This is a genomic window from Methylobacterium sp. WL19, assembly GCF_008040005.1.
Classification (GTDB): domain Bacteria; phylum Pseudomonadota; class Alphaproteobacteria; order Rhizobiales; family Beijerinckiaceae; genus Methylobacterium; species Methylobacterium bullatum.
On the sequence record NZ_VRVC01000017.1, the window covers coordinates 1 to 49,527 of the forward strand.

Below are 49,527 nucleotides of genomic sequence, written 5' to 3' on the forward strand. Positions count from 1 at the left end.
GGCCGGGCGCGGCAAGTCGCCCGCCCCGGCGGTCGCCACCGCCACGGCAAAGCCGGCCCAGGCACGCCGCTCGCGCATCGCCGAGGTGAACTGACCGGAAAACGGTCGGGATTGGCGCAGGCGGCGGCATCGTCTGGTCCACCGTGTCGCGACCTTATCGGCAAAGTTGCGTTCGATTTCGCGGGCGATCCGCTATACCATCTCGCAAGGGCGAGAACGGACCGGGCTTATCAGCCAAGCCTCGGAGCCGACGGGCATGAGGCGAACGATGCGTGCGACGACGAACCGGACGAATCTGGCCGCCGGCTTCCGGGCCGGGCTGGCCGGCTTGAGCCTGTCGGCGATCGGCTGGTTCGCCGCCCTTCCCGCCCTGGCCCAGAGCTTCCAGACATCCGCCCCCCACGCCATCCTGATCGACGCGGATTCGGGCTCCGTGCTGTTCGAAAAGGCGGCGGACGAGCCGTTCTCGCCGGCCAGCATGGCCAAGCTGATGACCACGGAGATCGTGTTCAACGAGATCCGGCAGGGCCGGCTCAGCATGGACAGCGAATTCCAGATCACCGAGGACGCCTGGCGCCGGGGCGGTGCCGGAGGAGGCGGCTCCTCGATGTTCGCCCAGCTCAACAGCCGCATCAAGCTGTCCGACCTGCTGCGCGGCCTGATCGTGCAATCGGGCAACGACGCGGCCATCGCCATCGGCGAGGGCATCGCCGGCTCGGAGGAGAATTTCGGTCGGATGATGACCGCGCGGGCTAAGGAAATCGGCCTGACGCGCTCCACCTTCCGCAACGCCACCGGCTATTCCGCGCCGGACCAGAAAGTCACCGCACGCGACCTCGCCAAGCTGGCGATCCACCTGATCGACACCTACCCCGATCTCTACAAGATCTTCGCCGAGCGCGAGTTCACCTGGAACAAGATCAAGCAGCAGAACCGCAACCCGCTCCTGACCCTCGATATCGGCGCCGACGGGCTCAAGACCGGATTTCTCGAGGAATCGGGCTACGGCCTCACCGGCTCCGCAGTGCAGAACGGCCAGCGCCTGATCATGGTGGTGAGCGGCCTCAAGACGGCGCGCGACCGCGCCGGCGAATCGCGCAAGCTGGTGGAATGGGGTTTTCGCGCCTTCGAGCCGAGGCAGATCTTCGCCAGCGGCGAGACCGTGGCCGACGCCTCCGTCTTCGGCGGGGCGCAGGGCAGCGTCCCGCTGGTGGCCAAGAAGCCGGTGCGGGTGCTCCTGCCCCGGGGCAATGGCGACCGCATCAGCGCCCGCGTCGTCTATCAGGGTCCGCTGATCGCGCCGGTGGAGCAAGGCAGGGAGGTGGGCCGCCTGCGCATCACCCGTGGCGACACCCAGGCCCTCGACCTACCGGTCTATGCCGGGGAGGACGTGCCGGCCGGCACGATTCCGCAGCGCGCCCTCGACGGGGCCTGGGAGGTCGGGACCGGGCTGTTCCGGCGCGCCTTCGACAAGGTCGGCGCGGGTGACAAGGCCGGCGCGACCGATAAGGCCGGCGCCAAGTCGTGATCGACCGAAGCCGCAAGCGGCTCGGGCAGGGCGGGGCGTTCATCACCTTCGAAGGCGGGGAGGGGGCCGGGAAATCGACCCAGATCGCCCGTCTCGCGGCGCGCCTGCGTGGTGCGTCTTCCGCCCCGGTGGTGACGACACGCGAGCCCGGCGGCTCGGTTAAGGCCGAGGCGATCCGTGAGGCACTGCTGGCCGGAACGGTGAAGCGGCACGGACCCTTCGCCGAGGCGCTGCTGTTCTCCGCCGCCCGCATCGACCATCTCGACACGCTGATCCGCCCGGCCCTCGCCCGCGGCGAGACCGTGCTGTGCGACCGCTTCTCGGATTCGACCCGTGCCTATCAGGGAGCGGCGGGCGGCCTCGACCCCGCCCTGCTCTCGGCCCTGGAGCGGGTCGTCGTCGGAGATATGACGCCCGACCTCACCCTGATCCTCGACCTCGACCCCGCCATCGGTCTCGCCAGGGCGAAGGCCCGTGCCGGGGCAGGGGAGGCGGCCGACCGGTTCGAGGCGGAGGCGCTGGGCTTCCACACCCGCCTGCGGCAGGCGTTCCTCGCCATCGCGGCAATGGAGCCGGAGCGCTGCGTCGTCATCGATGCCGGCCTCCCCCCCGATGCGGTGGAAGAGGCGATCGCGGCCGCCCTCGCCGCCCGCCTGCCCAGCCTTCTCTCCCGCCCGGAGGCTGCCGACGATGCGGCCTGAACGCGCGCCCGAGGACGTCGAGCCCGGCGATCTCGCCGACATCCCCCGCCCGCGCGAGCAGGCCGGTCTCGTCGGCCATGCGGAGGCGGAGGGCGCCTTCATCGAGGGGATCGGTTCCGGCCGCCTGCACCATGCCTGGCTCATCGGCGGCCCGCGCGGCATCGGCAAGGCGACCCTGGCCTATCGCGTGGCGCGCTGGCTCATCGCCAACCCGCGCCCCGGCCACGTGCCGGACACCCTCGCGGTCGATCCCTCGCATCCGGCGGCGCGGCAGGTGGCGGCGCTGTCGCACCCCAACCTCGTGGCCCTGCGCCGGACCCGGCCGCACAATGCCAAGACGCTCGCGACCAAGATCTCGGTCGATGCCGCGCGCCATGCCCTCGACCTGTTCGGCTCGACGGCAGGCAATGACGGCTATCGCATCTGCATCGTCGACAGCGCCGAGGATCTCAACGCCAACAGTGCCAATGCCCTGCTCAAGATGGTGGAGGAGCCGCCGCCCCGCTGCCTGTTCCTGATCGTCAGCCACGCGCCGGGCCGGCTGCTGCCGACGATCCGCTCGCGCTGCCGGGCGCTCAACCTGCGCCCCCTGGGGGAGGGTGAGGTGGCTCGGGTGCTGGAGAGCTTCCCTCCCCCCTTCGTGCGGCCGGACCCGGAAGCCCTGGCCCGCGCTGCTGCCCTGTCCGAGGGCTCGGTGGCGCAGGGCTTCGCCATGCTCGATCCGGCGACATCCAACCTCGTCGGCGAAATGGAGACCCTGCTGTCGCGCCTCGACCATCCCGATTGGCGCCGCATCCTGGCACTGGCCGAGAAGCTCTCCGGCCGGGACGCGGACGAGCATTTCGCAGCGAGCCTCGACACGGTGTTCCGCTTCGTCTCGTCGGAACTCGACCGCCGCCGCCACGAGCCCCCCGCTCGCCTTGCGGCCCTGGTGGAGGTGTGTGACAAGATCGCCCGCGCCGCCCGGGAGGCCGCGACCTACAATCTCGACCGCCGGCCGCTGATCCTCTCGCTGTTCGGCGACCTCGCGGGGGCCGTGCGCGCCGGGACATGAGCAGGCTCGTCCTGTGATCCGATGAACCGCGTATCCGAGGGTATTTCGACGCGATGGCCAACGAGTCAGGGCCCAGCCCATCCATTGCCGAGACGTCCGGTTTCGACGCTAAGACCTTCGGCATCAGCACGGCGATCTCCTATCCCAACGGCGCGCCGCATATCGGCCACGCCTACGAGGTGATCGCCACCGACGCGATCGCGCGGTTCAAGCGCCTCGACGGCTACGACGTGCTGTTCGCCACCGGCACCGACGAGCACGGGCTCAAGATCCAGCAGACCGCCTCCAAGGCCGGGATCAGCCCGAAGGCCCTGGTCGACGACATGGCCGCGCGCTTCAAGGCCATGGCCGAGGCGCTGAACTGCAGCCACGACCGCTTCATCCGCACCACGGAGCCGGACCATTATGCCGCCGCCCAGGAACTCTGGCGGCGCATGGAGGCCAAGGGCGACATCTACCTGTCGAAATACGCCGGCTGGTACTCGGTGCGCGACGAGGCCTATTACAACGAGGACGAGACCGAGACCGCCCCCGACGGGACGCGCCGCGCGCGGGAGACCGGCACGGCCGTGACCTGGATGGAGGAGGAGAATTTCCTGTTCCGCCTCTCCGCCTACCAGGATCGCCTGCTCGCCCTCTACGAGGCCCAGCCCGATTTCATCGGCCCCGAGACACGGCGCAACGAGGTGGCGAGCTTCGTCCGTTCCGGCCTCAAGGACCTCTCCGTCAGCCGCACGAATTTCGACTGGGGCGTGCCGGTGCCGGGGCACCCGGATCACGTGATGTACGTCTGGGTCGATGCACTCACCAACTATCTCACGGTGACGGGCTTCCCCGACGAGGCCGACTCCCGCAAAAAATTCTGGCCGATGGACCTGCACGTCATCGGCAAGGACATCGTGCGCTTCCACGCGGTCTACTGGCCGGCCTTCCTGATGTCGGCGGGCCTGCCGCTGCCGAAGCGCGTCTTCGGCCACGGCTTCCTGCTCTCCAAGGGCGAGAAGATGTCGAAGTCCCTCGGCAACGTGGTGGATCCGATGGACCTCATCGCGACCTACGGGGTCGATGCGCTGCGCCAGTTCGTGCTGCGCGAGGTGCCGTTCGGCGGCGACGGCAATTACAGCCACGAGGCCATCATCACCCGCTACACGGCGGACCTGTCGAACGGGCTCGGCAACCTCGCCCAGCGCTCTCTCTCCATGATCGCCAAGAATTGCGGTGGCCAGATCCCCGAGCATGGCGCGTTCACGGAGGACGACCGGGCGCTCCTGGCGCTGGCGGACGCCCTGCCGGGCTCCGTGCGCGTGGCGATGGACAAGCTCGCCCTACACACTGCGCTCGCCGACATCTGGGCCGTGGTGACGGCGTCCGACCGCTATTTCGACGCGCAGAAGCCCTGGGTCCTGCGCAAGACCGACCCGGCCCGCATGGCCGCCTCCCTCTACGTGGTGGCCGAGACCCTGCGCGCCATCGGCATCCTGGTGCAGCCCTTCATGCCGGATTCGGGCGCCAAGCTCCTCGACCTCCTGGCCGTGCCCGCGGGCAGGCGGCAGCTCGCCGATATCGGGGAGGGGGGTCGGCTGGCGCCGGGCACGGCGCTCCCCGCGCCGAGCGGGCTGTTCCCGCGCTTCGTCGAGCCGGAGGCTCCCGCCGTCTGAGGCGGGATCCGCAGCGTCACCGAGAATCCCGAGTTTTGTCCATGCTGGTCGACAGCCACTGCCATCTCGACTTCCCGAACTTCGCCGAGGATCTTCCCGGCGTGATCGCCCGCGCCGAGGCGGCGGGCGTGACGGGGATGCTCACGATCTCGACGCGAGTCGCCAAGGCGCGGGTCTACGAGGCCCTGTCCGAGGCTCATCCGCAGATCTGGCACACCGTAGGCACCCATCCCAACGGGGCAGGGGACGAGCCTGACGTGCCGACGGAAGAGATCGTCGCCCTCACCCACCATCCGCGCTGTGTCGGCATCGGCGAGGCGGGGCTCGACTACCATTACGAGGACGCCGCGCCGGAGGCGGTGCAGGAGCGGGTGTTCCGCCGGCATATCGCGGCCTCCCGCGAGACCGGCCTCCCCCTCGTCATCCATGCCCGCGATGCCGACGAGCACATGGAATCGGTGCTCGTCGACGAGATGAAGCGCGGGGCCTTCAAGGCGGTGCTGCACTGCTTCTCCTCGGGCCGACGCCTGGCGGAAGTCGGGGTCGAACTCGGCCTGTTCGTCTCCTTCTCGGGAATCGTCACCTTCCGGCGCTCGCACGAGCTGCGCGACATCGCCCTCGCGGTGCCCCGCGACCGCATCCTGGTGGAGACCGACGCGCCGTTCCTGGCGCCCGAGCCGCATCGCGGGCGCAGCAACGAGCCGGCCTATACCGCCGACACTGCCCGATCCCTGGCCAAGACCCTGGACATGGAGTTCGAGGCCTTCGCGAGCCTGACGACGGCCAATTTCCACCGTCTGTTCGACAAGGCGACCCCATCCGGCGGCCGGGCGGCATGACAGCGGCCCGCGCGCTCCGATACCAACGGACCGGGAGGTGCGGATGGGTTCTCTGACGCTGACGATCCTCGGCTGCGGCTCGTCCGGCGGCGTTCCCCGCGTGGGCTACGGCTGGGGCGCCTGCGACCCGGCCGATGCCAGGAACCGGCGGCGGCGCTGCTCCATCCTCGTGGAGCGGCGAGGGGAGGCAGGCGCCACCAGCCTCCTCGTGGACACCTCACCCGATCTGCGCGAGCAATTGCTGTCGGCGGGGGTCAGCCGCCTCGACGCGGTGCTGTACACACATGCCCATGCCGACCACACCCACGGCATCGACGACGTGCGACCGCTGGTGATCCACATGCACCGGCGCATCCCGGTCTATGCCGATGCCGAGACGCGCGCCCTGCTGACGATGCGCTTCGGCTATTGCTTCGAGACGCCGCCCGGCAGCGCCTATCCGCCGATCCTCGACATGAACGATCTCGTGGCGGGCGAGCCGGTCTCGATCGGAGGTGAGGGCGGTACGATCGAGGCGGTGGCCTTCGGCATGGAGCACGGCGCCGAATCCGCCCACGGTTTCCGCTTCGGGCCGGCGGCCTATGCGCCCGACGTGAGCCTGATGCCGGAGGCGGCCAAGGCGCGGCTCCACGGCCTCGATCTCCTCATCATCGATGCCCTGCGCGACACCCCTCACCCGACCCATTACTCGGTCTCGGACGCGCTCGCGCTCATCGAAGAGGTGCGCCCGCGCCGCGCGATCCTCACCAACCTCCACACCGATCTCGACTACGCCACCCTCGCGGCCAAGCTGCCGCCGGACGTGGTGCCGGCCTATGACGGGTTGTCGGTGAGCGTGGACCTCTAGGCTCGCCAGAGCGGAGCGCCGGGGAGGGCGCGCGTCAGTTGCGCAGGGGGTCGGCCGGGATCAGGCCGGCATTGACCAGGATCTGCGCCGTGGCGGCCTTGGCGAGGCGGTCGTAGCCCGCATCGGTCATATGCAGCCCGTCGGGGCCGATCATTTGCGCCGGGCTGAGGAGGCCGCTGGCGGCCCAGGTCCGCATCAGGGCGTGACGGCGGATCACCGGCACGTCGAGCTCGGCCGCGAGGCTGTGCAACGCCTCGCCGTAGCGCTCGGCACCGTTGGTCGTCGTCAGGCGGCGGCACCATTGCTGGTCCATGAGGATGACGTCGGAGCCGGCCGCGCGCATCGCCGTGATGCCCTGACGGGTCAATTCGGTGAAACGCTCCACCGTGACGCCGGTCATCGGGTCGTTGCTGCCGGTCTGCCAGATCACGAGGTCGGGCCGCTCGGCCAGCACGTCCCGGTCGAGGCGGCGGGCCATGGCCTCGGCATCGTCGCCGCCCTTGCCGCGGTTGAGGACCGTGACGATGGGGTGCTTGGCGCCGGCGATATCGAGGCGGCCCTGCAGGTCTTCCTGCAATTGCGCGGGGTAGGCGGCGGCCGGGGAGGAAGCGCCCGACCCTTCCGTGGACGAGGAGCCGAAGGCGACGATGCGGATGTCGGATCCCGCCTTCACCAGGGCGGCCACGTGGGAGAGCTTGGCCAGCGCCCTGGCGGGGATCGCCGGCTTGGCCGCGACCGGCTCCGCCCATGCCGGAGCACCGAGGCCCAGAGCCGCGAGGGCCAGGCCGAGGAACGGGGCGGCGCAGGGTTTGAGCAGGGTCAGCATCGGATCCGCTTCGAGAACGATCGGGGCGGGCGGTCGCGAAGACCGGTCCCACTCCGCCACGGGTTAGACACGCGGTTTGAGATAGGATTGTGACGATTGCCCCTGAAACTGGCGGATCGCTTAAGGAAGCTGGTGAGCAAGGGGTAAAGCCGCCATCTCTCGGCAACAGTTCATGGAATGGTGAATCCCAGCTTCGTGTCAAGCTGACCTGCAAGCCCCCCCTCACCCCGTCCTCCGGAGCTGCAGGTTCCATAATATATCTTATGCGAATGGCAGATACGGCTAGGGATGGGCCTGGATCTGTCGTTGCCAGGGTACTTTGGCACGACGCCGCGGGTATCCTGACACCGGTCGGGGCCCGTCGCAGGGGCCGACCGCTCGGGTGGTGGCGAGGCCCCCCTGCCCTCACATTCTCCGTCAAGCATTCCTCGGAATCCGAGTGGGTCCGCCGACCAAGCGGATTGACCGGTACGGCGACGAATCATGGATCAGTGCTCAGCGGAACTCACGTGGATCAGGGTCGAAGACCTATCCCGGTGGTGCCCCGAGTTCCATCTGGCCCTACGCCTGGCGATGCCGACGAACTGAACGCCGCCTATCCTAATGCGATCCTTATAAGATCGTCCTCGCATCCGTCTCGAACCCTAATGCGGTTCGCGTCCACATTGGAGCGGGGCGAGACCGGTCATGCGTCGGCCCCCGAACCGAAACGGACCGACCATGCTCGACATCGTCTTCATCGCAACCGGGCTCGCCTTCTTTGGCCTGGCCGCCGGCTACGCCGTCCTCTGCGAACGCCTCTGAGGCCCGCCATGACCCTCGACCTGACGCTTGGCGCCCTCGTGACCCTGGGGCTGCTCGGATACCTCACCTACGCCCTCGTCCGCCCCGAGCGGTTCTGAAGGAAGATCTCCGATGACCATCAACGGCTGGATCCAGATCGCGCTGTTCTGCGCGGTCATCATCGCGCTCGCCCGCCCTCTCGGCGGGTACATGACCCGCGTCTTCACGGGTGAGCGAACCGTCCTCTCGCCCGTCCTCGCTCCCGTCGAGCGCGGGCTCTACCGCGTCGCCGGCATCGATGCCGCCCAGGAGCAGCACTGGCTGGCCTACGCCCTCTCCATGCTCGCCTTCCACGTGCTCGGCTTCCTCACCCTGTACGCGCTGCTGCGCTTCCAGGCGGTGCTGCCGCTCAATCCGGACGGGCAGGCGGCAGTCGCGCCGGACCTCGCGTTCAACACGTCGACGAGCTTCGTCACCAACACTAACTGGCAGTCCTACGGCGGCGAGACGACGATGTCGTATCTCACGCAGATGTTGGGGCTGACCCATCAGAACTTCCTGTCGGCGGCCACCGGCATCGCGCTGGCCGTCGCCCTGGTGCGGGGCTTCTCGCGGGCCTCGGCCGGCACGGTGGGCTCGTTCTGGGTCGATCTGACCCGCAGCACCCTCTACGTGCTGCTACCGCTCTGCATGGCGCTGACGCTCTTCTACGTCTGGCAGGGCATTCCGCAGACGCTCGGCGGTGCCGTCGAGGCGACGACCCTGGAAGGCGCCAAGCAGACCATCGCGGTCGGCCCGGTGGCGAGCCAGGTCGCGATCAAGATGCTCGGCACCAATGGCGGCGGCTTCTTCAACGTCAATGCCGCGCATCCGTTCGAGAACCCGACCGCCCTCTCGAACTTCGTCCAGATCCTCTCGATCTTCGCCATCGGCGCGGCGATGACCAACGTCTTCGGCCGCATGGTCGGCGACGAGCGCCAGGGCTGGGCGATCCTGTCCGCCATGGGCGTGCTGTTCCTCGCGGGTGTCAGTGTCGTCTACTGGGCCGAGAGCGCGGGCAGCCCCGTCCTGAACGGGCTCGGCCTCACCGGCGGCAACATGGAGGGCAAGGAGGTCCGGTTCGGCATCGTCGCGTCCGCCCTGTTCGCGGCGGTGACAACGGCGGCGTCCTGCGGCGCCGTCAACGCCATGCACGACAGCTTCACGGCGCTCGGCGGCATGATCCCGATGATCAACATGCAGCTCGGCGAGATCATCGTCGGCGGCGTCGGCGCCGGGCTCTACGGCATCCTGGTCTTCGTCATCGTGACGATTTTCGTCGCCGGCCTCATGGTCGGGCGCACCCCGGAATACCTCGGCAAGAAGATCGAGGGGCGAGAGGTCAAGATGGCGGTGCTCGCCATCCTGTGCCTGCCCCTGATGATGCTCGGATTCACGGCGCTGGCCACCGTGATCGCCGCCGGCCTCGCGGGTCCGGCCAATGCCGGGCCACACGGCTTCTCGGAGATCCTCTACGCCTTCACCTCGGCGGCGGCCAACAACGGCTCGGCCTTCGGCGGCCTGACGGCCAACACCGCCTTCTACAATACCACGCTCGGCCTCGGCATGCTGTTCGGGCGGTTCTTCGTCATCGTCCCGGCGCTCGCCATCGCAGGCTCGCTAGCCGCCAAGAAGACCGTACCGACCTCGGCCGGGACCTTCCCGACCCATGGCGGCCTGTTCGTCGGGCTGCTGGTCGGCGTGATCCTGATCGTCGGCGGCCTGACCTTCTTCCCGGCCCTGGCGCTGGGGCCCATCGTCGAGCACCTCGCCGGCGGCCTCGGTCAGACCTTCGCGGTGGGGGGCTGAGATGCAGCAGGCGCTGGTGCCCTCCCGAAACCGCGCCGCCATGCGGCGCGCCCTGCCCCGCCATCGACCGCGATCCCAACCCTGGAGCCAAGTCGAGCGCGACCGAAAGGACGTCCGGCTCTCGGACGTCATCCTCGCCATGCTCGGTCTGACCCTGCTCGGTGCCCTCGGCTTGTTGGCCGGGGCCGCCCTCCTCGGCGATGCGCTCGCGCCCTGAACCCCACTCGACGGCGCAGGATCGCGCCGCCTCCCGAGATGTCTTCCATCGGACAACCGCAATGGCCCGCCCAAACTCCACCAGCCTGTTCAGTGCCGCCCTCGTCGGGCCGGCGCTCATCGGCGCCCTGACCAAGCTCGACCCACGCAAGATGATCAAGAACCCGGTCATGTTCGTGGTCGAGGTCGTGGCCGCCCTCACCACCGTCCTGTTCATCCGCGACGTCCTGACGGGCGGCGCCAACCTCGCCTTCTCCGGCCAGATCATCCTCTGGCTGTGGTTCACCGTGCTGTTCGCCAACTTCGCCGAGGCCATCGCGGAAGGGCGCGGCAAGGCCCAGGCCGACAGCCTGCGGCGCACCCGCACCGAGACCATGGCCAAGCGCCTGAAGGGTACGGGCCGGAACTACGACACCGTGCCCGGCAACGACCTCAAGGTCGGCGACGTGGTCCTCGTGGAGGCCGGCGACATCATCCCGTCCGACGGAGAGGTGATCCTCGGCGTCGCTTCGGTCAACGAGGCGGCCATCACGGGTGAGTCCGCCCCCGTGATCCGTGAATCCGGCGGCGACCGGTCGGCGGTCACCGGCGGCACCCAGGTGCTGTCCGACGAGATCCGGGTGCGGATCACAGCGGCGGCCGGATCGACCTTCGTCGACCGGATGATCGCCCTGGTCGAGGGCGCCTCGCGGCAGAAGACCCCGAACGAGATCGCTCTCAACATCCTGCTCGCGGGTCTCACCATCATCTTCGTCTTCGCGGTCGCCTCGATCCCGAGCTTCGCCTCCTATGCCGGAGGTGCCATTCCGTTGATCGTGCTGGTCGCCCTGTTCGTCACCTTGATCCCGACGACCATCGGCGCGCTCCTGTCGGCCATCGGCATCGCCGGCATGGACCGGCTGGTGCGCTTCAACGTGCTCGCCATGTCGGGACGCGCGGTGGAGGCGGCCGGCGACGTCGATACGCTGCTGCTGGACAAGACCGGTACCATCACGCTGGGCAACCGACAGGCCACCGAGTTCCGCCCGGTTCGTGGCGTCTCCGAGCAGGAGCTCGCCGACGCCGCCCAGTTGGCGTCGCTCGCCGACGAGACCCCGGAGGGTCGCTCCATCGTGGTGCTGGCCAAGGACAAGTACGGCATCCGCGCCCGCGACATGGGAAGCCTCAACGCCACCTTCGTGCCGTTCACCGCCCAGACCCGGATGAGCGGCGTCGACCTCGACGGATCCTCCATCCGCAAGGGCGCCGTCGATTCCATCATCGCCTCGGTGAGCTCACAGCCGATGGCGACCCGTGGCTCCGGCGCGGCGCTGGCCTACAGCCCGGGCCTCGCCGACGAGACGGTGCGCGAGATCCAGTCCATCGCCGAGGACGTCGCCAAGGCGGGCGGAACCCCGCTCGCCGTGACGCGGGACGGCCGGCTTCTCGGCGTCGTCTACCTCAAGGACATCGTGAAGGGCGGCATTCGCGAGCGCTTCGCGGAACTGCGCCAGATGGGCATCCGCACGGTGATGATCACCGGCGACAACCCGATGACCGCGGCCGCCATCGCCGCCGAGGCCGGCGTCGACGACTTCCTCGCCCAGGCGACCCCTGAGGACAAGCTGGCGCTGATCCGCAAGGAGCAGGCGCAGGGCAAGCTCGTCGCCATGTGCGGCGACGGCACCAACGACGCCCCGGCGCTCGCCCAGGCCGATGTCGGTGTCGCCATGAACACCGGCACGGTGGCGGCCCGCGAGGCCGGCAACATGGTCGACCTCGACAGCGACCCGACCAAGCTCATCGAGATCGTCGGCATCGGCAAGCAGTTGCTGATGACCCGTGGGGCACTGACCACCTTCTCCATCGCCAACGACGTGGCCAAGTATTTCGCCATCATCCCGGCCATGTTCCTGGTGCTCTACCCGCAACTCCAGGCGCTGAACGTCATGGGCCTCGCATCACCGGAGAGTGCGATCCTCTCGGCCATCATCTTCAACGCGCTCATCATCGTCGTCCTGATCCCGCTGGCGCTTCGGGGCGTGTCCTACCGGGCGGTCGGGGCCGGCGCTCTCCTGCGCCGGAACCTCCTGATCTACGGGCTCGGCGGCATCCTGGTGCCCTTCGTCGGCATCAAGGCCATCGACCTGGCCATCACCGCCCTGCACCTCGTCTGAGCCGCCTCGAACCGCCACATAGGAGCACGCCATGTTGAACCACCTTCGCCCTGCCCTCGTCCTGCTGATCGCCCTGACGGCGATCACCGGGCTCGCCTATCCCCTCGCCATGACCGGCATCGCGGGGGTCGTCTTCCCGGCCAAGGCCGCCGGCAGCCTGATCGAGCGCGACGGCAAGGTCGTCGGTTCCAGCCTCATCGGGCAGTCCTTCACCAGCGACCGCTACTTCCAGGGCCGCCCCTCCGCCACGAGCGCCGCCGACCCGGCCGATGCCACGAAGACCGTCCCGTCGCCCTACAATGCGGCGAACTCCTCGGGCTCGAACCTCGGCCCGACCAGCGCCGCCCTTGCCGAGCGGGTGAAGGCGGATGTCGCGACGCGCCAGACCGAGAACCCCGGCCAGCCTGTCCCGGTCGACCTCGTCACCGCCAGCGGCTCGGGCCTCGACCCGGACGTCTCTCCCGATGCCGCTTTGTTCCAGGTGCCCCGCGTGGCCAAGGCGCGTAACCTCTCCGTGGATCAGGTTCGTTCCCTCGTGGACTCCCAGGTCCAGGGTCGCCTGCTGGGCATCCTCGGCGAACCTCGGGTGAACGTGCTCGCCCTCAACCTCGCCCTGGACGGCCTGGGTTCGAAGTAACCTCGCCGGATGACAGGCCACCCGATGTCGACGCCCCACCGCGACCCGGACCGTCCCTCGCCCGACGCGCTGCTGGAGGCCGCCCGTAGGGAAGAGCGCCATCGCGGCCGCCTCAAGATCTTCCTCGGTGCGGCCCCGGGGGTCGGCAAGACCTACGAGATGCTCACCGTCGGCCGCGCCCGACTCAAGGCCGGCACGGACGTCATCGTCGGCGTGGTCGAGACCCATGGGCGAGCCGAGACCGAGGCCCTGGTGGAGGGCTTCGAAGTCGTGGCCCGCCGTCCGGTTGCGTATCACGGCGCGGCGCTCGACGAGATGGACCTCGATGCGATCCTGGCGCGCCAGCCGGCGCTCGCCCTCGTGGACGAACTCGCCCACACCAACGCGCCGGGCTCGCGCCATCCGAAGCGCTACCAGGACGTGGAGGAACTGCTCGACGCCGGCATCGACGTCTACACCACCCTCAACATTCAGCACGTCGAGAGCCTCAACGACGTCGTCGCGCAGATCACCCGCATCCGGGTGCGCGAGACCGTGCCCGACGGTATCCTCGACCGGGCCGACGACATCGAGGTGGTCGACCTCAACCCCGACGACCTGATCCAGCGCCTCCGGGACGGCAAGGTCTACGTGAAGGGCAACGCCGAGCGCGCACTCAAGCACTACTTTTCGCGCGGCAACCTCACGGCGCTCCGGGAACTCGCCTTGCGAAGGACCGCCGACCGGGTCGACGACGAACTCCTCAACCACATGCGGGCCAACGCCATCGCGGGCCCATGGAGTGCGGGCGAGCGGGTCCTCGTCTGCATCAGCGAGGATCCGCGCTCCGCCGGCCTCGTGCGCCATGCCAAGCGCCTCGCCGACCGGCTGCACGCGCCCTGGACCGCCATCACGGTCGAAGGGCCCCGCAGCCTTTCCCTCGACGAAGCCGCGCGCGACCGCATCGCCGACACCCTGCGCCTCGCCGACCGCCTCGGCGGCGATGCCGTGACCCTGCCGGGCGGCCGACGCGTGGCCGACGACATCCTCGCCTATGCCCGCTCCACCAACGTCAACCACATCATCCTCGGCAAGGCCGACCGGTCCCCGGTGTTCGAGCTCCTCAACGGCTCTGTGGTGCACGACATCGTCCGCCGCTCGGGCAACATCAGCATCCACGTCATCACCGGCGAGGCCACGAAGGCTGAACCCGTCCCGCCGAAGACGGTCGCCACGGCACCGGCCAAGCCGCCGTTCGAGATCCTGGCTTACATCGTCGGCGTCCTAGCCACGGGAACGGCTCTCGGGCTCGCCCTCCTCGTCGAGCCTTACCTCGGCGTGGAGAACGCCGACCTCATCCTCCTGACCGCCATCGTGGCCGTCGCGGTGCGATCCGGCCTCGGGCCGTCCCTCGTCGCAGTCCTGGCGGCGTCGCTCTCCTACAATTTCTTCTTCCTGCCCCCGGTCTACACCCTCACCATCGCGGATCCGACCAACATCGCGGCCTTCCTCCTGTTCACGGTGGTGGCGGTGGTGGTCTCCAACCTCGCTTCGCGCTCGCGCCGGGAGGCCATGGTCTCGCATGGCCGCGCCAGGGCCACGGAGCGGCTCTACGGCTTCAGTCGCAAGCTCGCCGGTTGCGGCACCCTCGACGACGTCCTCTGGGCGACCTCGGCCCAGGTCGCCGCTATGCTGAAGGTCCGGGTGGTCGTCCTGCTGCCGGAGCAGGGGACGGTCTCGGTCCGCGCCGGCTTCCCCCCGGAGGACACGCTCGACGCGGCCGATCTCGGGGCCGCGACTTGGGCCTTCGACAACGAGCGCCCGGCCGGGCGGGGGGCCGACACCCTGCCGGGGGCCAAGCGCCTGTTCCTGCCGATGCGCACGGGCCGTGGCATCGTCGGGGTGATCGGCCTCGACACCGACGGTAGCGGGCCGATCCTCTCGCCCGAAAGCCGGCGCCTGTTCGACGCCCTGGCCGACATGGCGGCACTCGCCATCGAGCGCGTGCGTCTGGTGGAGGATCTCGACCGGGCCGAGCGCGCCGCCGAGACCGACCGCTTGCGCCAGGCCCTGCTCACGTCGATCTCGCACGACCTTCGCACGCCGCTGTCCTCGGTTCTCGGGGCGGCCACGACGCTGCGCGACCTCGACGAGGCGCTGCCGCACGACGCAAAGGTCGACCTCCTTGCCACCATCATCGAGGAGTCCGAGAGGCTGAACCGCTTCATCGTCAACCTTCTCGACATGACCCGCCTGGAGGCCGGGGCGGTGGCTGCGAGCCTCACCCCGCAGGACGTCGGCGAGAGCGTCGATACCGCCCTTCGCCGCTTGGGCTCCATCCTCGCCGGCCACCAGGTACGCCTCGACCTACCGACCACGCTGCCGGCCCTGCGCCTCGACCCGGTCCTGTTCGAGCAGGTGCTGGTCAACCTCCTCGACAACGCCGCCAAATACGCCCCCGAAGGCTCCATCGTCACCGTCAGGGGCATCTCGGACCGTGATCAGGTCCGTCTGCAGATTCTCGACGAGGGCGATGGGCTGCCCGAGGCCGATGTGGAGCGGGTGTTCGACAAGTTCTACCGGGTCCGCAAGTCCGACAGCGTCCGGGCCGGGACGGGGCTCGGCCTCGCCATCGCCCGCGGGTTCGTCGAGGCCATGGGTGGTACGCTGACGGCGGCCAACCGCCGCGATCGCCTGGGCGCGGTCTTCACCATCCTCCTGCCCGTCCCCCCGGCGGGACACGTTCACTCGGATCTGGCGGCATGAGCATGAACATCCTCGTCATCGACGACGAGCCGCCGATCCGCAAGCTCCTGCGCATGGGCTTGGCCACCCAGGGCTACCAGACCTTCGAGGCACCCAACGGACGGACAGCCCTCGATGTCCTGTCCCGCGAGACGGTCAACTTGATCATCCTCGACCTCGGCCTGCCGGACATGCGCGGGCACGACCTGCTCCGCGTCATCCGCAAGGATTTTCGCGATCTCCCGGTCGTCGTCCTGTCGAGCCGCGACGACGAGGCCGGCAAGGTCGAGGCCCTCGACCTCGGTGCCGACGACTACGTCACCAAGCCCTTCGGCATGGGCGAGCTCCTGGCGCGCATCCGCGCGGCCTTGCGCCACCAGCTCGCGGTCCAGGGCGAGCGCGCCCTGTTCGAGGTCGACGGCCTCAGCGTCGACCTGGTGCGCCGCCTCGTCCGGGTGCGCGGCGCGGACGTCAAGCTGACCCCGCGCGAGTACGACTTCCTGCGCGTCCTGATCCAGCATGCCGGCAAGGCCCTGACCCACGCCCAGCTCATGAGCGCGGTCTCGACCTCGTCGGACCCGCAATACCTGAGGGTCTACATGCGCCAGCTTCGCCTCAAGCTGGAGGCGGACCCCGAGCGTCCGAGCATCCTGCTCACCGAGACCGGCGTGGGCTACCGTTTACGGGCTCCGGACGACGACGCTCACGCTTGAACTCCCCGCCATCGCATCATGCCCGGAAGGCGAAGCACCCGGCGATTTCGGCGACCGCGACCGCGACAACGGCATAGGCGAGGAAGGTCGTCCTCCCCTTCCCGTCCCCGAGCCGATTTACCGGGTCAAGCCTGCGACCGTGGCGCGCCGCGATGCATGGTCCTCCGCCGCGCCGATGCTCTGGCCCTGGAATCGGCATGACTACGGGTCGGCCCGGTCGCTTCCGGGCCAATCTTGCCCATGACAGTGTCAGAATTCGGGGGGCCAGGCTTTTCAGAAGCGTTGTGAAGGCAGTCAGTGCAGTGCCGAATAAGCCTCGGCGCGACAGGATCGCCATCCTGGGCGGCCCCCTTCGACGACCGGCTCCGAGCCTTCTAGGATGCCCGCGCCGTATCCGGCGCCCTGCCCTCGCCGGTGGTGAAACGGCCGTAGCGCAGGGCCAGGGTCGGCAGGATCATGAGGTTCAGGACCGTCGAGGTCACGAGGCCGCCGAGGATGACGATGGCCATCGGCCCCTCGATCTCGCGGCCGGGCTCGCCGGCTCCCAGCGCCAGGGGCAGCAGGCCGAGGCCGGTGACGAGGGAAGTCATCAGGATCGGCACGAGGCGGTCGGCGGCGCCCTCCACCGCCGTGTCGCGGTCCCACGCCCGGCCGTCGATGGCGACGAGATGCTCGTAATGCGAGATCATCATGATGGTGTTGCGCAGCGAGATGCCGAACAGCGTCACGAAGCCGACGATGGAGCCGAGCGACAGCACGGCCCCGGTGGCGAAGACCGCCAGTACCCCGCCGACGAAGGCGAAGGGCAGGTTGACCAGGACCAGCATGAGGTTGCGTGCGCTGCCGGTGACCATGGCCAGCAGCAGCACGATGCCGAGGCCCGCCAGTCCGGAGAACAGCAGCAGGTCGCGCTTGGCCCGCGCCTGGGCCTCGGCCGATCCGGCAAAGCTCACATAGACGCCCGTCGGCAACGCCACCTCCTTGGCGATCTTGCGCCGGGCGGCTTCGACGAAGGAGGCGACGTCGCGCCCCGTGACGTTGGCGGTGATGGCCTGGACGCGCTGGGCGCCCTGGTGCTGGACCTGGTAGCGCCCCGAGGTCTCGTAGATGTCCGCCACCTGGGCGAGGCGGATGAAGCGGCCGTTCGAGGAGCGCAAGGGGAGGTCGCCTACAGCCGTGAGGCGCCCCCTCGCCCCGGAATCGAGGATGACGAGGACGTTGAAGACCGCGTTGCCCTCATAGGTCTGGCCGACCACGTCGCCCTGATAGGCGGTGCGCACCACCTCCATCACCTCGACCGCCGAGAGGCCCCAATGGCGCAGGTCGTTGGGCCGAAGCCCGACGTTGATCTGCGGCAGGCCGGCAGGCGACGCCTGCTGGATGTCCGTGGCGCCGCGCACCTCGGCGAGCTCGCGGGCGATGTCGCGGGCGGCGGCCTCGATCCGGGCGAGGTCGTTGCCGAAGACGTTGATGACGACCGGCGCGGTGTAGCCTGAGACCGTCTCCTCGATGCGCTCGGTGAGGAAGGTCTTGAGCGAGAAGGCGGCACCGGGAAACCCCGCCATCAGGGTGCGGATATCGGCCTCGGCCCTGCCCTGCCCCGCGCCGTCCAGCCCCTGGTCGAGGTCGATATGGATCTCGCTGTAATGGGTGCCGGCGGTGTCCTGCCCGGCTTCGGCGCGGCCGATCTGCGAGGCCACGGCGCGGATGCCGGGGATCTTGCGCAGTTCGGTGGTGATGCGGCCGCCGAGGCGCATGGATTCCCCGAGCGACGTGCCGGGCGCCGCCGCCATGTGCAGGATCAGGTGGCCCTCCTTCAGGTCGGGCAGGAAGGTGCTGCCGAAGAACGGCGTCGCGGCGGCGCCCGCCAGGGTCACGAGGATGCCGGAGGCGATGACGATGCGCGGGGCGCGGTTGATCCGCTGGAGGAGGCGGGTGTAGCCGCCGCGCGACCAGCGCATCACCGGCGGGTCGCGCATGTCCGTCTCGCGTCGCCCGGTGAGGAGCATCATCGACAGGGCGGGGGTGACGGTGAGCGCCACGGCGAGCGAGGCCACCACGGCGAGGATGTAGGCGAGGGCGAGGGGGGCGAACAGCTTGCCGGCGATGCCGGACAGGACCAGCACCGGCAGGAACACCAGCAGCACGGCGACGGTGGCGTAGGCGACCGCGGTGCGGACTTCGAGAATGGCGTCGATGACCACCCTCCCCTCCGGGACGGGCGAAGCGAGGCGCCGGTTCTCGCGCAGGCGGCGCACCACGTTCTCGACGCCGATCACCGCATCGTCCACCACCTCGCCGATGGCGATGGCGAGGCCGCCCAGCGTCATGGTGTTGAGGCTCTCGCCCATGGCCTGGAGCGCCACCACGGCGGCGATGAGCGAGAGCGGGATCGCTACCGACGAGATCACGCAGGTGCGCCAATCGTACAGGAAGGCGAACAGCACGACGACGACGAGGATGCCGCCGAGCCCGAGCGCCTGGAGCACGTTGGCATTGGCGATGGTGATGAAGTTCGCCGGCCGGAACAGATCCGGCCGCAGCGCCACGCCTTCCCGGTCGAGGGCCGGGCGCAGGTCTTCGAGAGCCGCCTCCACGCGGGCGGTGACCTCGCGGGTATTGGCGCCGTATTGCGCGCCGACCATGAGGAGCACGCCGCGCTTGCCGTCCACCAGGGCGGCGCTGATCGGCGGCTCGCCGGCGGCGACCACGGTGGCGACGTCGCCGAGGGTCACGCTCGCCCCGCCCTCGTTGATGAGGACCGTGCGGGCCAGTTCCTCCGGGGTGAGCGACTGCCCCTCGGTCTGGAGGGTGACGCGCTGGTTGATCGTGTCGACGAAGCCCGCCCCGCGCACGCCGGTGGCCTTGCGGGCGGCGGCGAGCACGTCGTTCATGCCGATATTGTAGCGGATGAGGTCGGCCGGGCGGATCTGGACCTGGAGCGAGCGCACGGCGCCGCCATAGACCGAGACCTGGGCGACGCCCGGCACCGCCAGGAGCCGGAGGCGCACGGTCCAGTCGGCGACGGTGCGCAGGTCGAGGTCGGAGCGCCGATCCGAGATCAGGCCGACGAGGAGCACGGTACTGGTGGCCGAGGTCAGCGCCGTCATCGCCGGCGGCAGCACGCCCTGGGGCAGGCGGCCGGCGAGCGCCGTCAGGCGCTCGGTGACGAGTTGGCGGACGCGGTAGACGTCGCTGCCGGTGCCGAAGGTGACGGTGATGACCGACAGGCCCTGGATCGAGCTCGACCGCAGGGATTCGATCCCCGGCAAGCCGTTCACCGCCACCTCGATCGGCTGGGTGACCAGCACCTCCACCTGTTCGGGGTTGAGGCCCGGCGCCTCGGTCTGGACCACCACGGAAGGCGGCGCGAATTCGGGGAACACGTCGTATTTCGCGTCCCCGAGCACGTAGACGCCGTAGCCGGCGAGCGCGAGGCTGAGCGCCAGGACGATGCCGCGAAAGCGCACCGCGAAGGCGACGAGCGCCGCCTGGGGGCCGCTCGGGGAAGCGTTCGGAACGTCGCTCACGTCAATCGTCGTCCACGCCGCCGGAGACGGAGAGCAGGCTCTTCATCTCCTCGGACAAGAGCGCCTGCGCGCCCGTGAGCACGATCTCGGTGTCACCGGGCAGGTCCTCCACCACATAGGCATCGGCCGACATGGGCGGGTCGGCCTTGAGGGCGTGGCGCGCGAAGGCGTCGGGCGCCACCGCGCGATAGATCCAGGTTCCGCCTTGCCAATGCACCACCGCGTCCTCGGGCACGCTGAGGCCGGTGACGGTCCGGTCCGAGGCGAGGAAGGCGAGCATGCTCATGCCGGGCAGGAAGCCGCTGTCACCGGGCACGGTGTAGAAGTAGCTGAGGCCCTGGATGCGCTGGTCGGTCCGGGTGGCCGGCGAGACATAGCGCAGCGCGATCCGCGCGCTCTGCGGCGGCACCTCGGCGAAGGCGGCGGCGGGTTGGCCCTTGATGCTCTCGCCCGGCGGCAGGGTCACCTGGACCAGGAAGTCGACGCGCTCGATCAGCCGGGTGATGGCCGGCGAGCGCTCGACGATGGCCCGGCCGATCACCGGCCCCCATTCCTGCTGCGCGGTGGCGGCGAGGGTACGGACCTGCGATTCCGCCGCCGCCAGAGCGGCCTGGTCGGTCTGGAACGTGCCCTCGGTGGTCTCGACCTGGACGGTGGTGGCGTAGGGGCCGAGATTCTTGGCGCGCTGGAAGGCGTTGCGCGAGACCTCGACCCGGGCCTGGGCGGTCTGGAGCTGCGCCCTGGCGCTGGCGTAGGAATTGGTCAGGTCAGTGACCCGGGCGACGTCGAGGACGCTGCCATAGGCCTGGAGTTCCTCGCGGTGGGGGGCGGAGGGCCGCACCTGCGTGGCAATGCCGAGGCGCTCGCGCTCCGCCGGCTTGAGCCGCACCACGGTGCGCCCGTCCTCGATGGCGGTGCGCTGGGCCGGAAGATGGCGCGGGGCAGGGGGACCGGGGGCGACCCGCTCGCGCAGTTCGGCGATGAGGGCCGTGCCGGCTTCGCTCACCGCGAAGGCGGCGATTCCACCCACGATTCCCGCGAAGAGGAGACCACGCAGCCACGACACCAGAACCGCCCTCCCCGGCCTCGCGATCGATACGCCGCGTCGTTCCTCGTGAACGGATACAGCGTCGCCCCGCAACCCGATACGGGCGATGCCGGATTTTCCCGCCTTGCCTCCCGCCTTGCCTCTCGCCCTGCCCCGCACCGTTGCGCCGGCCTGCGCGCGGTTTCGCGATTCCCGCGGTCGTGAGATGGTGGAGGCGGCCGGAGAGCGTCGTGACCCACATCATCCCGCTGCCCTACAGGCCGCCCTACGATTGGCCCGCGATCCTGGCCTATCTCGGCGGCCGGGCCATTCCGGGTGTCGAGGTGGTGACGGCGGATGCCTATGCCCGGACCGTCTACCTCGGCGGTCGCCCCGGCACGATCTCCGTCATGCGGGGCGGGGACGATGCCCTCGTCGCGACGGTGGATCATCCCGATCCGGCGATTCTGCCGGACGTCCTGGCGCGGCTGAGGCCGATGTTCGATTGCGATGCCGACCCGGCCCTCATCGCGGCGGCGCTCTCGCGCCACCCCGACCTCGCACCCCTCGTGGCCGAACGGCCGGGCCTGCGGGTTCCGGGCGCCTGGGACGGGTTCGAGATCGCGGTACGCGCCATTCTCGGACAGCAGGTCTCGGTCAATGCGGCGACCCGTCTCGCCGGCCGTCTGGTTTCCGCCTTCGGTGAAGCGATGGCGCCGGACGACGCCGGAACGGGGCTGACCCACCTGTTCCCGACGCCGGATCGCCTGCTCGATGCGGACGTGGCCGCGACGCTGGGCATGCCCGGCGCACGCGGCAGGGCGATCGGCGCCCTCGCGGCGGAGGCCCATGCGAAGCCCGACCTGTTCGCACGGGGACGCGGCCTCGATCCGGCGGTGGCCGCCCTGAGGGGGTTGAGCGGGATCGGCGAGTGGACGGCGCAGTACATTGCCCTCAGGGCGTTGCGCGAACCGGATGCGCTGCCGGCGAGCGACCTTGCCCTGCTCCGGTCCCTCGATACCGGGGCGGGGCGTCCGACACCGGCGCAATTGCTCGCCCGGGCCGAAGCCTGGCGGCCCTGGCGGGCCTATGCCGCCGTGCATCTCTGGACGAGTGACGCCGCGCGGATCGCCGCCGCACTGCCTGTCCCCAAACCCGCCGCCAAGCGCCGCCCTGCCGGGCCCGCCTCCGGGTAGGATCCGCGATGTCAGCCCTGCTTCCGGCGGGCTTGCTCAGCCCGTCATGGGCGGGACAGAAGGGGACGGCGGTACCGCCAGCGAAGAACCATCTCCGAGCAAAGCCGCCGAAGGGATCATGACCTCTCCGTCCGCCTCCCCCGGCCCGGCCGTCGAGACCCGCGCGGTCGCCGCCGCCTACCCGCTCCTCCTGTTCACGACCCTGCTGTGGGGCGGCAACGTGGTCGCGGGCAAGTGGGCCGTGGGCGAGGTCTCGCCCCAGGTGCTCACCTGCCTGCGCTGGGCCTTCGCCTGCCTCGCGCTGGCCTGGCCGGCCTGGCGCGGGATCGTGTCCGAGCGCCACCTGATCGCGCGCCACTGGCGCTACGTCCTGCTGATGGGGGCCTGCGGCTACACCGCCTATGCGAGCCTGTTCTACGCCGCCGGCATCTACACCACCGGCGTGAACGTCGCCCTGTTCCAGGGGGCGATCCCGGTCCTCGTCATCCTGCTGAACTACGTCGTGCATCGCGTCGCCGTCACCGGGGCGCAGATCCTCGGCGTCGTCATCACCCTCGGCGGCGCGGGCGTGGCGGCGACCCACGGCGACTGGCACATCCTGTCGACGCTGTCCTTCAACATCGGCGACATGCTGATGCTCGGCGCCTGCCTGCTCTATGCCGGCTACACCGTCGCCCTCGCCGACCGGCCCAAGATGTCTGGCCTGACCTTCTTCTCTGCCATGGCGCTGGCAGCTCTCGTGACCTCCCTGCCCGCCCTCGTCCTCGAACAGGCCGCCGGAACCCTGATCTGGCCGACACCGAAGGGGTGGGCCATCGTCGCCTTCGTGGCCCTCGGCCCGTCCCTCATCGCCCAGCTCTCGTTCATGCGGGGCGTCGAACTGATCGGCCCGAACCGGGCGGGGGTGTTCGTGAACCTCGTGCCGATCTTCGGCTCGGGCCTCGCCATCCTCGTCGTCGGCGAGCCCTTCCAATGGTACCAGGCCGCAGCCTTGGCCCTCGTCCTCGGCGGCATCGTCATCGCCGAGCGCTTCGGCCGCCGCGAACGCCCGGGCGGCAAGTGAGGCGGCGAGCGAGGCGAGACGTCCGGTTCAGCCGGCGGCCGCGCGCTCGAGCGCGGCGATGTCGAGCTTGATCATGCCCTGCATGGCGGAGAAGACGCGGCGCGCCACGGCCGGATCGGGATCGGCCAGCAGCCGGGGGAGGATCGTCGGCACGATCTGCCAGGGCACACCCCACCTGTCCCGAAGCCAGCCGCACATGATCTCGGCCCCGCCATCAGCGATGAGCGCCGTCCATAACCGGTCGACCTCGTCCTGGTCGGCGCAGGCCACGGAGATCGAAGCCGCCGTGCCGTAATTGGCCGTGGTGCCTCCGTTCAGGGCCTGAAAGCTCTGTCCGCCGAGGGTGAAGGCCACCAGCAGCGCATCGCCCGCCTCCCCGCCCGGCCAGGGTCCGGGCGAGCGCTGGACATGGTCGATCCGCGAATCGGGGACGAGGGAGACGTAGAGGCCGACCGCCGCCTCGATGTCCTTACCGAACCACAGGCAGGTGCTGACCTTGGGCATCGTCGACTCCTCTTGCGAGGTTGAGCTCGCGCGAGACTATCGAATGTCCGGCCTCGAGCCCATCAGATGATGAGCCCCCGCCGCAGGGCGATGGCGACGGCCTGGGTCCGGTTGGCGGTGCCGAGCTTGGCGCGGGCGGAGCGCAGATGGAAATCGACGCCATGGGCGGAGATCCCCATGACCTCGCCGATCTCCCAGTCGGTCTTGCCTTCGGCCGCCCATTGCAGGGCCTCGCGCTCGCGCGGGGCGAGGCGCGCGGAGGCCGCCGGGTTCTGGCCGTTCAACAGCAGCAGGTGGCCGAACGCGTAGGTGGCGGCGAGCTGGAGCATGCCGCGATCCGCCGGATCGATGGCGAGACGCTCGCCCGAAACACTGAATCCGGCGGTCTCGCCGTCGAGGGTCATCAACGGAATGGTCAGGCCGTCGCGCAGGCCGAAATCCCTCGCCTCGTCCATCACCCTGCGCGCCAGGGGATCGTCGGCATGCTCATCGGTGGCGTCGCTCCAGGCGAAGGGCGCGGTGGAGTGGCCGAGGCGCTGAACCGTGGGGTCGTGGAAGGCATAGCCGCGCGTCAGGTAGCGCCGGCCCCATTCCATCGGGAAAGTGTTGAGAAGGACGTGGCCGCGCTGCTGTCGGACGGGCGCGCCACGGGCCGGCACGGTGGCCGCCATGATGTGGGCGACGCCGAGATCCGCCAGTTCCGCCATCAGAAGCCGGGCGACGTCCTCGCCGCTCGCGGTACGATCGAGGGAGCGGAGGAAGCCGAGGGTCTGATCGAGGGATTTGCGCGTCACACGCGTACTGCCAGGCGAGTCCGATCACGTTTACATGATCGAAGGGCATGTGAGCGCGCTAACTCTAGATTGTCAACGCCTTCCCTCGGGTAGGATCGATTTTGCACAAACGAGTGTCCGAGGGAGCATCAGCCGAACAGGTCGACGGTCCTGAAACCGGCCGCCTCCAGTCGCTCGGCCAGGACGCGGCGATGGCACCGTTCCGGATCGCGCTCGAAACAGAGGAGACAGGTGGGCGCCCGTGCGGCGAGCTCGCACAGGGCATCGAGGGCGAGGCCGCCATCGGCGGTATCGAGGACCTCCTCGCAGTAGATCCGGCGCATCAGCGCCGCGTCATGAGCCCGGGCGGCTTCCCGCCCGGCCTTGGGCGTGCCGAGTTCGCGCGCATGCGCGTAGGCGAGACCCGCCTCCTCCAGGCTCGTCTTCAGGGCGTTCTTCGAAAAACCTCGCTTGCGCGAATTCGCCACCGCGCGAACGTCGGCCAGGGTCGCGACGCCGGCATCCTTCAGGGTCGCCACGAAACGCTCGGAATCGAGCCCTTCGTAGCCGATGGTGAACAAAACCTTCTGCAGTCTCCCCTCCCCTCGAAACACCAGACCGGCTCGTGACTTAGCCTCGGGCGCCGGCCTGCGGCCTAAGCGCCGGAATGCGCCCTATGTGGCTCGCAGGCAACGACTTCCGGAATTCCGCCGCATTGCCGTCAAAGCTCTGTTAACCGCGCAGGGGCCATCCCTTAGCGATGAGTGTAGCGCGTGAGAACGGTGGGCCGGGCATCGATGTCGCTTAAGAACGGGATCGCCCCGACAATCATGGCCGGGATGCCACGCGGCGTCGCCATGCGCTGGGCCAAACGCTCTCTGACCGCCGCCCTGCTCGCGACTCTCGCGGCCTGCGCCGGAAACCACAGCGACTTCTACCCCACCAAGGGCGACGTGAAGCCCCATCCGGGGGTGGCGCGCGCCAAGCAGCACCCGATCCAGGGCATCGACATCTCGAAATGGCAGGGGCCGATCGATTGGGCCTCGGTGCGCGGTGCCGGCACGCAGTTCGCCTTCATCAAGGCGACGGAGGGCGGCGACCACGTGGACGAGCGGTTCCGCGCCAATTGGGACGGCGCCGCCAAGGCGGGCGTGCCCCGTGGGGCCTACCATTTCGTGTTCTGGTGCCGCTCGGCCCAGGACCAGATGGAGTGGTTCAAGAAGAACGTCCCCAACGATCCGACCGCCCTGCCCCCCGTCCTCGACGTGGAGTGGAACGGCCATTCGCAGCTCTGCCCCAAGAAGCTGCCGAAAGCCCAGGCGCTGGCGATGATGCGCTACATGCTCGACGAGATGGAGCGCTACACCGGCAAGCGTCCGATCATCTATACCGACATCACCTTCCATAAGGACGTGCTCGAGGACGAGCTGCCCGACTACCCGCACTGGGTCCGCTCCACGGCGGCCGAGCCCGAGCAGCGCTACGCCAAGCGCAAGTGGATGCTGTGGCAGTTCACCTCCACGGGCCGGGTTCCGGGCGTGCGCGGCGACGTCGACCGCAACGCGTTCTACGGCTCCACCGCGGAATGGGCCTCGTTCCTGTCGACGGATTGCGACCCCCGCGACCATAGCCGACTCGCCGGACAGGGGCTCTGCAGCGGGAAGTAGGGGAAGAACCGAAACGTCGGGGGACGTGTCACCGAGCGCCGCTAGAGCTGCGCCCGACCACGTTGGGTCGGGGCACATCTCTAGGCCTTTGTTGTGCCGCGCTCTTTTTCGCCGAACCGGCATCCACTTCGGCGGAGAGCGCTCTAGGGAGCGGCGCTCATCACACTGGTGAGGACGGTGCCGTAATGGCAGGCCGTGGCGGCGAGGACGAAGGCGTGCCAGATCGCGTTCTGGTACGGCAGGCTGCGCCAGACGTGGAAGATGACCCCGGCCGAGTAGAGCACGCCGCCGATCGCCAGAAGCCAGAGGGCCTCGGGGTTCAGTGCGCCGATCACCGATTCGTAGGTGGCGACGCCGCTCCATCCTAGGAGCAGGTAGAGCCCGATGGCGGCCCGGTCGAAACGGCCGGGCAGGAGCAGCTTCAGGGCGATGCCGATCGCCGCCAGCACCCAGATGAAGGCCAGAAGCATCCAGGCCGTCGAGCCGCGCCCGACCAGGGCGACCAGAGGCGTGTAGGTGCCGGCGATCATGAGGTAGATTAGGGCGTGGTCGGCCCGGCGCAGGATCCACTTGCGGCGCCCCACGGGCCACATGTTGTAGGTGGCCGAGACACCGAGCATCGACACCAGGGCGGCGGCATAGACCGCGACGGCCGCCCGCTCGGTCCAATCCAGCGGGGCCATCGCCGCCAGGATGACGATGGCGATGGAGCCCGCCACACCGAACGCGATGCCGGCGATATGCACGGCGGCATCCGCCATCAGCTCCCGGCGGGTATAGTTCCAGGTCAGTCCGATGGGTCTACCGTCCTCAGCCAGGAACATCGCTGACTCCGAACTTTCCTAACCCAAGCTTAAGCGCCGAAGGCCCGGACTCGTTCCCTGATCGAACTGCGTAGGCGGCGAGCATCGTGAACCGCCGCCTACCTGATCGCCGCATATTGTCCCGGTGAGAAGATTCCTAGAAGGAGAAGGTCGTGAAGCGGCTTGCGAGGACGACGGCCCAGGCGGCGCCGAGAAGTCCCGTGAGACCGACGACGACCTTCCGGGTCCGCGCATGGCGCGTCCCGTCCGTGTCGGCGCCTTCGCGTGCCGTCTGGTCGCGCTCAACGAGTACCTGCTCTTCCGACACGAGGCGTTGGTCGTGCATGCTGGACGGCCTTTCGGTTGTGGCGTGACACTGCCGGACGCCGCTTTCGCGGCGCCATCGACACATCGGCTAACGGTACAAACCCAAGCTTGGTTTCGCTGCGATGCAACAAAATATGGCTGGGGTGACGCTCGCCGAAGTGGACCGACACGGTGCAAGCATCCGGCCAATCCGGACCTACCATCCGGCATAGCGGTGTTGCGGTCTGTGCGATGCAGCAGCCGGCGCGCCGACGAGATCCGGAAAGCGGGCCGGGACAGACCCCCTCGCGTCCGGGCAAGAGGCCGTCTCCCCGAGCCCCCCTCGGCCTCCGCTACGATGTGTCCCCGGAGAGGGGCTAAGCGCCTCGGCCCGTCATGCCCTCGAAACCGAAGGCGGCGGAACTAGCGACGGGAGACGGCAGGGTCCGTGGGGTCGCTCCCCGGCTGAGCCGGGCATGCACCGTCGCCATCATCAGGACCGCCATGGCGAAGACCTGATGGGCGAGGCCCGCCCAGAGGGGTACCGCCAGCAGAAGGGTCACGATGCCCAACCCCGCCTGCGCCAGGGTCAGGCCGGCGATGCCCATTGCGCGACGGGCCGTGCCGCTGGCGGGAAGCCGCCTGCGCGCGTCGACGGCGTGGAACAGCGCCACGGCCAGAAGGAGATAGGCCATGAGGCGGTGGTTGAACTGCACCAGGGTGACGTTGTCGACGAAGTTCTCGATCCACGGGCTGACCGCGAACAGGTCCGACGCCCCCGGCACGAGGACGCCGTCCATGTCTGGCCAGGTATTGTGCACGAGCCCTGCCTTCGATCCGGCGACGAGGCCGCCGAGACCGATCTGGAGCAGGACGAGGACCGGCAGCAGGGCCGCCATGATCCGCAGGCGACCGGGTGCCGGCTCGGATGGGCCGGACCTCAACCCGGCCGCCAGCCAGACGAGGCCGGCCAGGATCAGGCTCGCCGTGGTCAGGTGGAGGGCGAGCTTGAGGGGCGCCACCGCCGTCATCCCCGGCTGGAGGCCGGAAGCGACCATGATCCAGCCGATGGTGCCCTGAAGACCGCCGAGGACGCCCAGGGCGAGGAGCCCGTATCCCAGGCGCCGGTCGACGAGACCGCGCCACCAGAACACTAGGAGCGGCACGAAGAAAGCAAGCCCGAGGATGCGCCCGAGCAGGCGGTGGCCCCATTCCCAGGCATAGATGACCTTGAAGTCCGACAACCCCATGCCCTGGTTGAGGATGCGGTATTGCGGCGTGTCCTTGTACTTGTCGAACTCGGCGGCCCAGGCCTGTTCGGAGACCGGGGGGACCACGCCCGTCACCGGCCGCCATTCGGTGATCGACAATCCCGAACCCGTCAGGCGGGTGGCACCGCCGACGGCGACCATGGCCACGACGAGGATCGCCAGCGTGTAGAGCCAGATGCGCACCGGGTTCGTGGAACGGACCGGCGCAGTCGGGGTGGTTTCGCGTGAAGGCATCGCGGTGGGGAGCTCGCGTGGTGTCGGGATCGGCGCGGGTTTCCCGTGCCTTGCGCCCTGCGTTACGCATGCGGGGCCACCGGGGCAACGTCGCCCAGGGCCGCAGAGGGTTTGGATGCGGCGCGAGCGGCAATTGCCTTGCCGGGGCGGTCGGCCTAACCCCGGCGGACCTGACGCTGGGGAGAAGGCCCTTGCCAAAGGCCCCTATACAGGAGAGCGCCCATGCGCCGCCGCACCCGCACGCTGCTCGGCACGATCGGCATGCTCGCCTTCGTGGCGCTCTACGCGCCCCTCGCCATGGCCTTGGCCGACAGCCGCATCTCCCAGACGCCCCCGGCCGTGCAGGCGATCCTCTACGCCTTCCTCGGCATCGCCTGGATCTTCCCGTTGATGCCGCTGATCCGCTGGATGGAGCGAAAGGACGTCGACGGCGGCAGCTGAGAACCGGGGTTTCCCCCGACGCCGGGATTTCGCCGCACTCGGCCGTCACAGGCTTGGGCACGCTTTGATGTTCCCTCAGACCCAGGCCGAGATCCGCCGCTCCATGATCCGATCCTCATGAACCGATTCCTCGCGTCCTTCCTGCTCGCAGGCTTCGGCTGCGCCGCTCTTCCGGCTCTCGGCACGCCAGCCTCGGCGCAGAATGCGCCCCGCTCGATGGCGGAATGCGAGCGTCTCAAGAACGACCTCGCCTACAACCAGTGCCTCGCGATGTTCGGACCGGCCGCCAAGAATGTCGGCGGCGGGGGCGGGGGCAGCGATGGTGGATCGGCCTCCTCCGTGGCGACGGCGCTCGCCGCCGTGCCGCCGGTCAGCACAGAATCCCTGCCCATGGCCGACGAGCCCGCGCAGGAGGCAAGCAGGGGCCAGCGCGGCAGGCGCGGGCGCTACACCCGCCACGGCCGCCAGAGCGCCAGCTTCACCGTGGGTGGAAGCGAGGGCCGCTCGTCCTACCGCCGCCGCCGGCGACATTGACAGGCCGCGCGCGGGACTGACCCGACCGGGCTCACGCGACATCGAGCCGTCGCCCGCGATTCCAGGCGAGGAACGGAACCCCCGACAGCAGTGCGCAGAGCGCCGCCTTCGATTGATGCAGCCCATTCACCGAGACCCGCGGCAGGGCATGGAGATGGACGGCATGACCGGGGAAGAGATGGCCGGGTCGGGTCGTCACGGCCGTGTCGAACCCGGCCTCGCGGGCGATGTCGAATTCGCGCCCCCCGGCCGAGGTCGGATCGCCGACCGGATAGGACAGGTGCCGCACCGCCCGGCCGATCTCCCGTTCGACCCGCGCCCTGCCCTCCCCGATCTCATGGCGGACCCGCGCCTCCCCGTGTTTCGCCAGCATGGGATGGCCGATCGTATGGGCTCCGATCGACAAGGCGGGATCGGCCGCCAGGCCGCGCAACTCCCCCCAGGACAGGCAGAGTTCCTCCGCCACCCGCCCGATCCCGATGCCGGCCTCGCCGCAGAGGTCGGAGATGGTGGCGAGCAGGCGCTCCTCCGATCCGGCGCGCAGGTATTGGTAGATCACGGCGAAGGCCGCCATCTTCTCCCCAGCCGTGGCGGCGGGCAGATCGAGGGGCGGGGCCTCGTCCCGAACCACCCTCACCCGGTCGAGGCGACCGATCGCGCGTTCGAGTTCGATCCACCACAGGCGGCCCCGCCCCTCGGCGAAGTCGCTCGCGACGAACAGCGTCCAGGGAACGCGATGCCGGCTCAGGATGGGAACGGCGTGGCGGGCGTTGTCCCGGTAGCCATCGTCGAAGGTCAGGACGGCGAAGGGCCTGTCCCCGCCGGGCCGGACGAGCCGCTCGGGCACGGAATCGAGGCCGATCACGTCGAACCCCTCCGCGGCCAACGTGACCAAGACTTCGTCGAGGAAGTCCGGCGTGATCGAGAGAATGCCGTTGGGGGCGTAGGCCCTCACGGGGGCCGGATCGACATGGTGGAAGGTCAGGATCAGGCCGCGCCCCTGCGCGACCCGCCTCAGCCAGCGGTCGGCTCCCGAGGCGGCGATGGCGCGAAAGCCCGCATCGAACAGGCGGTGACGGAACTCGGGCGAGGGCATGGGCGTCACCGGAGAAGAGCGGAACGGGCGGAGATTCGACCACCAACCCGCAAGGTTTCGTTACCCACATCGCGAGATGATGCCTTGCCGTTTTCCATCGTCACCGGCGCTTAAGGAGCCGGAGGTCTAGGTACTGGACGATGCATGCTCGTGCGCCGCACTCGCGGAGCCGTGCCAGGGAGCGGTGATGGCGGTTCTTGTTCACGATCTCACCGGAGCGGGCATGATTCAGGAGCGCGTCCGCGGGCAACTGGTTCCGGAGGTGTTTCGCGACCTGGCCAGCGTCGAGGCCTTGTGGCGGAGCGTCGAGAGCGATCCGGCCGCACTGTCGACCCCCTATCAGCGCTTCGACTGGGTCTCGGCCTTCGTCTCGGCCAAGCTCGGCTGCACGCCGGCGGAGCAGGACGCCTCCCTGCGGGTCATCGTCCTGCGCGATCCCGGCGGACGGCCCCGCGTGATCCTGCCGCTGCAGGTGGCACGCGAGCGCGGCGTCCGCGTGGCGCGGGTGATCGGCTGCAAGCACGCGAACTACCACATGCCGATGTTCGCCTCCCGCGAGGCGGCGGCCATGCGCGCGGAGGATCTCGTCGGCCTGCTGCGCCAGATCGGGCACGAGGCCGGCATCGACGTCTATCTGCTCGGGCATCAGCCGCGCTTCTGGGACGGCGCCGCCAATCCGTTGAGCCTCCACGCCGCGCCGGCCGTGAGCGACGCCTACGGCCTGATCCTCGGCCCCGACCCCGAGACCACCGCCAAGCGCGTCTTCAGTGCCGATGCGCGCAAGAAGATGCGCTCGAAGGAGAGGAAGCTGATCGAGGCCTTCGGCCCCGTGGAGTATCGGGTGGCCGCGAATGCCGAGGAGGTGAGAGCCTACCTCGCCGCCTTCTTCACGCAGAAGGCCTCGCGCTTCGCCGCCATGGGCATCGCCAATCCCTATGCCGACGAGGGGATCCGCCGCTTCATCGCCACGGGCGCCTGCCGGCAGGACGATCCGGACGAGGTCCGGGGCGCCGCGATCGAGGTCTCCGCCCTGGTGGCGTGCAACGATGGGCGGGTCTTCGCGACCTTCGCCGGTGCGGTCAGCGATGCGCGCTACAGCGGCATGATGACCTCCTTCGATCAGGATCCCGTCATCGGGCGGTCGAGCCCCGGCGACATCCTGCTGCAGCACCTCATCCGCGATCAGACCGAGCGCGGCCGCCGCAGCTTCGATCTCGGCGTCGGGGAGGCCCGCTACAAGGCCAACATCTGCGACGAGACGATTCAGCTGGGCGAGGTCACCATCGCCGTCACCCTGCGCGGCCATCTCTTCGCGGTTCCGGCCATGGCCGCTACCCGCCTCAAGCGCCGGATCAAGCGGAGCGAGCGACTGGCGCGCTGGGCGAAGGCGGTTCAGAAGGCGATCCGACGCTCGGCCCGCCATGGCCGGAGCGCCGGCGAGGCGCAAACCTGACGCGACGGCTCGCGCCGGCCGCCGAAAGTCCTCAGGCCGCCGAAAGTCTTGCGCCGGCCCCCGGCTTTCCAGCAGCGGCGTGCTCGTTCGCGGGGTGCTCTCCGGCGACGAGGACGGAGCCGGATCCCTCCCGGTCGGCCAGGCCGTAGAGCGCGACGAGCTCGGGATCCTCGGGCGACGTGTCGGAGGCGATGACGATGGCGTTCATCCGGCCCGCCATGGCCGTCAGCAGGTCGCGAGCCCCCTCGGACTGGGCCTCGCCCAGGCGATAGACGACCCAATCGTAGCTCTGGGCCAGGGCATCGAGGGCGATGGCGAGGGCCTCCGGCTCGTCCGTGAGGATGTCGCAATCGACGAAGCCGCGCGGGATGGCATGGAGCCTGCGCACCGACGGCACCGACCGGATCACGTCGAGGAAGGCCGCCTCGCCCGCCACGAGGTCGGTGAGGCCGGCATCGTCCGAGGGAGAGGCCGGGCCATTGACGTCCACGAGGAGGACGCGCCCGCTCGCGGCCAGTGCCTCCGCCAGGATCCCGGCGAGCTGCCGGTCGGCGTCCGTATCGGTCTCCGCCACGAGGAGGCTTCCGCCGTTGCGGCCCATGCGCTCGCGCAGGCGACGGGTGAGGGCCTGGAGATCGTAGCTGGGAACGGCCGTCCGGCCCGCTTCCCCGGCGGCTTCTTCCGTATCCTCCCGCTCTGGAAACAGCGTGGCTTCCGGGACGGAGGCGGGAGCGGCGGCGACGAGGGGGACGACGACGCGGGCGATCAACGGCGCCTCGTAGAGGGCGGCGGCGGTGCCGGTGCGCGACAGGGCCGTGGACGCTTCCGGAAAGGCGAAGGGGGCGGGCTCGGGAGCCCGATCGTCCGGCCCGGTCCGGCGGCGGGTCTCGTCGGGATCGCGGAGGAGATGGCGCGCCGCCACCCCGCCGCTGGACAGCAGCATCGCCATCACGAGGGCGAGGGCCACGATGGGCAGCTTCTTCGGGAAGGACGGGATCTGGGGCACCACGGCGCGGGAGACCACGCGGGCATCGGCGGGGGCCGCGCTCTCGGCATCGCGGGCCGAGGCCTCGCGATAGCGCGAGAGGTAGGATTCGAGCTGGTCGCGCTGGGCCTTGGCCTCGCGTTCGAGGGCGCGGAGCTGGACCTCGCTGGAATTGCCCTTCGAGACGACCTCGCGCTGCGCGTCGACGGCGGCGTTCAGGCTCTCGACCCGGGCCTCGGCGATACGGGCGTCGTTCTCCATCGTCCGCACCACCCGGTCGGCGGTGGACTTGATCTGCGCGTCGAGGTCGCCGATCTGCGCGGTCAGTTCCTTGATGCGGGGATGGGCCGGCATCAGCGTCCGCGATTCGAGGGCGAGCTGCCCGCGCAGGGTGATGCGCTGCTCCACCGTGCGGCGGATGACCTCGTTGTTGGCCACATCCGGGATCTCGAAGGCGCGGCCGTCCTTGATCATCTCGCGGATGAGCTTGGCCCGGCTCGTGAGATCGGCCTTGACCGTGCGGGCCTGGGACAGCTGGGTCGACAATTCGCTGAGCTGCTGGGTGCCCAGAGGTTGGCTTGTGGCGCCGCCGCCCCCGCTGATCAGGCCGTTGCGCGCGCGGAAGGCCTCGACCTTCGCCTCGGCCTCGGACACGCGGGTGCGCAGGGTGTCGATGTTGCCGCCGAGCCAGGTCGAGGCGTAGCGGGCGGTGTCCACCTTCGCCGATTCCAGGGAGGCGATGTAGAGTTCCGCGATGGTGTTGGCGGCCTTGGCCGCGAGGTCCGGATCGCGCGAGCGGAACTCGACCGTCAGGATGCGGGACTTGCCGGCCGGGTAGACCAGGAGGCGGTCGAAATAGGTCTCCAGCACCCGGTCCTCGGGCGCCCGCTCCATCGGGTTCCTGCCGAGCCCGATCATCATCAGGACGCGCTGGACCGGACCGATGCCGTCGACCTCGGGATCGAATTCGGCATTGCCCACGAGCTTCAGGCGGCGGATCGCCTCCCGGGCGATGTCCCGGGACATCACCACCTGGACCTGGCTCGCCACCGCCTGTTCGTCGATGGCCAGGGGCTGTTCGCCGCGTTCCTGGGCGGTCCGCGCGAAGCTCGCGTCGCGGCTCTCCAGCAGGATCTTGGCCTCGCCGGTATAGCGGGGCGGAACCACCTGCACGAAGACGATGGCCCCGATCCCCGCCGCCAGGGTGGGAAGGACGATCCAGCGCCAGGACCGCGCCAGCACCCCGAACAGCTGGGACAGGCCGAGCCCCTCGTCCCGCTGTGGGATCGGTTCGATCGAGGAAACGGTCTGCTGCGAGCGGGGCATGAGACGATCTTTACGCAAGGCAGGACGGCGTATCGGACGCCTCAAGGAAGAGTAGAACTCGTTAAGATTGATCGTCGGTTAAGATCGACTGCAACGCAGCGCATTCCGGGCGGCGCATCAGCTTTTGTTAACCATATGAACCTACCAATAGAGGCAGAAACTTGCTCTTAGCGGCTTGGATGATGAACCGGCGCTCCCTTCTCCTCGCTCTCTCCTCCACTCTGGCACTGGGCGGATGCCTGCGTCCCGACTTCCGGACCGCGCAGCTCGACGCCACCGCCACCGGATCGATCGGCGGACGCTATACGCTCGCCACCGGCGACCGGCTGCGCGTCATCGTTTTCGGCCAGGACAATCTCTCCAACATCTACGCCATCGACGGGACGGGCGGCATCGCCATGCCGCTCATCGGGCTCGTGAAGGTGGGAGGGCAATCGACGGCCCAGGCCGCCCGGACCATCGAGGCCAAGCTGGCGGCGGGCTTCGTGCGCGAGCCGCATGTGACGGTGGAGGTGGATGCCTATCGGCCGTTCTACATCCTCGGCGAGGTCACCACCTCGGGGCAGTACCCTTACGTGAACGGCATGGCCGTGGAGACGGCGGTGGCGATCGCGGCGGGCTTCGGGCCGCGGGCGGCCCGCGACTATGCCGTCCTCACCCGCGAGGGACCGAACGGCCTCGTCTCGGGCATCGTCCCGATGACCTACCTGGTGAGGCCCGGCGACACGATCGTCATCAAGGAACGCTTCTTCTGAGGACGTCTCGTCTTCGATGCGTCGTCGATCGACGAAGGCCCGGATCCATAGGATCCGGGCCTTCGTCGTGTCTCGCCCGGTCGGACGATGTCGAGATAACTTATGCTCGCGGCACTGGCGGCATTGCTGATGACGACCACCGTGTCGAACATCCGGCCCCGCCCAGCAGGGCGTCCGTTCCCTTGCCGCTGGCGGGGGCCAGTCATTCGGGGAGCGGCCTGCCACCGGCGGATTTCCCCGCAAGGCGGAAAGCCAGGATTCACACTTGCGGGGAAATCCGCACTTTCGAGATTCCGTCAGGGGCCGCATGACCGAACGAGAGGTTTTCGATCTCACGACCGCCTGAACCGATCCTGCGGCTACGGTCCTCGACGGTGGTAGCATCTCTGGAAACCAGTCTTCGCTAAGGTCATACCGTCGCCCGGTTCGAATGGTCGTCGCGTGGAGCTTGTCCGTCGTGAGTGCGTCCGCCTCCATCCCGTCCATTCGCCCCTCCCCCGGCGAGGGCGGGAGCGTCTACCGCATCCTTCACGTCTTCCGCGCGCCGGTGGGAGGGCTGTTCCGCCACGTCTGCGACCTCGTCAGGATCCAGGCCGCCGCCGGCCACGAGATCGGCCTTGTCTGCGATGCCTCCACGGGCGGGGAGAACGCGGAGCGGGCGCTCGACGAACTCCTGCCCCATCTCGCACTCGGCATCGTCCGGCTCCCCATGCGGCGCAACCCGCACGGATCGGACCTCGCCGCGGTACGCGCGGTCGCCGCACGGGCGCGGGAGGTCCGCGCCACGATCCTGCACGGCCACGGCGCCAAAGGGGGGGCCTATGCCCGCATCGCCCGCCTGCCCCCGGGTTCGCCCTCGCCGATCCGGGCCTACACGCCGCATGGCGGCAGCTACAATTACAAGCCCGGTTCCCTGCGCCACCGGCTCTACATGGGGGTCGAGCGCCTGCTCGCGGCGCGCACCGACGTGTTCCTGTTCGAGAGCGAATACGTGGCCGGGCGGCACCGGCGCTTCGTGGGGGGCACGCCCCGCACCCTACGGATCGTCCATAACGGCATCGACGAGGCGGAGTTCGCGCCGGTGCCGCACCGGGCGGACGCCTACGACCTGGTCTATGTGGGCGAGTTGCGCGAGGCGAAGGGGATCGCGGTCCTGCTCGACGCCCTGGCTGCGCTACGGGCCGAGGGGCGCCCCTGCCGCCTCCTCATGGTGGGATCGGGCCCGGACGCCGACCTCTTGGCCGAGCGGGCGCGGCGGCTCGGCCTGTCCGCTTCCGTGGCCTTCGAGCCGCCCCAGCCGATCCGTACCGCATTGGCGAAGGGACGGATCATGGTGGTTCCGTCGCTCGCCGAGTCCCTGCCCTACGTGGTGCTGGAAGCCGCAGCGGCATGCCAGCCCCTCGTCTCGACCAATGTGGGCGGCATCCCGGAGATCTTCGGGGCGGCGGCGGACGATCTCGTGGCACCCAAGGACCCCGTCGCCCTCAAGGATGCCATCCTCCGCCTGCTCGACGAAGACCCCGCCCGGGGTCTCGCGCGAGCCCAGGCACTCAGCGAATCCGTGCGGACACGGTTCTCGATGAAACGGATGGGGGCGGATGTGCTATCCGGCTACGCCGCCGCCCTGCGGCTTCGAGGAACGTTTACCCTAGCAACGGCGCTGCCGCCGATGAAGGAACTGCCGAAGTCGCGCTAACTTGCTCTTTGCCATGCTTCCGGCGGCCGGGCCTTCGTTAAATGTTCCGTGATGCCGGCTTGGCATCGTCCCCCCATCTCACCGACGAAAAGTTCGAACGAAAGCAGACGATGAGCGCCTTCGACGTTCGCGACCTTCTGAAGGCGGCGGGGAATCCCAGCCAGCCGAATGCGGTCGATACGGCTCATGACGGCTCCGCCGAATCCGCGATTCCTCCCGCCGAAATCGGGGCGCCCCGCGACCATGGCGGGGTCCTGTCTCCCGTCGTGCTGTCGGGCAGCGTGCGGCTGGCGGACATGGCGCTCATCGCCATCCTCGGCTTCGCCACCCACTTCGTGCAACTCCGCGGCGTCGTCGCACTGGGATGGAGCTATCCTGCGGCGATCCTGTCCGTGGCCGGGCTCGCGGTGGCGTTGTTCCAGATCTTCGGCAGTTACCGGATCGCCGCCTTTCGGACCTTCTTCAAACCCGCCCTGCGCCTCACCGCCGCCTGGTCGCTGACGTTCCTCGTCGTTGCCACGGTCATGGTCTTCGCCAAGGTCGCCGACCATTATTCCCGCATCTGGCTCGCGCTGTTCTACGCCCTGGGGCTGGCCCTGCTCCTCGCCGAACGCCTCGTCCTGCTCCGTTTCGTCACCGCCCGCATGCTGCGCGGACAGTTCGACCGCCGCACGGCCATCGTCGGGGGCGGGCCATTGGCGGAAGAGCTCATCCGCGCACTGGAAGCGGAATCCGATGCGGGCATCCGCATCGTCGGCGTGTTCGACGATCGCGGGGACAACCGGTCCTCCTCGGTGATCGCCGGCTACCCGAAGCTCGGCACGGTGAGCGATCTCGTCGATTACGCGCGCTCCACGCGCCTCGACCTCGTGGTCTTCACGCTGCCGATCGCGGCCGAGGATCGCCTGCTCCAAATGTTGGCCAAGCTCTGGGTGCTGCCCATCGACATCCGCCTCTCCGCCAAGGCGACGAAGCTCAAGCTGCGCCCGAGGGCCTATTCCTATCTCGGCTCAGTCCCCGTCCTCGACGTGTTCGACAAGCCGATGGCCGATTGGGACATCGTCACCAAGGCCATCTTCGATCGCGTCGTCGGCATGGCCATGCTGATCGTGCTGGCGCCGGTCATGCTCGGCCTGGCCATCGCGGTTCGCCTCACCTCGCCCGGTCCGATCCTGTTCCGGCAGAAGCGCCTCGGCTTCAACAACGAGACGATCGAGGTCTACAAGTTCCGGTCGATGTATGCCGACCAGTCCGATTTCACGGCCGCGAAGCAGGTCACCCGCGGCGACCCGCGCGTCACGCCCCTCGGCCGGTTCATCCGCAGGACGTCGCTGGACGAGCTTCCACAGCTGTTCAACGTCCTGAAGGGGGAATTGTCCCTGGTCGGGCCGCGGCCCCACGCGGTCCAGGCCAAGACCAGCACGACCCTCTACGATCAGGTGGTCGACGGATATTTCGCCCGCCACAAGGTCAAGCCCGGCATCACCGGCTGGGCCCAGATCAATGGCTGGCGCGGCGAGACCGATACCGACGAGAAGATCCAGCGCCGCGTCGAACACGACCTCTACTACATCGAGAACTGGTCGATCCTGTTCGACGTGCAGATCATGCTGGCGACTCCGCTCTCACTCGTCACCACCAAGAACGCCTACTGATCCGATATCCTCCCGGGATGCATGCACCCGGCGACGCAAAAAGGCCGCCCCTCGCATCGCGAAGGGCGGCCTTTGCCGTTCTTGCGCCGGAGGCCGGCGCGACAGGTGTGCTGCGTTACGGCAGGGAACCGGCAGCCTTCTTGGCCTCGGTCATCGTGTTCTCGCAGCCCTTGGCATCTCCGGCCGCTTCCTGCTTGCGCGCCTGTTCGATCAGGTGACGGGCGTGGTCGACACTCTTGGCATTCGGGGTGGTCGAGGGATCGGTGGGCTTGCCGCCGGGAGGGGCGTCGAGGCCCATCGACGGATTGGACGCGACCTTGCCGTCGGCCGAAGCGGTGCCGGTGACCGACACGGCGCCGGAACTGTTGAGGCGCCGCTCGATCGTGGCGATCTGGTCGGAACACGCAGAGGCGAAAGCCGGACCGGCAATGGCGGTGAAGACGAGGGCGGGCACGAGGACGCGGATCAGCGGCGAGGCCGTGGTCGGCGAATGCGCCTTGTCCGAGGACGTCCTGGTCTCGCGAAGGGCCTTGGTCATGCGATGCTTTCCGATGATGTCGAACATGGCACGCCAACGCTCGACCCACCCGGCATGTTGCTGCGACATCGTCGAACCTGTGGCGGATCATCCCCTGACGGGGCACTCCGCCGCACATGGCGACCGAATATGGCGACCGACAGAAAAGGCCACCGCCCCGTCTCCGGAGCGGTGGCCCATCGTAGGGGCTCTACCACGTCTCGGTGACCCATAAGTCAGGGTCAGGGAGGTCCGGCGGACGAATGCCGCCGCGCAGTCAGCGCGGGCAGACCTCGATGAGCCGGGCTCAGCGAGGTCTGGTATCGAGGGGCGGCTACCAGAAGATGCGCATTCCGCCATAAGCCGCGATCGGCGCGCCGGGGGCCAGGCTCCGGTTGGAGCTGGCATTGGGCAGGGCCAGGATCGGAACCTCGCCGACCGGCGAGAAGGTGCCGAAGGTCGCGTATTTCGCGTTCAGCGCGTTCTCCACGTAGCCGTAGAGCTCGATGTTCTCGTTCACCCGGTAGCTCGTGTTGAACCCGATGACCGCGTAGTTGCCGGTGGTCTTGTTGAGGTTCGATTCGTCGCCCACGAGGAACTTGCCGGTGGCGACACGGCCGAGGACGCCGACCCGCCATTCCGGCGTGACGTTGTACTGCACGCCGACCTTGACCTGATGCGGCGCGACGCCGGGGAGCTTGTCGCCGCGTCGCACGAAGATCTGGTTGGCTTCCGAGTTGTCCGGCTGGGCCGGGTTCGGCGTGGCGAACGGGTTGCCGCCGGAGGCCAGGGTCAGCGGCGACTGGAAGGTCGCGTCGACGAAGGCGTAGTCGATGAAGGCGTTCCAGACCGGGGTGGTGATGGCGAGGCTCGCCTCGACGCCCTGGCGGCGGGTGGAGCCGACGTTCTGGAAATAGGCCCGGCCGATGGTGATGTCGGAGGGCACGAAGGTGATGTCATCCTCGTTTCGGGCCCGGAACACGCCGGCCTTCCAGCTGAGCACCCCGAGCTCGATCGGCGAGGGCAGCTTGCCGCGGAAACCCGCTTCCACCGTGCGGGAGATGACCTGCTTCAGCGGCGGATCGCCGACGAAGAAGTTGGTGAGCGAGCACGGGGCGAGCGGATCGGCGCAGGAGAGTTCGGCCGGGGTGGGCGCACGGTTCGCCTCGACATAGCCGCCATAGACGGTGAGGAAATCGGGCACGAGCTTGTAGGTCGCGCCGACGCCCGGGTTGAAACGCTGGAAGTAGTGGTTGCCGTTCAAGGCCGTGCCGAGCTGATCCTCCAGCACGATCTTGGCCATGTTGAACCGGCCCTGCAGCGTCAGGGTCAGGCGATCGGTCAGGTCGGTGTTGTTCTGCAGGTAGATGCCGCCGTAATCGTTGCTCGACTTCACGCTCACCGGCGTGATCGAGTTGTCGTCGCTACGCACGACGATGCCGGGGCCGAAGAAGCCGCGGTCGAAGGTCAGGCCGCCCACGGCGTTGTCGGCGGTGAAGGCCGTGCGGCCGCCATCGTAGGAGCCGCCGAGGACGAAGCGGTTCGGCAGCCCGAACAGCGTCTCGCGCACGTTGGTCTGGACCGAGACGCCGAAATTCTCGGTGTTGGTCCGGGTCGAGTTGAGGAAGGCGTAGGGGCCGCCCTCGTCGAACCGCTCGGCGAAGGCCGGAAGCCGGGCGAAGTTGGCCGTCCTGACGCTGCTCGCCTGGACGCGACGGTTCAGCCGGTCGCGCAGGAAGAACTGCTCCTCGTTGGCGCCTTCCGAGCAGAGGAACCGCTCGTTCGCCTCGCAGCGCTCCACCTCGGCGGCGTCGCCATTGGCGGTGTTCTGCTCGAACCGGCCGTAATAGGCGTTGCCCTGGATCGTCACGGTGGGGGTGATGTCGTAGGTGCCGGAGAGCCCGATGCGTCCGAACGCATTCAGCGTCTTGTCGGGATAGGTGAAGACCTCGTTGCGCTTGAAGTCCAGCAGATCGACGGGCAGGGTTCCGTTGCCGGTCAGGCTGTTGATCGCGCCCATGAAGTTGAGGTGGAACTCACCCTTCTCCGCCTGCACGCCGAGATCGCCGTAGAACTGGCGCAGGCGCGAGGGCGAGTGCTGGCGCCATCCGTTCTCGGAGAGGGCCGTGCCGGCGACGTAGAGGCCGACATTGTCCGAGCGCTGCCCGTGCTGGAACGAACCGCCGAAGCGCCCGAACGAACCGCCCGAGAGGTTCAGCTCGGTGCCCTGATAGGTGAAGCCGTTCTTGAGCTGAACGCTGAGCGCGCCGCCGAGGGCGTTGAGGCCGTAGGCCGGGTTCGAGCCTTCGAGCTCGATGCGGTCGACGGCGATGTCGGGGATGAGATCCCACTGCACCGTGTCGCCGAAGGAGGTGTTGAAGCGGTTGCCGTTGACGTAGACGGCAACACCCTGGGGGCTTCCGCCCAGCGGCGAGGCTTCGAAGCCGCGATAGGTGATGGTCGGCTGGAAGGGGTTGCCCTGCGCGTTGTTGATGCTGATCGAGCCGATCCGCTCGTCGAGGGCGCGCAGCACGCTCGGGGTGCCGACCCGGTTCACGTCCGCCGAGGTCAGGACGCTGGTGTTCTGGGGAAGCTTGTCACGGTCCTGGCCGAGCAGGACGCCCTGGGCGTTGCGCAGGGTGGGCGTCGGCGTGGTGGCGACCACGTCCAGTTCCTGCAGCGTCACGGCCTGCTGGCCGCCGACGACCGTCGTCTGCGCATAGGCGACGCCCGGCAGCAGCGCTACCGAAACGAGGAGGCTGCTCCGCAGCGTCCGCTTCTTCATGTCCCGAGACCCTTCGATTCAAAATGGCGTGGCCGGTTTGTCCCGGCTCGTTACCGAATGTTGCGGGGCGTATCGGGCTTCGACAATGCGGTCGCGGGGGGATTCGACGATTCTAATAAGGACACACAGAGATGGCGTCCGCGCGTGATCTGCGGGCAACACGATTTGCCAGAGAATACAAAGACTTCAGGATCAATAGGAACGACAAGCGGGACGATTAGGCAACAAGTGCTGCCGGAATGTTTTCCGTGTCTTGGGGATGGGATGAGCCTCTTCGTACGTGGCGGACCGTCACGAAGGTCGAGCGAATCGACGGCGTCCAATCCTTCCGCGGCCGAGGCGAGTATCCACGGCGAGCAATACCAGACCTCGATGAGCCCGACTCATCGAGGTATGCCCGCGCGACTGCGCGGCGGCATTCGTCCGCCGGACCTCAGTGACCCTGACCTATGGGTCAGGGGCACTGATACAGGATACAAAAGGCCCGCCGGAGGGTCCGGCGGGCCTGAGGACACTTGGCTTGGCGAAAGCCCGATGGTGACGTCGGGTCAGAGGCGCGCCTGGATCTTGCGGGCGACCTCGCCGAGACGCTGCTCCAACAGGGTCGGCACTTCGCAGACATAGGTCAGGGACTGGCTGCGTTCCTGGAAGATGCGCCGGTCCCAGGCGAATTTCGTCTCCAGTTCCGAGGCTTCCTTGGGCATCTCGCGGGCGTCGTTGGCGCTGGGGCCGTCCTTCACCGAACTGATCTGGTCGGCCTCCTGGCGGATGCGCTCGGCCATCCGCCGCTGCCCCTGCGCGTAGCGCGTGATCCCCCCGATCACCCGGTTGCGCTCGTTGTTCACCACCTCGAACACGCCGGCGAAGACGCGGGTGAGGCGCTTGGCCTTGTCGTCGCCGGCCTTGGCGACGAACTCGTCGAGGAGTGGATCGACCTCGCCGAGTTCGGTGCGGCGCGACGCGATCTTCTGGGCGAGCGAGGCCGCCTCGTAATCGTCGCCCCAAGGGCCGGCGGCCTCCAGATCCGGCCCCGTCCAGACGGTGCCGGGGCTCAGGGTCGAGACCTTGCGCTGGACGCAGGGCCAGTCCGGGTCCGCTTTGGGCTGGGCGAGGGCCGGCCCACAGAGGAGACCGCCGGCCGCCAGGGCCAGTACGAATGTCCGCGAAAGAATCATGAATTGTCTCCGGCCGGTCCGCCGCGCCGGGCCATGATGCCGCGACCGGGATCGTAGGCGATGACGGCGAGGGTGAAGAAGGCGATGGTGGTGCCCACGACGACGGCGCAGGCGATCGGTTCGAACTGCCCGTAGAGGGCGAAGCGCACGAGCTGGACGGCATGGCTGAACGGGTTGGCCATGCAGATCAGGTAGAGCGTCTCGCTCGACTCGCGGATGCGCCAGAGCGGGTAGAGGGCCGATGAAGCAAAGAACATCGGGAAGATCACGAAGTTCATCACGCTGGCGAAATTCTCGAGCTGCTTGACCATCGAGGACAGGAGCAGGCCGATGGCGCCGAGCATCAGCCCCGCGGCGATGAAGGCCGGGAGCGCCGCCACGTAGCCGATGGCCGGGATGTCGAGTTCCCAGAACCAGGCGATGGCGAGGAAGGCATAGGCCTGGACCACCGAGACGGTGACGCCGGCGATCAGCTTGGCCAGCAGCAGCAGCCAGCGCGGATAGGGGCTCGTGAGCAGCACCTTCATCGAGCCGACCTCGCGGTCGTAGACCATCGAGAGCGAGGATTGCATGCCGTTGAAGAGCTGGATCATCACGGCCAGCCCCGGCACCACGTAGACCTCGTAGAGGACATAGGTCTGGTAGGGCGGCTCGATCGAGACCCCGAGCGTGTTGCGGAAGCCCGCCGCGAAGATGAACAGCCAGACCAGTGGCCGCACGAGCGCGGAGAAGAACCGCTCCTTCTGGTTGAAGAACCGCAGCAACTCGCGACGGACGATGCCGCCGAGGCAGATCAGGTAGCCGAGCGCGTCGAGGCGGCCGAGATGGGGCACGGGTTTTTCTGTCGGGCCGGCAACCGTCGAGGCGATGGTCTTTGTCATGAGAAGGAACCCATCGATAGCCGGGGTACAGGCCTATCGGCACGTCCCATCCCCACCCTCATCCTGAGGTGCCGGAGCGCAGCGAAGGCCTCGAAGGAGGCTTCCAGTTCGCTCCATGATCCCTGGAACCCTCCTTCGAGGCTGCTGCGCAGCACCTCAGGATGAGGTCGTGAGTGGGATCGGAGGCCTTTGGGCATTGCACTCATGCGGCCTGCCTCGGCGGTTCGGCGACGAGGCGCCGGAAGGCGGCTTCCAGGGTCTCGTCGCCTTGCGCGATGGAGTCCGCAGTTCCACGCGCGACGATGCGGCCCTTGTGAAGGACGACCGCGTCGTCGGCCCCGTCGATCTCCTCGAAGATGTGGGTCGCCCAGAGGACCGACAGCCCCTCCTCCCGCACCAGGGCGCGGACGATGGCGACGATATCGGCACGGGATTCGAGATCGAGCCCCACGGTGGGCTCGTCGAGGAGCAGGAGTTTCGGCTCATGCACCAGGGAGCGGGCGATTTCGATGCGCCGCGACTGGCCGCCGGAGAGGGTGCGCACCTTGTCGTCGCGCCGGTCGCTCAGGCCCACGCGGGCGAGCAGCGCCGCGATGCGGGCCTTCGCGGCCCGGCGCGCGATGCCGTGCAGGCTGGCATGGTAGAGGAGATTCTGCTCGACGGTGAGGTCGGTGTCGAGGGTGCGGGCCTGGAAGACGACGCCGAGGCGGGCGAGCGCTCGGGACGGCTCGCGGTCGAGGCCGTGACCGAAGATCGAGACCCGCCCGTCCTGGCTGGCGTAGAGCCGGGTGATCACCGAGAACAAGGTGGTCTTGCCGGCGCCGTTGGGGCCGAGCAGGGCCATGAACCGGCCCCGCTCCACCCGGATCGAGACGTCGGACAGGGCCGCGCGCGCGCCGAAGCGATGGCTCACGCCGGCCACGTCGAGGGCCGCACTCTCCCCTGCCCCGTCGCTCACGGCTTCATCGCCCGCTTGGCGTCACCGACCGCGTCGAGGCATTCGTCGAACTCGCCCTCGCCCTGCTCGCGCTCGGCCACGCGCAGGGCCTTCTTGAGCTTCGGCGCGGCGGTCTCGGACGGCCCCTTGGCGAGGGCGTCCTTGATCGTGGCGATGCCCTCGGCACAGGCGGCCTTGTCGTCGGCGAGCGCCGGGCCGGCGATGAGGAGGAAGGCGAATGTGGGGATGAGGAGACGCATGCGGAGGCCCTGCCTTACTTGACGATGAATTTGCCGGTCATGCCCTTGGATTCGAGTCCATGGATCGACCAGGGGTATTCGCCGGGCTTGATCGTGACGAACTCGATGGCGATCTCGCCCGGATCGTCGAATTCGAGGTGGTCCGGCGGGCCGCTGCCGTGGATCTCGAGATGCTGGATCACGATCTGGTTGAACCAGATGTTGCGGAAGAACTCGGTGGCGTAGAACTTATATTCCTGCCGACCCTTGGCGACGATGCGCAGGCGATAGGCCTTGCCGGATTCGAGCTCGATCTCCCGGTTCTCGACCACGAAATCGTTGCCCTCCTCGTTGCCGAGGACCAGATCCGGCAGGTTGGAGCGCTTCTTGGTGAGATCGAGGGCCGAGGCTGGCCCCGTGGCGAGCAGGGCCGCCAGGGCGAGGGTGATCGTCCGCATCGTCCTCGTCATGTGATCGTCCTCCCGTTGGCCGCCTTGAGGCGGTCCGTCCTTCGGCATATCCGCGCGTCCCTCCTCCCCCTTGTGGGGAGGAGTTGGAGGTGGGGGTGGCTGGGTGACCCTCTACGGAGGCAGGCGGAGCCGCCCCCACCCTGACCCTCCCCACAAGGGGGAGGGAAAGTGCACCTCAATTCGGCGACACCGCCACGCCCCAGGGCAGCAATCCCACCGGGATGCTCTTGATGACCTTGTTCGCCTCCACATCCACCACCGAGACGTCGTTGGAGGAGCCGTTGGTGGAGAACAGAAACTTCTGGTCCGGCGTGAAGGCGAGCTGCCACACGCGCTGCCCCACGGGCAGATACTTCTCGACGTTGTAGGTCTTGGCGTCGATCACCGCGATGCGGTTGGCGGGCCCCAGGGCCACGAAGGCCTTGGTGCCGTCCTTGGTGATGCGGATGCCCACGGGCTGGATCGCCTCCTCGTTCACGCCGGCGATCTTGAAGGCGATCTTGTTGATGACCCGCCGCGCGGCGACGTCGATGATGCTGATCGTGCCGCCGACCTCGGCCGAGACCCAGAGGAACTTCCCGTCCGAGGTGAATTCGGCAAAGCGCGGTCGCGCATCCACCAGCACGTTGTCGATCACCTGGAACGTGGTGGTGTCGATGAAATGCGCCATGTTGGTGGTCTCGGAGGTGTTCACCAGGATCTTGCCGTCCGGCGACAGGCCCATCCCCTCCGGCTCCACGCCGACGGGCACCTCGGCCAGGACCTTGTTCTTCTCGATGTCGATGACGGTGACCTGGCTGTCGTCCTCGTTGGCGACGTAGAGCGGGTTGCCGCCCGGCCCCAAAATGAACTGCTCCGGATCGGGTCCGGAGCGGAGAGAGCGCACCACCTTGCCGGTGGCGGTGTCGAGCACGTCGATGCGGTCGTCGTCGCTAGCGCAGACGAACAACTCCTTGCCGTCCTTGCTCGTCGTCACCCCGCGGGGGCGCCGACCGACCTTCCAGGTTCCGGTCACGGCCATCGTCGCCGTGTCGATGACGCTGACGGTGTTGGCCTTCTCGTTGGTCACGTAGACCGTGTAGGCCTGCGCGGTGGCGCTCAGAGCCATCGTCGCACCGACGAGGGCGGCCACACACACGCCTGCCTTGAAGCCGAGGCTCATTCCGTCTTCTCCCTGGGCATCGCTTCTTTGCGCGATTGACAGTGATTATAGTGCAGTTTGTCCTGACGGGGAGCGCATGCCTGCACGCGGAACGCAAGCGCGTTGCCGCAGGACGGGCGCGAAAATTCGCAGATCCCCGAACATTCGCGGACCGTCAGAACCGACACGCCGTCTCGGGAAGGTCGACACCGAGGGTGTCCAGCGGCGTGCGCTGATGGGTGAAGCCCTGTTCGGGCGCCACGGTCACCATGGCCTTGGGCTGCACCACGATGATCGGCTGGCGCAGCTGGTGGTCCCAGGGCCGGTAGGTCAGCGAGACGCCCTTGTAGGCGGGCAGGCTGAAGGCCGGGTCGGCGAAGTAGGGTACGAGCACGGCCGGGTCGGCGGTCTTCTTCTGCGTCGCCGCCTCGCCCACCGAGCGCAAAGCCGCCCAGACCTGGTAATCGAGGGGTCGCATCAGCCGGCCGGCGAGGCGCCGGAAGCGGTTCTGCGCCTGGGCCGCCCCCCAGGTCTCCAGGGTCGGGTGCCAGGTGGCCGCGATGAGCCCCTGCGTTCCCGCGACCGGCCGGGGGTCCACCGTGCGGAAGGGGACGTAATCGCCCCAATCGTTCGCCTCGTCGGCGACGATGGCGAGGTCGTAATCGACGCCGCGGGTGAAGACCATCGCCTCGGAGCGGGTCGGCGTGTCGCCCCGCGCCTTGGCGAGCGGGCCGAAGGTCCAGGGCTTCTCGGCGGTGATCTTCAGGGAGAACTTCTTGGCCGAGGCCCGGAACGCGTCGGCATAGAGCTTGTCGTTGTCGTTGGGGCCGACGATCAGGAACATCTTGCGCCAGCGCATCAGCGTGAAGAACTGCGCCAGCGCGTCGGTCTGCATGGCCCGGCTGGGGATCACGTGGAAGACGTTTTTGCGACAATCGGCGCCGCGCAGGCGGTCGTCGGGCGCGGCGGTGTTGAACACGGTCACGCCCTCGCCCTTGACCGCGTCGGCGACCGCCAGAACCTCGTCGGCCGGCAGCGCCAGGACGAGATAGCGGATCCCCTTGCCCACGAGGTCGCGGGCGGCGTCGACGGCGCTTTTTCCCTCCGTGAGGGCGACCTCGTCGAGGGCGTAGGTCTGCTTGGTGAAGCGCCCGGTCGTATTGTTGTCCTTCACCGCCATGCGGGCGCCGGCGACGCCCTCGTCCTCCGGCGCGGCCTCGGCATCGTAGGAGGACGGCGCGATCTCGGGCCGGTAGATCAGGCCGATATGGGTGTCACCCGGAGCGGCCTCCGCCGCCTGCGCGGAGGCCGCCGGTTCCTGCGCCAGGGCGAGGGACGCCGTGCCGCCGAGGCCGAGCGTGAGGACGAGGGCGGCGGATCGGGAGAGGAGCGATGCGTTCATACGGTCGGCACGCTAACAACATTGCGCGGATACGCTCAATCGCGGAAGCATAAGGAAACCCTAAGGCGCGGCGGAGCGTCGCTTGCGTGCCGATGGGCGCGAATACACGCGAGATCGCTCCGCGCCGGCGAGCCGATTTGCACGACTTGTCAAATCCGGTCACTGCTCGACTTTGAAGGCTCGGGCGCGGTGTCCGCCGCAGGCCGCATCGATCGTGACACAGGTTCGCCATGTCCCCATTCGTCAGGTCTCGTCGCGCCACGCCCATGATGCCAAAGTCCGTGAAGTCATTGCCGCCAACCGGCCTCGGACGCGCGGTGACGCGGCCCGCCGCCCTCGCCCTGGCCGCGATCCTGGCCGGATCGGTCCTGGCAGGACCGGCCCTCGCCGCTCCCGACAAGGCGGCGATCTTCGGGATCGAGCTCAACGATCCGGGTGTGGTCGGCGGCCGCAAGGCGCGTCCCGACGAGGCTCGACGCCTCGCCCTGGTCACGGAGGAGCTCCGCAAGGCGCTCACCGCCGGCAATGCGGTGGAGGTCGTGGACGTGGCGCCCCAGGCCGCCGAGATCGCCAAGCAGGCGCCCCTCTTCAAATGCGAGGGCTGCGCCGCCACCATCGCCAAGAGCCTCGGGGCCGATCTCGCCGTCAACGGTTTCGTGGAGAAGGGCTCCAACCAGATCTTCAATCTCTACGTCCTCATCTCGGACGCCGCTTCCGGCAAGGTCGTGCGGGCTGGACAGGTGGTGATCCGGGCCGATACCGACGACACATGGGCCCATGCCATGCGATGGGTGGTCAAGAACCGTCTCCTGGCCGAACCCTTGCCCAACCGATCCTGAACGTTCCGTCCTCCAAGGAAATTCCACCCTGAGCCCGATGTCACCGCAAGCCACTCCGTGTCCCCGCCCAACCGGTCCCCGCCTACTCGTCAGCGTCCGTGATGCGGCCGAGGCCGCGATGGCGACGGCGGCGGGTGCCGACCTGATCGACGCCAAGGATCCCGACCACGGCGCCCTCGGCGCGCTGCCGACGGGGACGGTCCGGGCCATCGTCGCGGCTGTCGCGGGCAGGGCCGTGAGCAGTGCCGTGGCCGGCGAACCGATGGACGCCGCGTCGATGGCCGCCGACGTGGCGG

At 68.8% G+C, this 49,527-nt stretch carries 44 protein-coding genes; 24 read left to right on the forward strand and 20 right to left on the reverse strand.

The window, feature by feature from the left end; all coding sequences use genetic code 11:
- Window positions 1–268 precede the first annotated feature (268 nt).
- Genes FV220_RS05485 through FV220_RS05510 form a run of 6 tightly spaced genes read left to right on the forward strand, consistent with a single transcriptional unit; the run spans window position 269 to window position 6,627 of the window.
- Window positions 269–1,528 (forward strand): D-alanyl-D-alanine carboxypeptidase family protein, encoded by a 1,260-nt coding sequence (locus FV220_RS05485; protein WP_187273334.1) that lies wholly within the window; start codon window positions 269–271, stop codon window positions 1,526–1,528.
- On the forward strand, window positions 1,525–2,229 hold the full coding sequence (gene tmk / locus FV220_RS05490; RefSeq protein WP_056149455.1) for a dTMP kinase: 705 nt from the start codon (window positions 1,525–1,527) through the stop codon (window positions 2,227–2,229). Before FV220_RS05485 ends, tmk begins: the two co-directional genes overlap by 4 nt.
- On the forward strand, window positions 2,219–3,283 hold the full coding sequence (locus tag FV220_RS05495) for a DNA polymerase III subunit delta' (protein WP_147830080.1): 1,065 nt from the start codon (window positions 2,219–2,221) through the stop codon (window positions 3,281–3,283). The genes tmk and FV220_RS05495 overlap by 11 nt, the downstream gene beginning before the upstream one ends.
- Window positions 3,284–3,336: 53 nt before the next feature.
- Window positions 3,337–4,941 carry a methionine--tRNA ligase gene (gene metG, locus FV220_RS05500; RefSeq protein WP_246689385.1) on the forward strand — a complete coding sequence of 535 codons (1,605 nt, stop codon included), beginning with the start codon at window positions 3,337–3,339 and terminating at the stop codon, window positions 4,939–4,941.
- A gap of 41 nt (window positions 4,942–4,982) precedes the next feature.
- Entirely contained in the window at window positions 4,983–5,780 is a 798-nt protein-coding gene (locus FV220_RS05505; protein ID WP_147830081.1) for a TatD family hydrolase, read from the forward strand.
- 43 nt (window positions 5,781–5,823) lie between these two features.
- Window positions 5,824–6,627 carry an MBL fold metallo-hydrolase gene (locus tag FV220_RS05510; RefSeq protein WP_056149463.1) on the forward strand — a complete coding sequence of 268 codons (804 nt, stop codon included), beginning with the start codon at window positions 5,824–5,826 and terminating at the stop codon, window positions 6,625–6,627.
- A gap of 34 nt (window positions 6,628–6,661) precedes the next feature.
- Here FV220_RS05510 and FV220_RS05515 read toward each other — a convergent pair whose 3' ends face one another.
- Entirely contained in the window at window positions 6,662–7,453 is a 792-nt protein-coding gene (locus tag FV220_RS05515) for an SGNH/GDSL hydrolase family protein (RefSeq protein ID WP_056149465.1), read from the reverse strand.
- Between the two features lie 812 nt (window positions 7,454–8,265).
- On the opposite strand from FV220_RS05515, the gene FV220_RS05520 reads away from it, so the two are divergent.
- From FV220_RS05520 to FV220_RS05550, 7 genes are all read left to right on the forward strand, one after another.
- Window positions 8,266–8,355, forward strand: coding sequence for a K(+)-transporting ATPase subunit F (locus FV220_RS05520; protein ID WP_036267122.1), 90 nt, complete (start codon window positions 8,266–8,268; stop codon window positions 8,353–8,355).
- Between the two features lie 13 nt (window positions 8,356–8,368).
- On the forward strand, window positions 8,369–10,084 hold the full coding sequence (gene kdpA, locus FV220_RS05525; protein WP_056149467.1) for a potassium-transporting ATPase subunit KdpA: 1,716 nt from the start codon (window positions 8,369–8,371) through the stop codon (window positions 10,082–10,084).
- 1 nt (window position 10,085) lies between these two features.
- Window positions 10,086–10,301 (forward strand): hypothetical protein, encoded by a 216-nt coding sequence (locus FV220_RS05530; RefSeq protein WP_056160181.1) that lies wholly within the window; start codon window positions 10,086–10,088, stop codon window positions 10,299–10,301.
- A 61-nt stretch (window positions 10,302–10,362) separates the two neighbouring features.
- Window positions 10,363–12,456, forward strand: coding sequence for a potassium-transporting ATPase subunit KdpB (kdpB, locus tag FV220_RS05535; protein WP_147830083.1), 2,094 nt, complete (start codon window positions 10,363–10,365; stop codon window positions 12,454–12,456).
- 31 nt (window positions 12,457–12,487) lie between these two features.
- Window positions 12,488–13,093, forward strand: coding sequence for a K(+)-transporting ATPase subunit C (locus FV220_RS05540; RefSeq protein ID WP_056252280.1), 606 nt, complete (start codon window positions 12,488–12,490; stop codon window positions 13,091–13,093).
- Window positions 13,094–13,117: 24 nt separating this feature from the next.
- The gene (locus tag FV220_RS05545; protein ID WP_056252276.1) at window positions 13,118–15,838 is read left to right on the forward strand and encodes a sensor histidine kinase KdpD; all 2,721 of its coding nucleotides are present in this window, start codon (window positions 13,118–13,120) and stop codon (window positions 15,836–15,838) included.
- Entirely contained in the window at window positions 15,835–16,530 is a 696-nt protein-coding gene (locus FV220_RS05550) for a response regulator transcription factor (RefSeq protein ID WP_056149476.1), read from the forward strand. The genes FV220_RS05545 and FV220_RS05550 overlap by 4 nt, the downstream gene beginning before the upstream one ends.
- 374 nt (window positions 16,531–16,904) lie before the next feature.
- Here FV220_RS05550 and FV220_RS05555 read toward each other — a convergent pair whose 3' ends face one another.
- Both FV220_RS05555 and FV220_RS05560 read right to left on the reverse strand, forming a co-directional pair.
- Window positions 16,905–20,060, reverse strand: a complete 3,156-nt coding sequence (locus FV220_RS05555; protein WP_147830085.1) for an efflux RND transporter permease subunit — start codon at window positions 20,058–20,060, stop codon at window positions 16,905–16,907.
- A gap of 1 nt (window position 20,061) precedes the next feature.
- On the reverse strand, window positions 20,062–21,126 hold the full coding sequence (locus FV220_RS05560) for an efflux RND transporter periplasmic adaptor subunit (RefSeq protein WP_147830087.1): 1,065 nt from the start codon (window positions 21,124–21,126) through the stop codon (window positions 20,062–20,064).
- Window positions 21,127–21,338: 212 nt separating this feature from the next.
- Here FV220_RS05560 and FV220_RS05565 point away from each other — a divergent pair, with 212 nt between their 5' ends.
- Together FV220_RS05565 and FV220_RS05570 are read left to right on the forward strand one after the other, a co-directional pair.
- Window positions 21,339–22,283, forward strand: coding sequence for a DNA-3-methyladenine glycosylase (locus FV220_RS05565; RefSeq protein ID WP_056149481.1), 945 nt, complete (start codon window positions 21,339–21,341; stop codon window positions 22,281–22,283).
- A 118-nt stretch (window positions 22,284–22,401) separates the two neighbouring features.
- A complete protein-coding gene (locus tag FV220_RS05570) occupies window positions 22,402–23,346 on the forward strand; it encodes a DMT family transporter (protein ID WP_056149483.1) in 945 nt (314 codons plus the stop codon).
- 27 nt (window positions 23,347–23,373) lie between these two features.
- On the opposite strand, the gene FV220_RS05575 is transcribed toward FV220_RS05570, so the two are convergent.
- The 3 genes from FV220_RS05575 to FV220_RS05585 all read right to left on the reverse strand — a co-directional run bounded on the left by FV220_RS05575 (window position 23,374) and on the right by FV220_RS05585 (window position 25,216).
- Window positions 23,374–23,850, reverse strand: a complete 477-nt coding sequence (locus FV220_RS05575) for a VOC family protein (RefSeq protein WP_147830089.1) — start codon at window positions 23,848–23,850, stop codon at window positions 23,374–23,376.
- 62 nt (window positions 23,851–23,912) lie between these two features.
- A complete protein-coding gene (locus FV220_RS05580) occupies window positions 23,913–24,644 on the reverse strand; it encodes a LuxR family transcriptional regulator (RefSeq protein ID WP_056149487.1) in 732 nt (243 codons plus the stop codon).
- A 128-nt stretch (window positions 24,645–24,772) separates the two neighbouring features.
- Window positions 24,773–25,216, reverse strand: coding sequence for a DUF488 domain-containing protein (locus FV220_RS05585; protein WP_187273335.1), 444 nt, complete (start codon window positions 25,214–25,216; stop codon window positions 24,773–24,775).
- Window positions 25,217–25,420: 204 nt separating this feature from the next.
- Here FV220_RS05585 and FV220_RS05590 point away from each other — a divergent pair, with 204 nt between their 5' ends.
- Window positions 25,421–26,290 (forward strand): GH25 family lysozyme, encoded by an 870-nt coding sequence (locus FV220_RS05590; protein WP_056149489.1) that lies wholly within the window; start codon window positions 25,421–25,423, stop codon window positions 26,288–26,290.
- A gap of 143 nt (window positions 26,291–26,433) precedes the next feature.
- Here the strand turns inward: FV220_RS05590 and FV220_RS05595 are convergent, their stop codons facing one another.
- From FV220_RS05595 to FV220_RS05605, 3 genes are all read right to left on the reverse strand, one after another.
- Window positions 26,434–27,114, reverse strand: a complete 681-nt coding sequence (locus tag FV220_RS05595; RefSeq protein ID WP_018043568.1) for a hemolysin III family protein — start codon at window positions 27,112–27,114, stop codon at window positions 26,434–26,436.
- Window positions 27,115–27,250: 136 nt separating this feature from the next.
- A complete protein-coding gene (locus FV220_RS05600; protein ID WP_018043569.1) occupies window positions 27,251–27,439 on the reverse strand; it encodes a hypothetical protein in 189 nt (62 codons plus the stop codon).
- Between the two features lie 337 nt (window positions 27,440–27,776).
- Window positions 27,777–28,904: a COX15/CtaA family protein gene (locus tag FV220_RS05605; RefSeq protein ID WP_147830091.1), complete on the reverse strand. Its 1,128-nt coding sequence runs from the start codon at window positions 28,902–28,904 to the stop codon at window positions 27,777–27,779.
- Window positions 28,905–29,126: 222 nt separating this feature from the next.
- Here FV220_RS05605 and FV220_RS05610 point away from each other — a divergent pair, with 222 nt between their 5' ends.
- Together FV220_RS05610 and FV220_RS05615 are read left to right on the forward strand one after the other, a co-directional pair.
- Window positions 29,127–29,345, forward strand: a complete 219-nt coding sequence (locus tag FV220_RS05610) for a DUF2842 domain-containing protein (RefSeq protein ID WP_018043571.1) — start codon at window positions 29,127–29,129, stop codon at window positions 29,343–29,345.
- A gap of 117 nt (window positions 29,346–29,462) precedes the next feature.
- Window positions 29,463–29,879, forward strand: coding sequence for a hypothetical protein (locus FV220_RS05615; RefSeq protein ID WP_018043572.1), 417 nt, complete (start codon window positions 29,463–29,465; stop codon window positions 29,877–29,879).
- Window positions 29,880–29,910: 31 nt separating this feature from the next.
- Here FV220_RS05615 and FV220_RS05620 read toward each other — a convergent pair whose 3' ends face one another.
- Window positions 29,911–30,975: a polysaccharide deacetylase family protein gene (locus tag FV220_RS05620; protein ID WP_147830093.1), complete on the reverse strand. Its 1,065-nt coding sequence runs from the start codon at window positions 30,973–30,975 to the stop codon at window positions 29,911–29,913.
- Window positions 30,976–31,162: 187 nt separating this feature from the next.
- Here FV220_RS05620 and FV220_RS05625 point away from each other — a divergent pair, with 187 nt between their 5' ends.
- A complete protein-coding gene (locus tag FV220_RS05625) occupies window positions 31,163–32,428 on the forward strand; it encodes a GNAT family N-acetyltransferase (protein ID WP_056149499.1) in 1,266 nt (421 codons plus the stop codon).
- Window positions 32,429–32,459: 31 nt separating this feature from the next.
- On the opposite strand, the gene FV220_RS05630 is transcribed toward FV220_RS05625, so the two are convergent.
- Window positions 32,460–34,739: a GumC family protein gene (locus FV220_RS05630; protein WP_147830095.1), complete on the reverse strand. Its 2,280-nt coding sequence runs from the start codon at window positions 34,737–34,739 to the stop codon at window positions 32,460–32,462.
- A gap of 182 nt (window positions 34,740–34,921) precedes the next feature.
- Here FV220_RS05630 and FV220_RS05635 point away from each other — a divergent pair, with 182 nt between their 5' ends.
- The 3 genes from FV220_RS05635 (at window position 34,922) to FV220_RS05645 (ending at window position 38,845) form a co-directional block, all read left to right on the forward strand.
- Window positions 34,922–35,494 (forward strand): polysaccharide biosynthesis/export family protein, encoded by a 573-nt coding sequence (locus FV220_RS05635; RefSeq protein WP_018043576.1) that lies wholly within the window; start codon window positions 34,922–34,924, stop codon window positions 35,492–35,494.
- 457 nt (window positions 35,495–35,951) lie between these two features.
- Entirely contained in the window at window positions 35,952–37,190 is a 1,239-nt protein-coding gene (locus FV220_RS05640) for a glycosyltransferase family 4 protein (RefSeq protein WP_147830097.1), read from the forward strand.
- Between the two features lie 110 nt (window positions 37,191–37,300).
- Window positions 37,301–38,845: an undecaprenyl-phosphate glucose phosphotransferase gene (locus FV220_RS05645; RefSeq protein ID WP_056149755.1), complete on the forward strand. Its 1,545-nt coding sequence runs from the start codon at window positions 37,301–37,303 to the stop codon at window positions 38,843–38,845.
- Between the two features lie 115 nt (window positions 38,846–38,960).
- Here FV220_RS05645 and FV220_RS05650 read toward each other — a convergent pair whose 3' ends face one another.
- From FV220_RS05650 to FV220_RS05690, 9 genes are all read right to left on the reverse strand, one after another.
- Entirely contained in the window at window positions 38,961–39,383 is a 423-nt protein-coding gene (locus FV220_RS05650) for a hypothetical protein (protein WP_238253894.1), read from the reverse strand.
- Window positions 39,384–39,696: 313 nt separating this feature from the next.
- On the reverse strand, window positions 39,697–42,147 hold the full coding sequence (locus FV220_RS05655) for a TonB-dependent receptor (RefSeq protein WP_147830101.1): 2,451 nt from the start codon (window positions 42,145–42,147) through the stop codon (window positions 39,697–39,699).
- Between the two features lie 548 nt (window positions 42,148–42,695).
- Window positions 42,696–43,322 (reverse strand): hypothetical protein, encoded by a 627-nt coding sequence (locus FV220_RS05660; RefSeq protein ID WP_056149507.1) that lies wholly within the window; start codon window positions 43,320–43,322, stop codon window positions 42,696–42,698.
- Window positions 43,319–44,203 carry an ABC transporter permease gene (locus tag FV220_RS05665; protein ID WP_056149509.1) on the reverse strand — a complete coding sequence of 295 codons (885 nt, stop codon included), beginning with the start codon at window positions 44,201–44,203 and terminating at the stop codon, window positions 43,319–43,321. The genes FV220_RS05660 and FV220_RS05665 overlap by 4 nt, the downstream gene beginning before the upstream one ends.
- 202 nt (window positions 44,204–44,405) lie before the next feature.
- Window positions 44,406–45,161 carry an ABC transporter ATP-binding protein gene (locus tag FV220_RS05670; RefSeq protein WP_018043583.1) on the reverse strand — a complete coding sequence of 252 codons (756 nt, stop codon included), beginning with the start codon at window positions 45,159–45,161 and terminating at the stop codon, window positions 44,406–44,408.
- Entirely contained in the window at window positions 45,158–45,400 is a 243-nt protein-coding gene (locus FV220_RS05675; RefSeq protein WP_147830103.1) for a hypothetical protein, read from the reverse strand. Before FV220_RS05675 ends, FV220_RS05670 begins: the two co-directional genes overlap by 4 nt.
- Window positions 45,401–45,414: 14 nt before the next feature.
- Window positions 45,415–45,849: a hypothetical protein gene (locus FV220_RS05680; RefSeq protein ID WP_026175893.1), complete on the reverse strand. Its 435-nt coding sequence runs from the start codon at window positions 45,847–45,849 to the stop codon at window positions 45,415–45,417.
- Window positions 45,850–46,024: 175 nt separating this feature from the next.
- Complete coding sequence (locus tag FV220_RS05685; protein WP_018043586.1) at window positions 46,025–47,011, reverse strand: YVTN family beta-propeller repeat protein; 987 nt, start codon at window positions 47,009–47,011, stop codon at window positions 46,025–46,027.
- Between the two features lie 154 nt (window positions 47,012–47,165).
- Window positions 47,166–48,392 carry an ABC transporter substrate-binding protein gene (locus FV220_RS05690; protein ID WP_147830105.1) on the reverse strand — a complete coding sequence of 409 codons (1,227 nt, stop codon included), beginning with the start codon at window positions 48,390–48,392 and terminating at the stop codon, window positions 47,166–47,168.
- A gap of 341 nt (window positions 48,393–48,733) precedes the next feature.
- Between FV220_RS05690 and FV220_RS05695 the strand changes: the two genes are divergently transcribed.
- Both FV220_RS05695 and FV220_RS05700 read left to right on the forward strand, forming a co-directional pair.
- Window positions 48,734–49,231 (forward strand): DUF3280 domain-containing protein, encoded by a 498-nt coding sequence (locus FV220_RS05695; RefSeq protein WP_147830115.1) that lies wholly within the window; start codon window positions 48,734–48,736, stop codon window positions 49,229–49,231.
- A 37-nt stretch (window positions 49,232–49,268) separates the two neighbouring features.
- Window positions 49,269–49,527 (forward strand): (5-formylfuran-3-yl)methyl phosphate synthase (locus FV220_RS05700; RefSeq protein WP_281406072.1); only part of this gene is annotated, 259 nt, incomplete at its 3' end.

Bases quoted from the DNA above. Each gene is read 5' to 3' on its own strand.
- FV220_RS05485 (WP_187273334.1), top strand. From the start codon at position 269: ATGCGTGCGACGACGAACCGGACGAATCTGGCCGCCGGCTTCCGGGCC.
- FV220_RS05495 (WP_147830080.1), top strand. From the start codon at position 2,219: ATGCGGCCTGAACGCGCGCCCGAGGACGTCGAGCCCGGCGATCTCGCC.
- metG (WP_246689385.1), top strand. From the start codon at position 3,337: ATGGCCAACGAGTCAGGGCCCAGCCCATCCATTGCCGAGACGTCCGGT.
- FV220_RS05505 (WP_147830081.1), top strand. From the start codon at position 4,983: ATGCTGGTCGACAGCCACTGCCATCTCGACTTCCCGAACTTCGCCGAG.
- FV220_RS05510 (WP_056149463.1), top strand. From the start codon at position 5,824: ATGGGTTCTCTGACGCTGACGATCCTCGGCTGCGGCTCGTCCGGCGGC.
- FV220_RS05515 (WP_056149465.1), bottom strand. From the start codon at position 7,453: ATGCTGACCCTGCTCAAACCCTGCGCCGCCCCGTTCCTCGGCCTGGCC.
- FV220_RS05520 (WP_036267122.1), top strand. From the start codon at position 8,266: ATGACCCTCGACCTGACGCTTGGCGCCCTCGTGACCCTGGGGCTGCTC.
- kdpA (WP_056149467.1), top strand. From the start codon at position 8,369: ATGACCATCAACGGCTGGATCCAGATCGCGCTGTTCTGCGCGGTCATC.
- FV220_RS05530 (WP_056160181.1), top strand. From the start codon at position 10,086: ATGCAGCAGGCGCTGGTGCCCTCCCGAAACCGCGCCGCCATGCGGCGC.
- kdpB (WP_147830083.1), top strand. From the start codon at position 10,363: ATGGCCCGCCCAAACTCCACCAGCCTGTTCAGTGCCGCCCTCGTCGGG.
- FV220_RS05540 (WP_056252280.1), top strand. From the start codon at position 12,488: ATGTTGAACCACCTTCGCCCTGCCCTCGTCCTGCTGATCGCCCTGACG.
- FV220_RS05545 (WP_056252276.1), top strand. From the start codon at position 13,118: ATGTCGACGCCCCACCGCGACCCGGACCGTCCCTCGCCCGACGCGCTG.
- FV220_RS05550 (WP_056149476.1), top strand. From the start codon at position 15,835: ATGAGCATGAACATCCTCGTCATCGACGACGAGCCGCCGATCCGCAAG.
- FV220_RS05570 (WP_056149483.1), top strand. From the start codon at position 22,402: ATGACCTCTCCGTCCGCCTCCCCCGGCCCGGCCGTCGAGACCCGCGCG.
- FV220_RS05575 (WP_147830089.1), bottom strand. From the start codon at position 23,850: ATGCCCAAGGTCAGCACCTGCCTGTGGTTCGGTAAGGACATCGAGGCG.
- FV220_RS05590 (WP_056149489.1), top strand. From the start codon at position 25,421: ATGTCGCTTAAGAACGGGATCGCCCCGACAATCATGGCCGGGATGCCA.
- FV220_RS05595 (WP_018043568.1), bottom strand. From the start codon at position 27,114: ATGTTCCTGGCTGAGGACGGTAGACCCATCGGACTGACCTGGAACTAT.
- FV220_RS05600 (WP_018043569.1), bottom strand. From the start codon at position 27,439: ATGCACGACCAACGCCTCGTGTCGGAAGAGCAGGTACTCGTTGAGCGC.
- FV220_RS05605 (WP_147830091.1), bottom strand. From the start codon at position 28,904: ATGCCTTCACGCGAAACCACCCCGACTGCGCCGGTCCGTTCCACGAAC.
- FV220_RS05610 (WP_018043571.1), top strand. From the start codon at position 29,127: ATGCGCCGCCGCACCCGCACGCTGCTCGGCACGATCGGCATGCTCGCC.
- FV220_RS05615 (WP_018043572.1), top strand. From the start codon at position 29,463: ATGAACCGATTCCTCGCGTCCTTCCTGCTCGCAGGCTTCGGCTGCGCC.
- FV220_RS05620 (WP_147830093.1), bottom strand. From the start codon at position 30,975: ATGCCCTCGCCCGAGTTCCGTCACCGCCTGTTCGATGCGGGCTTTCGC.
- FV220_RS05625 (WP_056149499.1), top strand. From the start codon at position 31,163: ATGGCGGTTCTTGTTCACGATCTCACCGGAGCGGGCATGATTCAGGAG.
- FV220_RS05630 (WP_147830095.1), bottom strand. From the start codon at position 34,739: ATGCCCCGCTCGCAGCAGACCGTTTCCTCGATCGAACCGATCCCACAG.
- FV220_RS05635 (WP_018043576.1), top strand. From the start codon at position 34,922: ATGAACCGGCGCTCCCTTCTCCTCGCTCTCTCCTCCACTCTGGCACTG.
- FV220_RS05645 (WP_056149755.1), top strand. From the start codon at position 37,301: ATGAGCGCCTTCGACGTTCGCGACCTTCTGAAGGCGGCGGGGAATCCC.
- FV220_RS05650 (WP_238253894.1), bottom strand. From the start codon at position 39,383: ATGACCAAGGCCCTTCGCGAGACCAGGACGTCCTCGGACAAGGCGCAT.
- FV220_RS05655 (WP_147830101.1), bottom strand. From the start codon at position 42,147: ATGAAGAAGCGGACGCTGCGGAGCAGCCTCCTCGTTTCGGTAGCGCTG.
- FV220_RS05660 (WP_056149507.1), bottom strand. From the start codon at position 43,322: ATGATTCTTTCGCGGACATTCGTACTGGCCCTGGCGGCCGGCGGTCTC.
- FV220_RS05665 (WP_056149509.1), bottom strand. From the start codon at position 44,203: ATGACAAAGACCATCGCCTCGACGGTTGCCGGCCCGACAGAAAAACCC.
- FV220_RS05675 (WP_147830103.1), bottom strand. From the start codon at position 45,400: ATGCGTCTCCTCATCCCCACATTCGCCTTCCTCCTCATCGCCGGCCCG.
- FV220_RS05680 (WP_026175893.1), bottom strand. From the start codon at position 45,849: ATGACGAGGACGATGCGGACGATCACCCTCGCCCTGGCGGCCCTGCTC.
- FV220_RS05685 (WP_018043586.1), bottom strand. From the start codon at position 47,011: ATGAGCCTCGGCTTCAAGGCAGGCGTGTGTGTGGCCGCCCTCGTCGGT.
- FV220_RS05690 (WP_147830105.1), bottom strand. From the start codon at position 48,392: ATGAACGCATCGCTCCTCTCCCGATCCGCCGCCCTCGTCCTCACGCTC.